Source organism: 'Fragaria x ananassa' phyllody phytoplasma (assembly GCF_018274325.1).
Taxonomy (GTDB): Bacteria; Bacillota_I; Bacilli_A; order Acholeplasmatales; family Acholeplasmataceae; genus Phytoplasma.
In genome coordinates this window covers 1-46,287 of sequence record NZ_JAGVRH010000005.1, presented here as the reverse complement: position 1 = coordinate 46,287, position 46,287 = coordinate 1, and the positions used below count along the sequence as shown (strand labels likewise).

At 25.5% G+C, this 46,287-nt stretch carries 39 protein-coding genes and 1 pseudogene; 8 read left to right on the top strand and 32 right to left on the bottom strand.

Features of this window, described 5'->3' with window-relative positions:
• Window positions 1–385: 385 nt before the first annotated feature.
• The 9 genes from obgE to rpsT all read right to left on the bottom strand — a co-directional run bounded on the left by obgE (window position 386) and on the right by rpsT (window position 6,579).
• On the bottom strand, window positions 386–1,639 hold the full coding sequence (gene obgE, locus J8J04_RS02000) for a GTPase ObgE (protein ID WP_212331710.1): 1,254 nt from the start codon (window positions 1,637–1,639) through the stop codon (window positions 386–388).
• Between the two features lie 42 nt (window positions 1,640–1,681).
• A complete protein-coding gene (gene rpmA / locus J8J04_RS01995) occupies window positions 1,682–1,963 on the bottom strand; it encodes a 50S ribosomal protein L27 (RefSeq protein ID WP_203552004.1) in 282 nt (93 codons plus the stop codon).
• A complete protein-coding gene (locus J8J04_RS01990; protein ID WP_212331701.1) occupies window positions 1,964–2,314 on the bottom strand; it encodes a ribosomal-processing cysteine protease Prp in 351 nt (116 codons plus the stop codon). It abuts the gene before it with no gap.
• 4 nt (window positions 2,315–2,318) lie between these two features.
• Entirely contained in the window at window positions 2,319–2,636 is a 318-nt protein-coding gene (gene rplU / locus J8J04_RS01985) for a 50S ribosomal protein L21 (RefSeq protein ID WP_212331698.1), read from the bottom strand.
• 204 nt (window positions 2,637–2,840) lie between these two features.
• Complete coding sequence (locus tag J8J04_RS01980; RefSeq protein WP_212331695.1) at window positions 2,841–3,821, bottom strand: rhodanese-related sulfurtransferase; 981 nt, start codon at window positions 3,819–3,821, stop codon at window positions 2,841–2,843.
• A 79-nt stretch (window positions 3,822–3,900) separates the two neighbouring features.
• Complete coding sequence (locus J8J04_RS01975) at window positions 3,901–4,257, bottom strand: hypothetical protein (RefSeq protein WP_212331693.1); 357 nt, start codon at window positions 4,255–4,257, stop codon at window positions 3,901–3,903.
• A 63-nt stretch (window positions 4,258–4,320) separates the two neighbouring features.
• Window positions 4,321–5,598 (bottom strand): serine--tRNA ligase, encoded by a 1,278-nt coding sequence (serS, locus tag J8J04_RS01970; protein WP_212331690.1) that lies wholly within the window; start codon window positions 5,596–5,598, stop codon window positions 4,321–4,323.
• Between the two features lie 386 nt (window positions 5,599–5,984).
• Entirely contained in the window at window positions 5,985–6,242 is a 258-nt protein-coding gene (locus J8J04_RS01965) for a hypothetical protein (protein WP_212331687.1), read from the bottom strand.
• A gap of 76 nt (window positions 6,243–6,318) precedes the next feature.
• Window positions 6,319–6,579, bottom strand: coding sequence for a 30S ribosomal protein S20 (gene rpsT, locus J8J04_RS01960; protein ID WP_212331684.1), 261 nt, complete (start codon window positions 6,577–6,579; stop codon window positions 6,319–6,321).
• A gap of 414 nt (window positions 6,580–6,993) precedes the next feature.
• Here rpsT and J8J04_RS01955 point away from each other — a divergent pair, with 414 nt between their 5' ends.
• A complete protein-coding gene (locus J8J04_RS01955; protein ID WP_212331681.1) occupies window positions 6,994–7,746 on the top strand; it encodes a hypothetical protein in 753 nt (250 codons plus the stop codon).
• 980 nt (window positions 7,747–8,726) lie between these two features.
• On the opposite strand, the gene J8J04_RS01950 is transcribed toward J8J04_RS01955, so the two are convergent.
• The 7 genes from J8J04_RS01950 to plsY form a co-directional block, all read right to left on the bottom strand.
• Window positions 8,727–9,098, bottom strand: coding sequence for a transcription antitermination protein NusB (locus J8J04_RS01950; protein ID WP_225885822.1), 372 nt, complete (start codon window positions 9,096–9,098; stop codon window positions 8,727–8,729).
• Window positions 9,099–9,140: 42 nt separating this feature from the next.
• Window positions 9,141–9,752 carry a superoxide dismutase gene (locus J8J04_RS01945; protein ID WP_212331664.1) on the bottom strand — a complete coding sequence of 204 codons (612 nt, stop codon included), beginning with the start codon at window positions 9,750–9,752 and terminating at the stop codon, window positions 9,141–9,143.
• 127 nt (window positions 9,753–9,879) lie between these two features.
• Window positions 9,880–11,241 (bottom strand): FAD-dependent oxidoreductase, encoded by a 1,362-nt coding sequence (locus J8J04_RS01940; RefSeq protein WP_212331661.1) that lies wholly within the window; start codon window positions 11,239–11,241, stop codon window positions 9,880–9,882.
• A 146-nt stretch (window positions 11,242–11,387) separates the two neighbouring features.
• Entirely contained in the window at window positions 11,388–11,753 is a 366-nt protein-coding gene (gene acpS, locus J8J04_RS01935) for a holo-ACP synthase (RefSeq protein ID WP_225885821.1), read from the bottom strand.
• A gap of 38 nt (window positions 11,754–11,791) precedes the next feature.
• Complete coding sequence (gene whiA, locus J8J04_RS01930) at window positions 11,792–12,754, bottom strand: DNA-binding protein WhiA (RefSeq protein ID WP_212331658.1); 963 nt, start codon at window positions 12,752–12,754, stop codon at window positions 11,792–11,794.
• An 11-nt stretch (window positions 12,755–12,765) separates the two neighbouring features.
• On the bottom strand, window positions 12,766–14,805 hold the full coding sequence (gene ligA, locus J8J04_RS01925) for an NAD-dependent DNA ligase LigA (protein WP_212331656.1): 2,040 nt from the start codon (window positions 14,803–14,805) through the stop codon (window positions 12,766–12,768).
• A gap of 171 nt (window positions 14,806–14,976) precedes the next feature.
• Window positions 14,977–15,672, bottom strand: coding sequence for a glycerol-3-phosphate 1-O-acyltransferase PlsY (plsY, locus tag J8J04_RS01920; RefSeq protein ID WP_212331654.1), 696 nt, complete (start codon window positions 15,670–15,672; stop codon window positions 14,977–14,979).
• Between the two features lie 857 nt (window positions 15,673–16,529).
• Between plsY and J8J04_RS01915 the strand changes: the two genes are divergently transcribed.
• The 5 genes from J8J04_RS01915 to J8J04_RS01895 all read left to right on the top strand — a co-directional run bounded on the left by J8J04_RS01915 (window position 16,530) and on the right by J8J04_RS01895 (window position 23,283).
• Window positions 16,530–18,164: a DEAD/DEAH box helicase gene (locus J8J04_RS01915; RefSeq protein ID WP_212331652.1), complete on the top strand. Its 1,635-nt coding sequence runs from the start codon at window positions 16,530–16,532 to the stop codon at window positions 18,162–18,164.
• 316 nt (window positions 18,165–18,480) lie between these two features.
• Window positions 18,481–19,509 (top strand): heat-inducible transcriptional repressor HrcA, encoded by a 1,029-nt coding sequence (gene hrcA, locus J8J04_RS01910; RefSeq protein ID WP_212331650.1) that lies wholly within the window; start codon window positions 18,481–18,483, stop codon window positions 19,507–19,509.
• Window positions 19,510–19,583: 74 nt separating this feature from the next.
• Window positions 19,584–20,342 (top strand): nucleotide exchange factor GrpE, encoded by a 759-nt coding sequence (locus J8J04_RS01905; protein WP_212331636.1) that lies wholly within the window; start codon window positions 19,584–19,586, stop codon window positions 20,340–20,342.
• Entirely contained in the window at window positions 20,326–22,185 is a 1,860-nt protein-coding gene (dnaK, locus tag J8J04_RS01900; RefSeq protein WP_212331623.1) for a molecular chaperone DnaK, read from the top strand. Before J8J04_RS01905 ends, dnaK begins: the two co-directional genes overlap by 17 nt.
• 66 nt (window positions 22,186–22,251) lie before the next feature.
• Window positions 22,252–23,283 (top strand): DnaJ C-terminal domain-containing protein, encoded by a 1,032-nt coding sequence (locus tag J8J04_RS01895; protein WP_212331620.1) that lies wholly within the window; start codon window positions 22,252–22,254, stop codon window positions 23,281–23,283.
• Between the two features lie 106 nt (window positions 23,284–23,389).
• Here J8J04_RS01895 and J8J04_RS01890 read toward each other — a convergent pair whose 3' ends face one another.
• The 7 genes from J8J04_RS01890 to lysS all read right to left on the bottom strand — a co-directional run bounded on the left by J8J04_RS01890 (window position 23,390) and on the right by lysS (window position 34,452).
• Window positions 23,390–24,919 carry an ATP-binding cassette domain-containing protein gene (locus tag J8J04_RS01890; protein ID WP_212331617.1) on the bottom strand — a complete coding sequence of 510 codons (1,530 nt, stop codon included), beginning with the start codon at window positions 24,917–24,919 and terminating at the stop codon, window positions 23,390–23,392.
• Between the two features lie 176 nt (window positions 24,920–25,095).
• Window positions 25,096–27,522 carry a phenylalanine--tRNA ligase subunit beta gene (gene pheT, locus J8J04_RS01885; RefSeq protein WP_212331614.1) on the bottom strand — a complete coding sequence of 809 codons (2,427 nt, stop codon included), beginning with the start codon at window positions 27,520–27,522 and terminating at the stop codon, window positions 25,096–25,098.
• The gene (gene pheS / locus J8J04_RS01880; protein ID WP_212331611.1) at window positions 27,519–28,541 is read right to left on the bottom strand and encodes a phenylalanine--tRNA ligase subunit alpha; all 1,023 of its coding nucleotides are present in this window, start codon (window positions 28,539–28,541) and stop codon (window positions 27,519–27,521) included. The genes pheT and pheS overlap by 4 nt, the downstream gene beginning before the upstream one ends.
• Window positions 28,542–28,633: 92 nt before the next feature.
• A complete protein-coding gene (locus J8J04_RS01875; protein ID WP_212331592.1) occupies window positions 28,634–28,993 on the bottom strand; it encodes a hypothetical protein in 360 nt (119 codons plus the stop codon).
• A 46-nt stretch (window positions 28,994–29,039) separates the two neighbouring features.
• Window positions 29,040–29,837: an HAD-IIB family hydrolase gene (locus J8J04_RS01870; protein WP_212331589.1), complete on the bottom strand. Its 798-nt coding sequence runs from the start codon at window positions 29,835–29,837 to the stop codon at window positions 29,040–29,042.
• A gap of 154 nt (window positions 29,838–29,991) precedes the next feature.
• A complete protein-coding gene (dnaE, locus tag J8J04_RS01865) occupies window positions 29,992–32,814 on the bottom strand; it encodes a DNA polymerase III subunit alpha (protein WP_212331578.1) in 2,823 nt (940 codons plus the stop codon).
• 21 nt (window positions 32,815–32,835) lie between these two features.
• Window positions 32,836–34,452, bottom strand: a complete 1,617-nt coding sequence (gene lysS, locus J8J04_RS01860; RefSeq protein WP_212331576.1) for a lysine--tRNA ligase — start codon at window positions 34,450–34,452, stop codon at window positions 32,836–32,838.
• 797 nt (window positions 34,453–35,249) lie between these two features.
• Between lysS and J8J04_RS01855 the strand changes: the two genes are divergently transcribed.
• Together J8J04_RS01855 and J8J04_RS01850 are read left to right on the top strand one after the other, a co-directional pair.
• Window positions 35,250–35,411 (top strand): hypothetical protein, encoded by a 162-nt coding sequence (locus J8J04_RS01855; RefSeq protein ID WP_212331573.1) that lies wholly within the window; start codon window positions 35,250–35,252, stop codon window positions 35,409–35,411.
• Window positions 35,412–35,834: 423 nt separating this feature from the next.
• Window positions 35,835–36,253 (top strand): annotated as a pseudogene (locus J8J04_RS01850) (sigma factor); the annotation flags it as partial.
• A gap of 448 nt (window positions 36,254–36,701) precedes the next feature.
• On the opposite strand, the gene J8J04_RS01845 reads toward J8J04_RS01850, so the two are convergent.
• The 9 genes from J8J04_RS01845 to J8J04_RS01805 all read right to left on the bottom strand — a co-directional run.
• Window positions 36,702–38,270 (bottom strand): multidrug transporter, encoded by a 1,569-nt coding sequence (locus J8J04_RS01845; protein WP_212331561.1) that lies wholly within the window; start codon window positions 38,268–38,270, stop codon window positions 36,702–36,704.
• 988 nt (window positions 38,271–39,258) lie between these two features.
• The gene (locus J8J04_RS01840) at window positions 39,259–40,200 is read right to left on the bottom strand and encodes an IS3 family transposase (RefSeq protein WP_212331557.1); all 942 of its coding nucleotides are present in this window, start codon (window positions 40,198–40,200) and stop codon (window positions 39,259–39,261) included.
• 534 nt (window positions 40,201–40,734) lie between these two features.
• Window positions 40,735–41,370, bottom strand: a complete 636-nt coding sequence (locus tag J8J04_RS01835) for a phase variable surface lipoprotein (RefSeq protein WP_212331555.1) — start codon at window positions 41,368–41,370, stop codon at window positions 40,735–40,737.
• 73 nt (window positions 41,371–41,443) lie between these two features.
• On the bottom strand, window positions 41,444–42,766 hold the full coding sequence (locus J8J04_RS01830) for a toprim domain-containing protein (RefSeq protein ID WP_212331553.1): 1,323 nt from the start codon (window positions 42,764–42,766) through the stop codon (window positions 41,444–41,446).
• A gap of 24 nt (window positions 42,767–42,790) precedes the next feature.
• Entirely contained in the window at window positions 42,791–44,287 is a 1,497-nt protein-coding gene (locus tag J8J04_RS01825; protein ID WP_212331549.1) for a replicative DNA helicase, read from the bottom strand.
• Window positions 44,281–44,910 (bottom strand): hypothetical protein, encoded by a 630-nt coding sequence (locus J8J04_RS01820; protein WP_212331539.1) that lies wholly within the window; start codon window positions 44,908–44,910, stop codon window positions 44,281–44,283. Before J8J04_RS01820 ends, J8J04_RS01825 begins: the two co-directional genes overlap by 7 nt.
• Window positions 44,911–44,948: 38 nt before the next feature.
• Complete coding sequence (locus J8J04_RS01815; RefSeq protein WP_212331536.1) at window positions 44,949–45,098, bottom strand: hypothetical protein; 150 nt, start codon at window positions 45,096–45,098, stop codon at window positions 44,949–44,951.
• On the bottom strand, window positions 45,082–45,714 hold the full coding sequence (tmk, locus tag J8J04_RS01810) for a dTMP kinase (RefSeq protein ID WP_212331519.1): 633 nt from the start codon (window positions 45,712–45,714) through the stop codon (window positions 45,082–45,084). Before tmk ends, J8J04_RS01815 begins: the two co-directional genes overlap by 17 nt.
• A gap of 64 nt (window positions 45,715–45,778) precedes the next feature.
• Window positions 45,779–46,287: lambda-exonuclease family protein (locus J8J04_RS01805; protein WP_212331515.1), on the bottom strand; the 509-nt coding region annotated here is incomplete at its 5' end.

Here is a 46,287-nt window from a genome sequence, read left to right as displayed (position 1 = left end):
ATTTTTTAGATAATTACGTAAAAAAATTATTTTATTTAAATTTTAGTATTGACAAGAATCTAATATATAAGAGTATAATATATATTGAAGTAATATATAAGAAAGAAATAAAAACTATTCAAAAATTTTTATTTCTTTCTTATATATACTTATATTATACTCTTATATATTAGATTATGTCTTTAAATACTATTAATATAAATTATAAATATTTTTCTTGTTGACATAAATCTATTTTAAGTTATAATGAAAGTAATCAATAAACAATTTGTGTTTTTTTGAGAAAAAATTATATTTTTTTTCTTAAAAAGTGTTATTCTTAACTGGTTCCATTTTCGTGGAGCTTATCCTCTTGATTTAATTTGTAATTAAAAAATAGTATCAATCAAAAGAAATTAAAAAAATAATTACAAATTTTGACTTGATCTCCTATTTGAGCTCCTTTTTTTTTCAAAATTTCTTCAACTCCCATTTTTTTTAATAAATGATTAAATCTTTTTACGGCTTCATCGTTGTTAAAATCCGTACGATGAAAAAATATTTCTATTTGCTTTCCTGAAATGGTAAAAAGTTTTTCACTTTCTTTTGTTATAACAAAATTATTAAGAGAAGAAGGGAGGGTGTAAGTTTTAAAACGATTATTAGGTTTAATTTCAACAGGTGTTTTTTGAAGTAAAGAACTCATTTCATATTTTAATTTTTCTAAATTTTGAAAAGAAACTAAAGAAAGAGGGATAATTAAATTATTAGGGATTTTTTTTTGTAAATTATGAAATTTTTCTTGGGCATCTATTAAATCCATTTTATTAGCTACAATAATTTGTTTTTTGAGTAAAAGTTTAGGGCTATAATGTTTTAGTTCTTGGTTTAAGTTTTTAAAATCCTGATAAGGATCAGAACTTTCCATGCTTAAAATGTGAATTAATACACGACATCTTTCGATATGTTTTAAAAATTGTATACCCATTCCTTGACCTAAGTGAGCATTTGTAATTAAACCAGGTAAGTCGGCAACAATAAAACTAAAACCATCTACTTCAACTACTCCTAAATTAGGGTAAAGAGTGGTGAAAGGATAAGGTGCTATCTTGGGTTGAGCTTTGGAAATAAAAGAAATTAAAGATGATTTACCAACACTTGGAAAACCTATTAACCCAATATCAGCTAAAACTTTAAGCTTTATTTTGATTTTCAAGTGTTGCCCTAAATCACCTTTTTCGGCATAACCAGGAGTTTGATTTTTAAAAGTGGCTAAAGATTTATTTCCGAGTCCGCCTTTGCCTCCTTTAGCAATAACTAAAGTTTCTTGGTGATGTAAAATTTCTCCTAAAAAAGAGTTATTGAGGGTATAAAAAACAGTTCCCAAAGGAACTTTGATATAAAGATCAGGAGCATTGGCGCCATTTTGACTTTTGTTTTTTCCATTAACACCATTACCAGCTTTTAGATGTTTTTGATATTTTAATTTTAATAAAGTTGTTTCTCCTTGATCTCCGATAAAGATGACAGAGCCACCATTACCACCATTACCACCAGCAGGGCCTCCAAAAGCTACATATTTTTCTCTTTTGAAAGCGACGATACCATTACCACCATTACCACCAAAAACTTCATTAAAAGCTTCATCAATGAAATGCAAATTCAATACCTTCTTTCTTTCGTAAAATAAATTTAAAAAAAATTATTGAATGTAAACAGAAACTTTTTTACGGTTACCACTTTTTTTTTCGTATTTAATGATGCCACTAATTTTAGCAAATAAAGTATCATCTCCACCGATGCCAACATTGAAACCGGGGTGAATTTTGGTTCCTCTTTGACGATAAATGATTGAACCTGCTTTGGCATATTGTCCATCAGAAAGTTTAGCACCTAGTCTTTTAGAATGGGAATCGCGTCCATTTCTAGTGGAACCTGCTCCTTTTTTAGAAGCGAAAAGTTGAATTTGTAATTGTAATAACATTTAATTTAATCTCCTTTTTCTTTTGAAAATAGAACTGTTAAGATATTTTTGGAAATGTTTTTGATATTGAGTGTTTAAATTATCTAAAGTATATTCTAAATTATCTAATAAAAGTAAAAGGTTTTTGTTGTGAAATGTAAGAACATCTAAATGAAAAAAATTTTCTTTCAAGACATAAGAAATTTCTTTTTTATAACCTAAAATTTCTAAAGAATTAAGAGTAACAATGATAGCAGTTGAAACGGAAGCACATACAATATCTAAACCCTTAGTAGCATAGTTAGCATGTCCTAAAATTTCAACAGTAGTGATTTGATGATTATCTTTTTTGTTAAAAGAATAGTGAATCATAACTTTAAACAATTATTTTAGTAATTAAAAGTTTGGTGTAAGCCTGTCTGTGACCTTGTTTAGAACGATATTTTTTTCTTTTTTTATATTTAAAAACAATAATTTTTTTGGCGCGATCGTTTTTAATAACTTCGGCTTGAACTTTGGCATTAGCAACATAAGGCTGACCTAAAATCATATCTTTACCTTCTTTATTACCAATAGCTAAAACTTCTTGAAATTCATAATTTTGTTGAGGTTGTACTGTTAATTTTTCAACAAAAATTTCTTGTCCTTCGTAAACATGAAGTTGTTTACCACCAGTTTTTATAATTGCAAACATGTAAATACCTCCTTAAAAATTTTTATTTCCCAATAATAAAATAATGGTTGATGCTTGTTGTAAAATAATTTTGTAAATGAAGTTAATTTGAAATAATAGTTTGTTTATTTTAACTTTGTAAAAATAATTTTATTATTTAATGATATATTACAAGAACTAAAGTTAAAAAATAAATAACAATCAAATAATATTATAACATATCTATTAAGAAATAGACATTTTATTTTTTGATAATGATTGATTTTGTTTTTTTAAAAGATATCTATTTTTAGGATGTAAACGACATTTTTGACAACAAGCCCCTAAATATTTATGTTCATTTAATTCATGACATAAAATTTGTTTATTACATTGAGGGTTAGAACAGTTAATATAACGTTCACAAGGAGTTTGATCAAAATAGTCTTTTCCTACGATAATATGTTTTTTTTGATTAACAGATAGGGTGATTCTTTGATCAAAAACATACACTTGCCCATTCCATAAAGCGCCTTGAGTTTGAGGGTTTTGGCTGTAAGAAATAATTCCACCTTCTAGTTGATATACTTCGTTAAAGCCTTTTTTTTCAAGGAAAGATGAAAATTTTTCACAACGTACACCACCAGTGCAATAGGTCAAAATTTTTTTGTTTTGAAGCAATTTGGTGTTTTGTTCAACCCAAGCTGGTAAATCACGAAAATTTTTAATTTTAGGATTATAAGCGTTACGAAAATGACCTAAATCATATTCATAATAATTTCTAACGTCTAAAATAAGAACATTTTCTTCTTGCATTGTTTGATAAAATGCTTGAGGTTTGAGGTATTTTCCTTTATTTTCTAAAATATTTATATCTTCTTTTAAATTAAGATTTACTAATTCTTTTTTAACTTTAACAGAAAGTCGAGGAAAAATATGATCATTAATTGAGGATATCTTAAAAACAATATCACTAAATCGTGAGTCTTTTTTTAAATCATTCATGTAGGTTTGAAGGTTTTTGGTGATTCCTGATAAAGTCCCATTAATCCCTTCTTCAGAAAGGATAATTCGTCCTAAAAGACCTAATTTTTGACAATATTTAAAATGTTGTTTATGGAAAGCAACAATATCTTGAAGTTTAGTATAGTGATAATATAAAATAACTTGATATTGATCCTCTGGTGTTGATTTTTGCAAATAATTTGTTGTTGTGTGATTGTTCATAAAAAGATTTATACCTCATTTCCATTGAGTATTAAAAAAATTTATAATTGTTAAACTTATTGGATGATGGGAAACATGATTAAAATTTAAAATTAAAACTTGAAGGATATGTTTGAGAATTAGATTTCCAAAAAATATACATGTTTTGAGCACCATTAGACATTTTTTTTAAATCTGATAAATTATATTTAATTTCATTTTTAAATGAAGGATCTCTTTGTCCGTTGTCAAAGTAAACTCCTAATAATTTTAAAGGGGCGTCTTTAATGCGACATAAAAGACAGGGGTAAGTGGCAATAGTTTCGGAATTATAACAAGGATAATGTGAAATTATACCCCAAAATGATGGATGGATATGTTTTTTAATATAACAAGCAATTTGTTGCTTGAAAGTTTGTTTTTTTCGAGGAAACAAATAAATATTTTTAATTTTCATATTGAATAATCCTTGTTATTTGATTTAATAATATGATATATATATTTATTGAAATAATTAAAATTATTTAATAATATCAGTTTTTAAATAAGGAATTAAAATTTGAGGAACTCGAATAGTGCCATTTTTATTTTGATAATTTTCTAAAATAGCAACTATTGTTCGTCCAATAGCTAAACCAGATCCATTTAAAATATGAATATGCTCTTTTTTATTAATTTCTTCGTTGTGGAATTTAATATTAGCACGACGAGCTTGAAAGTCTTCGGAATTGCTAATTGAACCAATTTCGCGATAACAATTAGAACTTGGTAAAAAAACTTCTAAATCATAAGTTTTAGTCATACTAAAACCGAGATCACCTGTAGATAATAAAACCACTCGATAAGGAAGTTGAAGTAATTGCAAAATTGATTCAGCATCTTTTAACATTTGTTCTAAACAAAGATAAGAATTTTGAGGATGAGAAAATTGAATTAGTTCAACTTTATTAAATTGATGTTGTCTAAAAATACCACCAGTGTCTCTTCCAGCAGAACCAGCTTCTTGACGGAAAGCAGTTGTATAAGATACATATTTAAGTGGTAAAGATGAAGTTTTAAAAATTTCATCGCGATGTAAATTAATAGTTGGGACTTCGGCTGTTGGATTTAAATACCAATTATGTTTATGATGTGATATTTGATAGACTTCATCTTTGAATTTTGGCAATTGTCCTGTTGAAAACATTGACTTTTCATTAACAATATAAGGTGGGATAATTTCTTGATATCCTTTTTGACTGTGTACATCCATCATAAATTGAATAAGAGAGCGTTCTAAACGAGCCCCTAATCCTTTGCAAACAACAAAACGACTACCTGTTATTTTAGCTGCTCTTTGAAAATCAAAAATATCTAATTTTTCAGCTAAACCAACATGATCTTTAATGTCAAAATCAAAATGACGAATTACTCCTTGGCGATATAATTCTTGATTAGTTGTATCGTTTTTTCCTATTGGTAAAGAATCATGCGGGATATTTGGAGTATTACTTAATATATCAAAAATTTCTACTTCTATGAGTTTTAATTGCTGTTCTAATTTTTGCAAATCATTGCGTAAAAATTTTTTTTTTGCTAAAAAAAGTGATAATTCTTTGGGATTTTTTTTAGCTTTTTGGGAAACAGTTTTAGCTAATTGATTCTTTTGGCTTCTTAACTGTTGAATTTGTAAAAGTAAAGATTTTCTTTGAGATGATAAAAAAGGTAATTTTTTCAAATAATCAAAGTTTTGGTTTCTTTTTTGTAACTTTTTTATAATTGATGGCAAGTTTGCAACAGTAAAATTTAAATCTAACATATAATGCCTCTTTTGTTTGAAAAAATTTCTTTTTTGTTTTTTTTGGTGATTTTTGAAAAAAATAAAAAAGTAAATATATTTTTTTAGTTAGTTATCAAAAGTAATTATAAAAAATATCATTAATTTATATTTTTGCAACTTTTTCAACTGTAACATAGGTTAATAGTTGTTTTATTCATAAAACAAAATAAGTTTTTATTGTTTCTTTTGGTTTTTTTTGTTATTGATTGTTTTTTTACTTGATTTCATAATTTATGAACTAACCAAAATATTAAAAAATGATTATTATTTTCAAATTTTGCTAATTATAAATCAAGATATTGGGATAAAAAATTCCGTTTTTTTATTTTTCCTAATTTTTTGGTTTTTTAATCGTTAACAGATAATTATTGAGTTACTATCTTGCAAATTGGTGATAGTATTTTGTTTTTGAAAACAAATAACAAGATAATTGTAACAACAATAATAGCTATTGATGCAAGTGTAATTATTAATTTCTTATTTTTGGGCTTTGCGTTAATATTTAGTGGTTTTTTAATAGTATTTTTAATATTTTTTTTAGGAACAGTTATATTATTTTTGACAATTTTTTTAGTTGAGTTAACTTTATTTTTATTAGTCTTGTTGTTTTTATTGTTTGCCATTATTTTTTATTCCCCTTTCAATTGGTTTTTATTAAAATTGTGATTTTTAATTTACAATTTAAAATTGATTTAAATTTTAAATTGTATTAACTAGTTTTTGTAAAATTGATTTATTTCTAGCGGCATAATTTGCATGATAAATTCTTTTGACTACACCTTTATCTAATTTTTTGTAAGCATAACTTAACAAAGATAAAGCTTTAGTTTTGTCAGCGCTAGCAACTGCACCTTTAACTTGTTTGATAACTGTTTTAACAGATGATGAAAAAGAAAGGTTTCTTAAACGACGCTTTTCATTAGTTTTATTACGTTTTATCTGTTGTTTGATATTAGCCATTAAATTTTTTTATTCTCCTATTATTATATTTTTTTATGATAATTAATTATTAATTGGATATTAATAACTCTAATAAAAATTATATCAAAAATTATATTAAAAAACAAGTTTCTGGGTGTCTTCTTTTTTTAGATAGAATTCTCCTTAAAATATATTTTTAAAAGTTGGAAATTTGAGTAAATTGAACTAATGAGATGATGTATTTATGCAAAAAATTATTTTAGTTTAATATAAAATATGATTTTATGTTATATTATTAATTAGTGTTTAGTGTTTGTTTAATGTTTTATTAATTAGTAAGTTGAATAAGTTTTGATTTAGATTAAATTTAAAATGAAGGTTATCAAAATTAATGTTTATTGATAAAGGTAAATAAAATATAATTAAAATCTAATAGAAAGAAGTTTAATATTTATGAATTATAAATCTTCCTTATTTAGGAAAATGTTTTTGAAACATTCATCTGATAGTTTTTTAAAAATAACATTTGCTTTGGTTTTAACACTTATCACTATTATAGTTTTTGGATATCATATATATGATATATGTTCTAAAAAAAAAGAATTTCATAGTTTAATTTATAAATTTACATCTGAAAGTAATATTTTAGTTTTAGTTGTGATGATATTATTTTTCACTCCTTTAAGAAATAAAAAATACTTTACTTATTTATCTTTTATTGCTTTGATCAGCATTTTGTTCACTTTTTTTATTAGTCATATTATTCTTTGCCGTCAAGAAATTACGAGATTTACTTTTAATATGAATCAAACAACAATTCACTATAAACACACTGTTATTCCTATTTTATACACTTTATTTTATTTTGGGAACAATCTGAAAGCTATTTCTGTATTTCAAGTATATATGTGTTTAATTCACCCCTTATCTTATTTTACATTTTTTTTAATTAAAGGTTTATTAAATCATAATACTATTTATCCTTATGGTTTTATTGATCCTAATAATCCAGGTATTTTTCACAATCATCCTCGCCAAGGATATCCTTATCTTGTATTAATGGTTTTAGTTTTATCGGTTTTAGTTTATGCTTTGGCTTATGTATTAATTTTAATTAAGAATAAATGGTTTTCGTCGCAGCAAGAGAAAACGCGTTTATCAAAAAATAAGTTGCGTTCATCAGCGTCAATCTGTTTTAAAAAATAATTTGTTTTTAAAGTTTAAGTTTTTTTACTATTTGTTACATTTAATAAGTTATTAGGTATATACTATATATGTAAAAATTGACAAATAAATTAGTTCCAAATTGTTGAAAAGCAGTTTGTATTTTTTGATTTCCTAATGTAAAAAGTTAAAAATCTAAATTATTTTTGTGTTATGATATGTTTTTGTTTAATCCACAATAAGATAAATTAAATGTGATATAATAAAGTTATATAAACTTAAGAAGGTCATAAAAATGAATGAAATACTAAAAATTAAATTAATATTTATGGCATTGTAGGTTATCACTTAATTTTAAGTATGAAGAATAATTTTAAAGACAAAAGAGTTATTTAAACTTTTGGAACACTTCATATTAATCCATAAAATTGACGACTAATTGGTATCGAATACACTATCACCTTCATATTCCCACCCTATTTTAAGATATTTATTGCTATAATCTGGCTCATATAATTTATAATTTTCTTTCTATACTTTTAAACTATAAACTATTTTTTTGAATAAACAAAAAAATACTTATCAATGTAATTAACAAAAATATAAATTTATATTTAAATTTATGATTAGATTTTAATTTTTTTATAATACTTTTTTTTATTTATATTTTTTGATAATTAGAATATATTTCAAATATTTCTTTCTAACTGTGTAAAAAAGTTTATAACCAAAAGAAAAATGATAATTGAAGAATGCAGTTAACTGTATTAAAACTTTAATAAATTTTAAAAAAAAATAATAAAAGAATAGAAGGAAAAATTAGATATGTTGATGTTAAGTGTGGAAGAAATTACCTGTCCAATACTAAAATGTTAAATTATTAAAAGATATTCTTTTATTTTTATAAAAATATGTAAATATTTACCCTAAATTTATTAATTATTAATTTATTTATGTTAATTATGTTAAAAAAGAGACTGCTTAAAGTCTCTTTTTTTAGTAAAATAATGAAAAATAGTTAATTAATTGGATGTGATTTGTAGTTCTTGATTAATTTTATCTAATAATTTATTATTAAATTTATGTTGTTTTTCGTCATTTAAATTACAAAATTTCTTGGTTAATTCAACAGCTTCATCAATAATGATTGCATAAGGAACATCTTTTTCTAATAATTCAAAAGTAGCTAAACGAATGATAGCCTTATCAACTTTATTTAAACGATTTATTTTGTAATTATATAAATTTTTAATAATGATGTTATCAATCAATTTCAATTTAGCAATAATTTTATGAAATATATTACTGACTATTTCAGATTCTTGATAAAAAAAAGGTAAATTGTTTTCATAAAAATCATATTGATATAATAATTTAATTATTTCAACCCGCAATAATCTCGATTCTTTTTTTTTTTTTTTGATTATTCATGGTGATTATTTTTGAGAGGCTTGAAGCAAATTAGTTTCAATTTGTTGCCAATTTAAAACATTAAAAAAAGCTTCAATATAATCAATTCTTCTATTTTGATAACTTAAATAATAAGCATGTTCCCAAACATCTAACCCTAAAAGAGGGGTTCCTTGTTTTAAAACTACATCTTGATTAGTGGTTTGAGTAATTGTTAAACACCCTTGTTTATCTAAGATTAGCCAAGCCCAACCGCTACCAAAAATATTTTTGGCGGTCGTGCTAAAATAGTTTTTAAAAGATTCGATAGAACCAAAAGTGGTCGTAATCATTTCTTTTAATTTTCCTTGTGGATTAGCTCCATGGTTTAATTTTAAAATTTTCCAAAAAAAAGTATGATTAAAATGACCACCACCATTATTGCGTACTTTTTGGCGGATATCTTCAGGAATTAAAGTTAAATTGGTGAGCATTTGTTCTAAAGTTAAATTAATTTTAGGATATTTTGTTAATTCTTCATTAAGGTTATTAATATAGGTTTGATGGTGTTTGTTATGATGAATTTCCATGGTTTTTTGATCAAAAAATGGTTCTAGATCGTTGTATTGAAAATGAAGTTTTGGTAAAGTAAAGTTCATCTAGTTTTCCTCCTTGAAATTAAATGAGTTGAATTTTTTTTGTTAGTTTGTTTTAATAAAAAAAACATTGTCTATGTCTGTGACAACAACAAACAATGTTTATATTAAATGAAAATAAGTTGAAGTGTTAATTAGTTAATAAATTTTTTGATTGACTTTTATCTAAAGCTTTAAGTCCTGCTAAGTTGAGTAAACTCCAAGGTTTGTTGAAATGAGGTTGGAAAAAGAAATCAACAAAAGCTAATTGTTCGATGGTCATGTTGTTTTGAATACAAACACTTAAAGTGTTTATTTTTTCTGTTAAATCAAGTCGAGAAACAATTTGGCCACCTAAAATTTTATGAGAATCTTTATCAAAAACTAATTTCAAAGTAACAGTGTCATAATCAGGCATAAATTCAGGTCTATTAGCATCTTTGATAGTAACAGTTTCATAGTTTTTACCTAGATCTTTAGCAACTGTTTCTGTTAATCCGGTGGAAGAAATATTTAAATCAATAATTTTAATGCCACTGGTTCCTTGAGTTCCTAAATATTTAACTTGTTGTTTTTTAATGTTTAAACCAACAAGTGTCCCCATTCTAATAGCATTAGTAGCTAAAGGCATGTATTTAACTTCGCTATTAGGGTTATAATAAACATTAACACAGTCACCACAAGCATAAACATCTGGATTAGAAGTTTGCATATATTCGTTAACTACTAAAGCTCCATTAGAAGATATTTTTAAGTCTTGAGCAAATAAATGAGTATTTGGTTTAAAACTAATACACATAATTACCATTTCAGTTTCAAAAGAATTTTTATCTGTTTTCACATGTGTGACTAAATCATCTTTGGTGGTAAAACCAGCTATTCTTTGACCTAAAGCCAATTTTACTCCGTGTTTAATTAATTCTTTTTGTGCTAAATCAGTAAATTCTTTATCTAAGTATTTAGACATAATACGAGGTTCGCCATCAATTAAAACAACTTCTTTGTTACGTAAAGCAAAAGCTTCTGCTAATTCAATTCCAATATAACCAGCACCTACGACAGTTATTTTGTTAATCTTTTTACTATATGTAATAATATCTTTGGCATTGTCAAAGTTTTTAGATAATAAAACATTTTTGCTTTTAATCCCTTCAATTGTTGGAATAACAGGCCAAGAACCAGCAGCAATAACTAATTTATCGTAAATATCTGTAAATTCTTCGTTAGTAGTTAAATTTTTAACTATTACTTCTTTTTTATTAAAATCCACTTTTAATACTTCATGTTTTAATTTGGTAGTTATTCCCATGTTTACTAATTCATTAGGATTGGAATAAAAAAGCCCACGACTATCTTTGACAACTCCGCCAACATATAAAGCAATTCCACAAGAAAGAAAGGAAATATTATCATTTCTTTCATAAACTAAAATGTCGGTTTGAGGGTTGTTTTTTTTCATAGTTTTGGCAGCAGCAGTTCCTGCATGAGTACAACCAATGATTATAACTTTCATAATTTTGTTCTAAAACTCCTTTTAAATTTCTTTTAATTTCAAGATTTTTTTTTCTACACACATTTAATTATACAATAAAAATAGATCACTTTAAGAAACAATTTAATAATTTTTTACTTTTAGCTTTGTTCTTTTGGTAAAAGATTTTAATAGACCATCACTAAAGCTAAAGCATAGTTAGAAGTATGAGTGATGGAAAGTAAGATTTGATGTTTGGGGTTGGTGTTGGCTAGATAAGGGGAGCCGTTTTGATCATTGAGAATAGACCATTCATGATAATGAGGGTTGGTAAAATTAATATTTTTGGGTGTTTTAAACGCTTTAAAAAGGGCTTCTTTTGCCGCCCATCTTCCTGCTAAAAAATCTAATTGACGTTGACTGTTTTTAAAAGTAAGATAAATTTTATTTTCTGACAAAGATAAGATTCTAGGAGCTAAAATTTGCATTCCTATTTTTTTAATTTTGTTGATTTCTACTAAATCAATACCAATATTGGGGATGTTTATTTTCATATTTGCTTTCCAATTTGTGTTTTTTTTGATATTTTTTTTTATTCGTTTTGTTTATTTGTGTTTTTGAAATTGGTCTTTAAACGGGTACTTATTTCTTTAATTTTTTGAAAATAATAATTTAATCCTGATTTGGTTATTTTGGGATTATATCTTTGGTTATATTTTTGGGTTAATTCTTTCAGACTTAAATCAGGATATTTTTTTCTTAATTGGATAATTTGAAGTATTTTTTCATTTTTAGGAATTATTTTTATTTGCTTTTCAACTAAATTAATTTGTTTTAATTGTTTGTTGGCAGTATTGATTATTTTTTGTTCGTTTGAAATTTCAAAATTAATAGTTGATTTAATATTTTGTTTAAATTCTTTATTAATAATGATGTCTTCATATTGAAAGACCATTCCTAAAGCTCCAATTAATCTTAAAAAATCAATAATCATTTGAGATTCTTTTAAATAAGTTAAAAAACCTTTTTTATGTTGAATTTTTTTAGCGTTAAAATTTAAAGAAAGCATTATTTTTTGGATTAATTGAATTTTGATAACATCTTTATGAAAAAATTCTAAATGATAACTATTTTTTTTAGGATCATTGACGTGGCCGATACAAAAAAAACTTCCTCTTAAATAAGCTTGTTTGGCTTTTAAATTAGTTTTTAATTGAGTAAAGATTGTATTTTCGTTTTGGAATAAGAAATTATGTTTTTTTAAAATAATAGAAATTTCTTTTTCAATTCCTATATGAATACTTTTTAAATGAGGTAGATTGTATTCTTTGCTAGTCATTAAAAAAGAATTGGTATTAGGATAAAAAGCTTTAATTAAAATTAAAAATCTTCTTGCAATTTTGAGGTTTTTGGTTTTAAACCATAAAATAGTTTTTTCATGGTTTTTTTCTACTTCGCAACCAAAATGCAATAAAGCAGTTAATTCAAAAAAATTTTCGAAAGAAGAGAATTGTTGAAAAGTAATTTCTTCTTTTATGTTGACAGTAAAAGACATAAGTGCCTCTTTTATGATTTATTATTTGGATTTATTATTTTTTTTGTGATTTGGTTTTCTTTTAATAAAGTTTGAAGTTGGGTTTCTCCTATGATAGTTATTTTTAATTCTTTTGCTTTGGTTAATTTAGAACCAGCATTGTTGCCAAATATCAGATAATCAGTTTGAGAAGAAAGAGAATTAACAATAATAGCTCCCATGTTTTCTAATATTTTAGTAATTTCAAAACGATTATATTGTTCAAGAGTTCCTGTGAAAACAATTTTTTTGTGAGTGAATAAATTATGTTCAAATTGTTTTTTGATGTTGTTACTTTTAAAAACAACTCCTAAATTTTGCATTTTGATAATTTCTTCTAAATGATCAGGGTTTCTAAAATATTGTTTTAAACTTTCGGCAATTTTATCACCTATTTCTTCGATATTAGTTAAAGTGGAAAAAGAAGCTGTGATGATCTTATTGATGGTTTTGAAGTTATTTGCTAAGATTTGTGCTATTTTAATGCCAATGTGTTTAATTCCTAAAGCAAATAAGGTATTTTCTAAAGATTTGTTTTTACTTGCTTCTATGCCTTTTAAAATTTTGTTAATTTTTTTTTCACCAAACCCAGGAATTGTTTTGATTTTGCTGATGTGATTGTATAATAAATATAAATCTGATGGTTTTTTGATTAAATTTTGATTAAACAAAGTAATAATAGCTTGGTTTCCTAAAACATCAATATCCATGGCATTTTTTGATACAAAGTGAATTAATTTTTGAATTTTTTGTTGATAACAATTGTCATTAAAGCAAAAATAATCGACTTCTCCTTCTTTTTTAATTAAATTAGTCAAACAATAAGGACAATGTGAAATCATAAGGGTTTTTGGTTGCTTGTTGCGTTTGCTTTTGATAACTTCTAATATTTCAGGAATAACAGATCCTGCTTTGTGAATTTTAATGTGATCGCCGATGCGAATATCTTTTTTACAAATATAATCATAATTGTGTAAAACAACTTTAGAAATTAAACTACCATCAACTATAACTGGCATAATTTCGCAAACAGGAGTAATAACACCAGTTCGTCCTAATTGAAAAATAATATTTTTAACCACACTTTGGCTACTTTTAGTTTCAAATTTATAAGCAATAGCCCATTTAGGAACTTTAGAAGTTGCTCCAATTAAAGAATGAAGTTCAAGTTCGTTAATTTTAATGACAATGCCATCAGTATCATATGGAAGATTTTCTTTGAATGTTTTAACATTTTTAATGTTAGTTATTAATTCTTGAAATGAAGAAGCTAAATGATAATGAGGATTGACTGTAAATCCTAAAGAAATCAAAAATTCTAAAACTTCTTTTTGAGTCTTTTTGATTAAATAAGGGTTTGCTATGTTATAAATAAAAATTGATAAATTTCTTTGAGCGACAATAGTAGAATTTAGTTGTCTTAAAGTCCCTGAAGCTGCATTTCGAGGGTTTGCAAAAAGAGGTTTTGCTTCTTTCTTGCGTTGTTTGTTTAATTTTTCAAAAACTTGATAAGATAAATATACCTCTCCTCTAACTTCTAAATCAATTTCTTGGTTTAGTTTTAAAGGAACAGTTTTAATGGTTTGGATATTTCTTGTGATATCTTCTCCTAAAATACCGTTACCTCTTGTTAATGCTTGTGTTAAAATTCCTTTTTCATACTTTAGACTAACAGCTACGCCATCAATTTTTAATTCAGTTAATAAAGTAAAACTATGCTTGATTTTACAAATACGATTATAAAAATTTTGTAATTCTTTTAAATTAAAAGCGTTAGCTAAAGACATCATGGGGATAGAATGTTGCACTGTTTTAAATTTTTTTTCGATAAAGCCGCCTATTTTTAATGTCGGGCTATAAGGAAATTGATATTGTGGATACTTTTGTTCCCATGTGATTAATTGCTTTAATAAAGCATCATATTGTTGATCGTTAATTTCAGGATTACTTAAATTATAATATTGATAATTAGCTTGATTGATTTGTTTGATTAAAGATTTAATTTTTTGCTCAATGTTATTTAAATTTGTCATTAAATGTTACCTTTTGATTATTTTTTTATTATTTATATGATATTTATGATAAGAAATAGGAGTTGTTTAAAATTTTGTTTATTATTGAATTTATTATATTTTATTACATTGGCGTGTTTATTGTTAGTTGCAATAAATATTTGATGATTGATGGTTTTGATAGTTAATTAGTCATTTTAATTTATTTGGTTTATTAATATTACAAAATTTATTTTCTTTGCCTTGCCAAAGACGGATGATATTAGAATGATGTTTTAAGATTATGATTAAAGTAACAATTCCCATAGCAATATATAATGTTACTTCATTAATATAGTTTGTGTTATTATAATTATTTATGGATGTAATTTTTAAATAAAGATTAATCCAAAGTAATAAGTTAATTAAAATAGTAGTAATTAAAGCTGATAAGGAAGCGTAACCAGAAAGTTTTAAAAAAATAAGAAATAAAGTAATTCCATAAAATCCTATTAAAGGATTAATAGCAGTAATAACACCTACTGAAGTAGCAATTGCTTTGCCTCCTTTAAAACGATTAAAAAGAGAAAACATATGTCCTATAATAGGGGTAATCATTAAAAGAGAAATAGTAATATCTTTATCATTAAAAGGCCAATGATAATTTTCAAAATAATCTGATTTAAGACAAATGATGGCTGGGAAAAATCCTTTCAGAAAGTCAAATATAAAAACTAAAATCCCCCATTTTTTACCTAATATTCTAGAAGCATTAGTGGCTCCAATATTGCCTGAACCAGCATAACGTAAGTCTTTTTTTTGTACTATTTTACCGATAATTAATCCTGAAGGAATAGAGCCTAAAAGATAAAATAAGATAAATAAAGTAATTATTTTCAAGTTATCCATATTTTTTAATCCTTTGTAATTTTGATAAGTGTTAAAATATCATTAATTGTTTGAATAAATAAATCTTTTAAAAAGATGAAATTATAAAATTTAATAGTATCTTGAACTCATTTTGATATTTTTCATAAAAAAGAATCAATAATATTGTACCATAATCATTAGTTATTTTGATTTGAGTAATTTGTGCAGTTAGAACGAAATATTGGACTTTTGAAAAATTAAGAAAATGAAATCGAAAATTACAAAAAGAATTGATATTTTAACAAATATTTATAAAAAAACAAAAAAATATTGAAAAAAGTTGTTTTTTAGTCATTTTAAAAGTATAATATTATAGATACAGTAAAAATTTATAAAATGTTTAAATTACAAAAACTATTATCAAATAGTCTAATTTGTTTTTCAAAAAAAGGTTTTATAAAATTTGCATTTTGAAGTAATGAATATGTTAATCAATTGTTTTATATTTCTTTGTTTTATAAATATGATAAGATAATTAATCTTTTAATTTTATACATTTGTTTCTTATGTCACTTTTCCTTTAATTGCTTCAATTTGTTTTATTATAGAAGTGTTTTAGTTTTAAATGTCAAAATATTTTAAAAACTAATTACTAAGCAAATAGTTTTTCAAATACGTTTTTAGTCTTTCTTACTTTAAGGTTGTTAAATTTAATTTAATTATTTGTTATCCAAAGTAATGTAATAAGACTTAAAATTTCTTTAATCTAATATCCATAAAAATGCTTCTTAAAAACAATTTTTAAGAATATTTGGCAATTCTTGTGCAAAAACATTTTATATTTCTACTTGTATATTTTATTTTCAATATTAAAAAAAGAAAGAGATGAAGAAATTATGAATACTTTATTTGAACAATTACCTATCTTAGAACAAATTAAAAAAGCTTTAAAGGAATTAAATTTTATTGATGCTACTCCTATTCAAGCTTTAGTCATTCCAGAAATTATGGAAGGTCATGATGTGATTGGACAAGCACAAACAGGTACTGGAAAAACTTTTGCTTTTGGGATTCCTATTATTGAAAAAATTGATCCTACATTAGCTAAAACTCAAAGTTTAATTTTATGTCCTACTAGAGAATTAACCCTTCAAGTATATGAAGAATTAAAAAAATTATTACGTTTTTATAACGAAATTAGAATTGCTGTTATTTTTGGAGGAGAATCTTATACTAAACAATTTAGAGCTTTAGAAAGTAAACCTCATTTAATTATTGCAACTCCTGGTCGTATTATTGATCATTTAGAAAAAGGAAAAATTGATTTATCAGGTTTAAAAATTTTAACCCTAGATGAAGCCGATGAAATGTTAAAAATGGGTTTTCAAGATGCTTTAGAAACTATTTTAAAACAAATCCCTGAAGAAAGACAAACAATTTTATTTTCAGCTACTCTACCTCCTTTTATTAAAAAAATAGCTAGTAAATATCAAAAAGATACTAAGATTTTAAAAGTTCCTGTGACTAAAATTGCTGTTACTGCAATTGAACAATTTTATTTTTTAATTAAAGAAATTGACAAAAATAAGTTATTGTTACGTTTATTAGATTTAAAAAAAGACCATTCTGTTATTTTATTTGCTAATACTAAAAAAGATGTTGATGAAATTACTTCTTATTTACAAGATAAAGGTTTTTTAGCAGATGCTGTTCATGGTGATTTAAAACAAAATCAAAGGCAATATGTCATGAACAATTTTCGTAAAGGGAAAATTAAGATTTTAATTGCTACTGATGTAGCTGCTCGTGGTTTAGATATTTCTGATATTAAAATGGTAATTAATTATGATTTACCACATGAAGATGAAGTTTATGTACACAGAATTGGAAGAACTGGACGAGCTGGTAAAAAGGGATTAGCTTATAGTTTAATCAGTCCTCGTAAAATGGGTCAACTTAAAAAATTAGAATTTTATTTAAAAGAAAAAATTAATTTTTTAGAAATTCCTTCTGTAGATAACATTCAACAAGAACTTTTAAAAAATTTTAAAAAACAAATATTAGAAATGATTACTCAAAATAATGAAGAAAAAACAAATTATCCTTTAATAGAAGATTTGTTAAAACAATTTTCAGCAGAACAAATTATTCAAGGATTATTAAAAGATGTTTTACCAAAAAAAAGAAATTATCCGGATATTTTAGCGCCAAGAATAGGTTTTAATACTCCTTTTACTTCGAAAAGATTTAATGAACCTCGTTTTCATGAACCCCGCTATGGTTCTTCCAAGAGAAATGATTTTATAGAAGTAGTAATTAATTTAGGTAAAAAAGACAACATCAACCCAACAACCTTAATTAGACTTTTAAAAGACCAATTTCAAATTTATGGAAAAAATATCGGTAATATTAAGCATTTAAGTCATGAAACTATTTTTGAAGTTGCCAGCCGTTTTTGGTATCAAATGAAAAATAAAACTAATGTTCGTTTTCAAAATAAAACTTTAATCGTTAACAAAAAAAATTATTAAGACATGATAAAGTTACTTTAAAAAGTTTTCAAAAATACTTTTATGTCACATCTTGAAAAACATTTTTAGTTATTATCAAAACATAATCAATTAAAAACTAACTTATGCTAAAATGAGTTAGTTTTTTTATGTTTTAGTAGAATTAATCAAAATCATAAATTAGATTCATAAATAAAAATTAGCAGAAATAAGCAGTTAGAAATGATCTAAATTCAGATTAATGTTTTTTTTAATTGAGAAACTGTTGACAATATTCTTAAAAAATAATATAATATTATTGGCAATCGTTAATTTGAGTGCCAAGAGGTATTGATTTATGCTTTCAGATAGAAAAAAGTTAATTTTAAAAGCTGTAGTCGAAAATTATTCTCAAAAAGGTCAGCCAGTGGGTTCAAAAGCTTTAATTCAGTTTCCTTATCTTCAATTTTCAAGTGCTACCATTCGTTATGATATGGTTCAATTAGAACAGGAAGGTTTTTTAAAAAAAACTCACACTTCTAGTGGCAGAATTCCTTCTTTTAAAGGATATACTTATTATTTAACACATTTATTAACTAGAGATCAAGATGTTGCTCGTTTATTTCCTTTAATTGATGGAGTGATGAAAAAAAAAAGTTTGCATAAAGGACAAGTAATTAAAGAAGCTTTAAATTTACTTAATAATTTGACTAGTTATACTGCTATGGCTATTGGTTCTGATGTTTTTAACAACAGTAAAGTAAATCAAATTGATTTTATTCCTTTGAGTCGCTCTCAAGCTTTAATTTTAATTATTACTGATCAAGGAAACGTTCAACATCAAAATATTTATTTATCTCAAAATCAAGAAATTAGTATTTATGAATTAAGAGATGTTATTAAAATTATTAATGATTTACTTGTGGGAAAATATTTATCTGTAGCTGTTAAAATTATTCAAAGTGATTTTGTCAAACAAATTATTGCTAAATATATTAGTTTTCAAGAACAATTAATTACTTTGTTGATCGAAGTTTTTAGTAGTTTTGCTTCAGAAAATCTTTATTTTTCAGGAGTTTCTAAAATGGTTGAAAAACCAGAATTTAGTAATCTTGAATTAATTAAAAAGTTTATAAGTCTTTTAGAACGTAAAGAATTATTAAAAATTATGTTAATTCAAGAAGGATTATCTTTTAAATTTTCAGATGAGTTGCAGCTAACTCCTTTAAAAGATTGTATGATACTTTCTATTCCTTTTACTGTTAATTCGAAGGAAAAAGGAACAATTGCTATTTTAGGACCTTCTTGGATGAAATATCCTAAAGTTATTCCTCTTTTAGAATATTTAGCTATTCATTTATCAAAATTAAATGATTCACAAGAATAAAGGCGTAACAACTTAAAAGATAAATGATAATTTTCAAAGGAAAATAATAATTTTTAAAGAAAAGAGGTTGTAAAATGTTTGTAGATAAAGAAAAAGATCAAAAGGAAAAGCAAAATGTTAATGCCGATGTAAATGTAAATACTAATCACAAAGCAAGTAATGTGGTAGAAGAACAAATCCATAACAACAACAATCATGATGCTTCAATAAATAAAGATACTGCTAATTGTTGTTGTCATAAATCGGATTTGAAGGATTCTAAAACAAACACCAAAAATAAAACTGATAAGAATTTAGATCAAAAAAATATATGCAAAGGTGAGCAATCAACTCAAATAACTAAATTAAAAGCTCAAATTAAAGAGTTACAACAACAAAATAAAAAACAAACTGACATAGAAAATGAACTTTTGAAAAACAAAGCAGAATTAATTAATTTTAAAAAAAGAATGCAACAACAAAAAATACAAGAATTTAAATATGCTTCAAGTGTTTTTATTAGTAATTTATTAATGCCTTTAGAACAGTTGGAAAAAGTATTAGAATTTTCAACCGATAATGAATTATTAAAAAAGTATTTATTGGGATTTCAAATGATTCAACAACAAATTAAAACTATTTTAAAAGAAGAGGGAGTTAAAGAAATTCAAGCTTTAGGACAAGTTTTTGACCCTAAAGTGCATCATGCTTTAGAAACAGTTTCAGACCCTCAAAAACCTAATAAAACAATTATATCAGTTTTACAAAAAGGTTACTTTTATAAAGACAAAATTTTAAGACCAGCAATGGTTCAAATTAATGAATGGAGTAATAAAAATGGCGAAAACAAATAAAATTATAGGAATTGACTTAGGAACAACTAACTCTTGTGTTGCTGTTATGGAAGGCGGAGAGGCTAAAGTTATTCCTAATGCTGAAGGAGGGAGAACAACCCCTTCAGTTGTTTCTTTCAAAGGAAACGACATTATGGTAGGAGAAATTGCAAAACGTCAAGCAATTACTAACCCTAATACTATTAGCTCAATTAAAAGACATATAGGGGAATCTCAATATCATGTTGATGTTAATGGTAAAAAATATACTCCTCAAGAAATTAGTGCCATGATTTTAACCAATCTTAAAAAAACTGCAGAAGATTATTTAGGAGCAGAAGTTAGTGAAGCTGTGATTACAGTTCCTGCTTATTTTAATGACTCTCAAAGACAAGCTACTAAAGATGCTGGTAAAATAGCTGGTTTAAATGTAAAAAGAATTATCAATGAACCAACTGCTGCTGCTTTAGCTTATGGAGTTGATAAAGGAAATAAAGAACAAACTATTTTAGTTTTTGACTTAGGAGGCGGAACTTTTGATGTTTCAATTCTTAATTTAGCTGATGGTACTTTTGAAGTTCTTTCTACTTCTGGTGATAACGCTTTAGGGGGCGATGATTTTGATGATCGTATAGTTGATTTTTTAATTAAAGAATTTAAAAAAGAACATAGTGTTGATTTATCAAAAGATAAAATGGCAGTACAAAGATTAAAAGATGCTGCTGAAAAAGCTAAAAAAGAATTAAGTGGTGTGACTGCTACCCAAATCTCCTTACCGTTTTTAACTATGAGTGCTGAAGGACCTTTACATTTAGATTATAATATGACGCGCGCTAAGTTTAATGAATTAACAAAAGATTTAATCGATCGTTGTTTAGCCCCTGTTAAACATGCTTTAGGTGATGCCAAATTAACAATTGATCAAATTGATCAAATTCTTTTAGTAGGTGGTTCAACCCGTATTCCAGCTGTTCAAGAATTAGTTAAAAATGAATTGAAAAAAACTCCTAATAAAAGCATTAACCCTGATGAAGTAGTTGCTATTGGAGCTGCTATTCAAGGAGGTATTTTAACAGGTGATGTTAAAGATATTTTACTTTTAGATGTGACCCCACTTTCTTTAGGAATTGAAACATTAGGTAATGTTTTTACTAAATTAATTGAAAGAAATACTACAATTCCAACTTCGAAAAAACAAGTTTTTTCAACAGCAGCAGATAATCAATCGGCAGTAGATATTCATGTTTTACAAGGAGAAAGACCTTTAGCAGTTGATAATAAAACTTTAGGTAGATTCCAATTAGCAGATATTCCACCAGCTGCTCGTGGTATTCCTCAGATTGAAGTTACTTTTGATATAGATGCTAACGGAATTGTTTCTGTTAAAGCTAAAGATTTAGGTACTCACAAAGAACAAAAAATTACTATTTCTGGAAGTGGCGCTTTAAAAGAAGAAGAAATTCAAAGAATGATTCGTGAAGCTGAAGAAAATGCAGAAATAGATCGTATTAAAAAAGAAACAATTGATGCTCGTAATGAAGCTGATAATATGATTTTTATGACTAAAAAATCTTTAGAAGATCTTAAAGATGAAGTTCAAGCAGAAGAAAAAACTAAAATAGAACAACAAATTAAAGAATTAGAAGAAGTTTTAAAAGGCGAAGATGTTACTTTGATTAAAGAAAAAACAGTTAGTTTGTCAAAAGAATCACAAAATATCGCTATGAAAGCTTATCAAAAAACACAGCAAGCGCAAGCACAATCTCAAGGTGCTAATGTGAAACCAGAAGATCAAAACACAACTTCTGCTAATGCCAAAGATGGAGTAGATAAAGTAGTTGATGCTGATTTTGAAGAAAAATAAACTATAAAAAATAATAAAAAAAGGGGGTAACCCCTTGATTTTATTATGAGGTGGAGCGATTAAAAAATGACTAAAAAAGATTATTATCAAATTTTAGGATTAAGTAAAGATGCTACTCCTGAAGAAATTAAAAAAGCTTATCGTGTCCTTGCTAAAAAATATCATCCCGATATTTCTAAGGAAACAAATGCAGAAGTTAAATTTAAAGAAGTACAAGAAGCTTATAGTGTTTTAATTGATGCTAATAAAAAATCTAATTATGATCGTTTTGGTTCTGCTTCAGAACAAGATTTTGAAGGCTTTGGCGGCTTTGAAGAAAGTATTTTTAATTCTTTTGGAGATTTTTTTGGGAATAGACAAACTAAAAAGACTAATTTTGACAAAAAAGTAGAAATGACAATTAGTTTTATAGATGCTGCTTTAGGAGCTCATAAAAATATTGAAATTACAGTTGAAGCGGATTGTAAAGTTTGTCAAGGTTTGGGAGCTTCATCTTCTAAAGATATTGTTGAATGTTATCGTTGTGGCGGCTCGGGACAAATTATTACTGAACAAAGAACTTTTTTAGGTAATATTCGTTCTCGTCAAGTATGTCCTAATTGCCATGGTCAAGGAAAACAAATTAAAAATAAATGTTATGCCTGTTTTGGTAAAAAACGTCAAAAAGTCAAACAAGCAGTTAGTTTCGATATTCCTGCAGGAATTGAAGAAGGAATGTCTTTACAAATACCTGGAAAAGGACATTTTATTTCTTCAAGTTCTCAAGCAGGTGATTTATATGTTATTTTTAAAATTCAACTTCATAAATCTTTTGTTAGAAAAGGTCAAGATATTATTTTAGAAATTTTTATTACTTTGCCAGAAGCTGTTTTAGGAACTAATATTTTAATCCCTACTATTTATGGTGATATAGGTTTAAAAATACCTTCAGGAACACAATCTGGTAATAAGTTAAGAATTAAAAATAAAGGGATATCTTATCTTAATTCTTCTCATCGTAAAGGTGATCAATATGTGATAGTGCATTTGAAAACACCAATTCAACTTACTTTGGAAGAAAAAAAACTTTATCATAAGTTATTGCAATTGCAACATTAAAGTTATAATAATTAAGATCAATTTAATAGTTGATCTTTTTTTTGTTATATGGGTTTATAAAAAAGAAAAGACTATCTTCTAAAGATAGTCTTATTGCTTTAAGAAATTATTTTTTTAAGATAACATCAATTGGTTTTTTGCGAGATAGTTTTTTGATAGCATAGTAGGAAGTTAAGAAAATTAATAGTAAACACAAAATAAATTCAATTAAAAATACAAAATACAAAGAAAATAGCCATTGATTTTTTAGTTCCCAAGAGTACATTTGATTATTTTGATTGTTCACATATATTATAAAATTACAAACAGAATACATTATTGGTTTTAATGTTTTCCAAATAACCCATTTGATTATAAATAAGATGATACTCCAAATAGTGGCCAAAATTGCAATCATCAAACCTTCGCTAAAAAAAATTTTAAAAACATCTTTTCCGCGAGCACCTAAAGCGCGTAAAATACCAATATCTTTGTGTTTGAATTGGATACTTTTTTTAACAAAACCTCCTGTAGTTATCCAAAACAAGAATTTAATAAATAAACATATAACTATAAAGGAAATTATGAACTTGTCTATATTAAATTTTTTAATTATTTGTTCTAACGCTTCTGGTGGCACTTGTGCTTTAGTTTGATTATAAAAAGAAAATTTAGTAATTAAAGCAATAATTGCACCATAAAAAGCAAATGATAATCCATTACTTGCTAAAGAAACAAAAGCAGTAGAAATTTTTTTATTTTTTAAGAAACTAGATCCTATTTTAAAAGCAATTTTAGAAGGTAAAATACTTGGAATCTTTAAAAGAGGTTGTCCTTCATTTTTTATTTTAGTAGGATCTGTAGAAGTAAATTGTTTTTTTAATTGATGTGAAGCTTGTCCTTGTTGTTGAATTTGTGATAATAATTCTTCTGTTAAAACTTGTCCTCTTTCCAATTTTATTTTGGGAGTTTCTTTTTTTAAAGGCTCGCGGGTTAAATCAGAAATTATTTTTCCATCTTTAAATTCAATAACACGATCACTATAATTATAAGCGTTTTCATGGTCATGACTAACAATACATACTAATTTTTCTTTAGATAAAGTTTGTAAAATATTAAAAATTTTAGTTCCTGTTTCAGAATCTAAATTACCTGTTGGTTCATCTGCTAAAATAATTTGAGGATTTTTAACAATTGCTCTAATAATAGCAACTCGTTGTTTTTGTCCTCCTGAAAGTTCGTTGATTTTGCGATAGCCAAAACCACTCATTTCAACATCTTTTAGTAATTGATTAATTAAATTAGGGTTAACTTTTTTTCCTTGTAATTGCAAAGGTAAAGCAACATTTTCAAAAACATTCATATCTTCAATTAAATTAAAATCTTGGAAAATAAAACCAATATTACCATTACGATAACAATCTATATCGTTGGCATTTAGATTTCTTAAAGAAGTATTGTTAATTATGATTTCACCGTTATCGCAATAATCAAGACCCCCTAAAAGATTAAGTAAAGTAGATTTACCAGAACCAGATTTTCCTAAAATAAATACTAAACCTTTAGAAGGTAATTTTAAAGAAACATTGCTTAAAGCAATAGAAGTAATCCCTTTTTTACTGATAAATTCTTTATTAAGATTGGTTATTTGAAACATATTTCTTCCTTTCATTGTGTTTGTGTTAAAATTATACAAAAAATTATTAATAGCTGGAATTAATTTTAAAGCTACAATTTAATTTTATCATATTTAATGATTAATGTTATTTTTGAAATTTTTAAGGAAATATAATATTTTTTGTAATTTTTGATGTAAAAAAATAGTTAAGGGTTTTACCTAATTTGAATTTGATATTTTTTCATTAAAGTTTGAATAATAGTTTGTATTCTTTGGTCAATAGTTGGTTTATCTAAGTTTTTATTAGGATTAGAAAAAGAAAATCTTAAACCTAAAGAACGAATTTTATCTTGATTGGATGTGATTACTTGATAAACATCAAAAAGTTCACAATTAATCAAATCAAGTGAAGAGTCTTTATTGATGGTTTGTATTACATGTTCAAAAGAATACTTTTGATTAATGAAAAAAGCTAAATCACGAGTAATTACTGGAAATTTAGAAATAGGTTGATATAAAGTAGTTGGTGTTTGGTTTAAAATAGTTTTAGTTAATAAAAATTCACAAAGAAAACTATCTTTTAGATGATGTTTTTCATTAAATTGAGGATGAGTTTTCCCAATTATTCCAATGATTGCATTGTTGTATAAAAGGTTAGCTTGAATATGGGGATGAAGATTTAAGTTAGAAGAACTTTTTTGATAAGTAAGATTGATTCCTAGAAAAGCACTTATTTGTTCGACAATCCCTTTTAAAACAAAAAAAGAACTAGTAATGTTTTGTTTTATCCATCCACTGTTTAAGAAATTACCACTTAAAGCTAAACCTAAGGTTAATATTTCTTCTTGGGGATAATAAACTTTTCCAATTTCAAAAAAAGCATTATCAAAAGTTTGCCTTTTGTGATTATGACTTAAAACTTCAGTTAAACTACTTAATAAACTTTGTCTTAAAATAACTTTATCTTGTGATAATGGGTTGATGATTGCAATATGTTCTTTTTGATAATGGAAAGCATTAAACATTTCTTGACTAATTAAACTATAAGTAATAGTTTCATAAAAACCTAAATTCATTAATAATTTTTTTAAAGTACGAAGATTTTTTTGTTGTAAAGTCATTTTATTTTGTTGAGAAGATAACAAGGAAACAGTTGGCATAGTTGTTGTGTTGCAACCATAAAGACGAATTAAATCAGCAATGATGTTTTCTTTAATTTTAACATCATATCTACTTAAAGGGGGAGCAACTTCTAAAGTTTCATTCTTTTGGGATATAACTTGATAATTTAAGTTTAATAACCATTCTTTGATTTGCGATAAAGAAAAAGAAATACCAGTTTTTTGTTGAATATAATCAAGATGTAGAGTAATGGATTTTGCTTTTAATTCTTGTTTTTTTTGTTGAACTGGTTGTGAAGTTATTTTAGCATCAGCTAAAGAAATTAAAAGAGAGCATGCTTTTTGTAAAGCTAAAGGAATTAAATTAGGGTCAATCCCTCTTTCAAACCTTAAGGAGCTTTCAGTTTTGATTTTAAGTTTTTGGGTAGTTTTAATAATAGTTTTTGGTTTAAAATAAGCAGCTTCTAAAATAATATTTTTGGTATTATTTTTGATTCTATTTGATGAAAGGCCAACAATACCTGCTAAAGCAATTGCATTTTGACCATCTGTAATAACTAAATCATTTTCTTCTAAGTGATATATTTTTTGATTAAAAGTAGTTATTTCTTCTCCTTTTAAAGCTTGTCTTACTTTAATTTTTTTTATGTTTTGGGAATCAAAAGCATGCAAAGGAATGCCATATTCAAGTAAAATTAAGTTAGTAATATCAACAACATTATTAATAGGGTTTACTCCTGATTTTAAAAGAGTATTTCGTAACCATAAGGGTGATGGTTTGATAGAGATATTTTCTAAAATACAAGCGTTATATTCATAACAAGCATTACTTTCAATAGTTATTTTGAGGGGTGACTTTGGCACAAGTTTTTTGGAGAACATTTGATGAAGGGATAAAATTTTTCTACTGTTGGATTTTATTTGATATTCTTGGGAAGGATGACTTTTAATAACTGCTTCTAAATCTTTGACAAAGCCAACATAAGATAAAAGATCAGCGCGATTAGGAGTAATTCCTAATTCCAAGATTAAACCAGCTAACCCTAAAGGAATTAAAGCGTTTTGTCCAAGAATGATTTTATCGTTAGGATCATCAAAAAGATAAATTCCTGTTTGTTCTTCTGGGGTTAAAATTTTAGGGTCTAAACCTAATTCATCTAAAGCACAAATCATTCCTTCTGAAAACACACCATAAATACTTTTATTTTTAATAGTTTTTTGAACCCCTTCTAAAAAAGAACCTTTAGAGGCAACAATAACTTTGCGATTATTAGCTAAATTAGCAGCACCACAAACAATTTTAACTATTTTAGTCCCTATATCAACTGTGACTAAGTTTAATTTTTTAGAATTAGGTATTTTTTTATAGTTTAAGATTTTACCAACTATTAAATTAGTATTTTTAGATAATTGAGTGCAAGATTTGACTTCACAAATGTAATTATTAATTAAGTTAAAAAGTTGGTCATGATGAGGTATTTTTGGTAAATATTGTTTTAAAATGTTAGCAATAATTTTCATGCTTTTTTCTTCTTTGCAAATTGTTTTAAAAAACAAAGATCGTTAGTGTAGAAATGACGAATATTTTCAATATGATATTTAATCATAGCGATTCTTTCAATTCCTATGCCAAAAGCAAATCCTTGGTATTTTTGAGGATCATAGTTGGCATTAATTAAAACTTGAGGGTGAACTAAACCAGCTCCTAAAATTTCTAAATATTCTTTGGTGTTATCTTTGTGGTTAATGACTAAATCAACTTCAATACTAGGTTCGGTAAAAGGGAAATATGAAGGTCTAAAATTAACTTCTTGTGAGGGGCTAAATAATTCTTGAGTAATGGTTAGTAATGTTTGCTTTAAGTTTACGAAATTAATTTTTTGATCAATTACTAAACCTTCTAATTGTATAAATTGATGGCTATGAGTAGCATCATCATTATCTTTGCGAAAAACTTTTCCTGAAGAAATAATTTTTAAAGGTTTTCCTTGGTGAGTTAACATTTCTTTTACTTGAATGTTAGAAGTATGAGTTCTTAAAAGACGTTCAGGGTTAAGATAAAAAGAATCTTGCATAGCTCTTGCTGGATGACCTTTTGCAATATTTAACATTTCAAAATTATAAAAATCTGTTTCAATTTCATTACCGTCTTTAATTTGATATCCTAAAGATAAAAATAAATCTTCTAATTGTTCTACAATTTGATAAAGAGGATGAATTGATCCTTGTGAAAAAAGGAAACCTGGTAAATTAATATCAATCTCTTCTTTCAGTAATTGTGATTGGAGAGCTTTATTTTTTAAAAATGACTTATTTTTGGTTAAAGATGCAATCACTTCTTGTTTAAAATGATTAATTAGTTTTCCTATAATTGGCTTTTTTAAAGGATCGATTAATTTTAAATCTTGATTTAATTGTTGACAAATCCCCTTTTTGCCTAAAAATTTTTGTTCTAAAGTTAATAAATTTTCTAAATTATTTTTTTCTTTATTTAAATTAATATTGAATTGTTTTTTTAAAAGATTAATTTTATTTTTCATAACAATGTCAAGATCCTTCTTATTCTTATTAATTTTGTTTTTTTGATTTATGGAATTTCTTGTTAGATTGTGCTTTCAAATAAATTAAATAGTTATATTAACCAAGAAATTATGTGGCCTTTGGTTAATAATGATAACCATAATCCCAAAGCAGAACCTACAAAAACCCCTAAAGAAACTCCCATAGCTCCTTTTTTAAGTCCTAAAATTAATCCCCCTAAAAACATTCCTGAAACCATGGCTGTTAAATAAAGATAAGTTAATTGATAATATGGGTCTTGGGTGCGTAACTTATCTTTAAAAAGAACAATTGTTATTAAATTAACAGAAATACCTAAACAAATAAGGATTAAGTGATAATTTTTATTTTGTAATAAAGTTTGATAAAATTTATGTTTGCGAGGATAAAGGTTGTTTTCTTTAATTAAAGCTTTTTTAGGTGTTTGATTCATTGTTTTATATTACTCTTTCTTCTTTGTTGTTTTAATTGTGGTTGTTTTAAATTAAATTATGTGTATTAAAAAAATCATATAATTTATTTTCTTCTATGTGAGGAGCCACCAAATGAGCTATTTTTTTTAAATCAGGATATTTGGTGTTATTCATTACAATAGCAATATTAGATGATTGAAACATTTCAACATCGTTACAGCCATCTCCTACACAAATTAATTGATAGTTAGGATAATTTTTTTTAACTGGTTTGATGCCATAAGCTTTATTAATTTGTTTAGCGCTGAGGCTAACTACTCCATTTTTCCAAAAATAAGCATGTAATTGAGGGAAATTTTTTAATAAATCAATAATTACTGCAGTATTAACATGAAATAAATTTATTTTGTAAATTGGTTTTTCAAAGCTGGAAAGATGAAAGATTTTTTTATTTTCTTCTTGGATTTGAAGGGTGTCATTGTTGATTAATGGTTGCGAATCGGGATCTTTTTGTTCTAAAATATCTTTTTTTCTAAATTCAACATTAACTATTGCTATTTGTTTTTCATAAGCTTTTTTGTTTAATTTCAAAACATCTTCTTGTAATATTGGAGTTGCTTGGATGATTTGATCATGTCTAAAAGTCATAGCTCCATTAAGAACTACAAAATATTGGAATAATGGCATTAAACCTTTTAAAACACTAACTCCTGAATAACTACGTCCTGTAGCAATTCCTAAAACATTATTAGGATTTTTTGAGAGTTGTTTTAATAGTTTTTTAGTTTGTGAAGGTATTTCTTTTTGTTCGTTGTAATATAGAGTATGGTCAATATCGAAAAAAAATAGTTTTTTTTTGGTCATGAATGAATTATATATCCTTTTTAAATATATTTTAATTATGTGAATTATTTTTATAAATTAATTATATTGATTATCGATAATAATTAAAAAATAAAATGATAATCATGGTAGCATATTTTAATTAGTATACATAAATTATAACAAATCATAGGAATTATTTTGATAATAAGTGCTTTGATGTTTTTATTATTTTGTTTTTTGTGAGTTTTAAATTGGTTAAATTAAAACCAAAAACTTTGATTTCGTTGGAAATTAATTCTTGAGGTGAATATTCTTGGTGTAAAACAGGTTCATAATGTTCTAAATAACGATAATATTTAACTTCTTCTAAATTTTTATTATGGAATAAAGTTTTGCGATTAAAACCTATGTGATCAAGTGCGCCGCTAAAAATCAAATTAGTAAGAATTGTTTCATTTAAACAAAAAGCTAATCTTTCTTTAAAATCAGAGAAGGATTCAAAAGATTTTTGGGAACGTTTTTTGATTAATTCGTGGCAGAAATTAAGATTAACGCCTTTAATCATGTTTAAAGGTAAAAATAATTTATTTTGGTTAAAGTTAAAATAATATTTGCTGCTACTAGTAAATACATTTGGTTTTTCTAAAGAAACATTACTTTTTGCTATTTCTTGCAATAAAATATAAGTTTGTAAGGAATTATTAAGAGCGTCATTTAATAAAACAATCATAAAAATAATATTAAAATTAGCTTTCAGATAAGCCATTCGATAACTGATTAAAGAATAAGCAACACTGTGACTTTTGTTAAAACCATAATTAGCAAATTTAAGAATATAATCATAAATTTTATTAGCTAATAATAAGTTATGTCCTTGTTGATGACTCTTATTTAAAAAACGTTCTTTTTCTTGCAATAAAAGGTTTTTTTCTTTTTTACTAATAGCTTTTCGAAATAAATCTGCTTCAGCAAGAGTATATTTGGCAAAACTAGCTGCAATTTGTATAATTTGTTCTTGATATAAAATTATGCCGTAAGTTGGTTTTAGAATTTCATTTATTAAAGGATGAAAAAAGTGTTGCTGTTGAGTTTTGCGATTGCGATTTGTTAAAAACAAATTAAAAGAATCAATGGTACCAGGACGATTTAAGGCTAATAAAGCAATTAATTCTTCAAAGTTTTGAGGCTTCATTTTTTGTAAAAATAATTTAGCTTTGGGTGATTCTAATTGAAAAATACCTAATGTTTCGCCTTGTTGTAAAAGTTTAAAGGTTTTTTCATCTTTTAAAGGGATATCAAAAAGAGAAAAATTAGGGTTAATCGTATTAATAGCTATTACTATTTTCTTTATTAAAGTAAGGCTACGAAGTCCTAAAAAATCTATTTTGAATAAACCAATTGTTTCTAAATCAGTAGCTTCCCATTGGGTTTGTTGTAAGTTGTTGTAATTTGATTTTTGTAAAGGAATGGTTTTGGTTAAATCGCTTTGACTTAAAATAAGTCCTGCAGGATGAGTTCCTGTGAAACGTGGAACTTCTTCTAAATGAGAAGCCATTTGTAATAATTCTTTCATTTTAAAATCCATGGACACAGGGATAGGAGTTAAAACTTTATTTTTTTGTAAAGCTTGATAATTTAAAAAGGAAAAAATACCTTTTATTTGAAAAGGCATCACTTTTTTAAATTTAATTAATTCTTTAATAATAGCTTTTTTATTCATAAAGCGTCCAAAGGTAATAATGTTTGCGACATGTGTTAACCCGTATTTTTGACACATATATTTAATTACTATATCTCTTTTATTATCTGGAAAATCAAGGTCAATATCAGGCATAGTTTTTCTTTGAGGATTTAAGAATCTTTCAAAAATAAGATTATATTTTAAAGGATCAATTTCTGTGATTTGGAGGCAGAAACAAACTAAAGAACCAGAAGAAGATCCTCTTCCAGGACCTACTAAAATACCTTGTTTTTTGGCGTATTTAATGACATCATTAACAATTAAAAAGTAATTATGATAATTCATTTCATGAATAATAGTTAACTCTTGTTCTAATCTTTGTTGATATTTTAGATATTGAGGATTTTGGGGATTTATATAATTTTTTAATCCTTCATAAGATAATTGTTTTAAATAATTTTGAAGGGAAATGGTTTTTGCCTTTTCCTCTTTTGGTTGATCTTCTTTTTTGTTATCTTGAGATTTGTCGTTTTGATAATCTAGATAAAAAGGGAGAGTAATATTTTTTAATTGATAATTTTGATAATTAATTTGATTAATTAATTTTTTACAAGAATGCAATATAGTATTATAATTTTGATATTTATTGTCAAAACCATTTTTAGTTAAAAAAGAAAGATCTAAATCAGATTCGATTTTTCTGTTTTCCATTTGAGATAAAATTTGCCAAGTTTTTTTAAATTCAGGTGTGATGTAATTAGTTTTATGAACAGGAAGACAAGGTAAGTGAAAATGAGCAGCAAAATCTAAGATATGATCAGAAAGCATTTCTAAAAAGAGGCTTTGAAAAGAAACTCCTAAGAAAACATCGTCAAATATGTCTTGAAGGAGGTTTAATAATTCCTTAAAAACTTTTTTTTCTTGGGTTTTAAATAGTTTTTCAAAAAAAGGGCAAAGTCCTGTAATAATTGTGAATAAACCTTTTCCTAAGGGGATGATTTTAGCTAAAGGGATATTGTTTTTATCAATGTTTTTAACCATAGTTGATAATTGAATTAAATTTTTGATTCCTGTTTCATTTTTAGCATAAACTAAAAGTTCACCAACTTGATTATTCCATGTAAAATTTATTTTAATTCCTAAAATAGGTTTAATTTGATGTTTTTGACATAATTTTAAAAAAGTAAGCATACCATATAAATTATTTTCATCACTTAAAGCAATGAAATCATAATCATTTTCTTTAGCTTGGAGTACTAGTTTTTCTAAAGAATTAAGACTTTGTAATAAACTATAAAAACTTTGTAAATAAAAAACACCTCTTAAAAATGACATAATAAGATTACCTTGATATCTTTATTTTTTGTTTTCATTCGTTTTGTTGATCACACATTTAGATCGCTCTTTAGTTTCTTTAGATAGTTCTTTATTTTTATTTTTAAAATGAGGAAATAAAATGACATCACGAATATTGTCAGTATTTGTTAAAAGCATAACTAAACGATCAATCCCCATTCCTAAACCACCAGTTGGAGGCATACCGTAACTTAGGGCATTTAAAAAATCATAATCCATATCATTGGCTTCATCGTTACCTAATTCTTTTTCTTTTAATTGGTTTAAAAAACGTTTTTCTTGTTCTATTGGATCGTTAAGTTCACTAAAAGCATTAGCAAATTCTTTGCCAACAATAAAAAGTTCAAAGCGGTCGGTAAAACGTTGATCTTGTTTGTTTGTTTTTGCTAAAGGGCTAATTTCAACAGGGTGGCCATAAATAAAAGTAGGTTGAATTAAAGCACTTTCAACATATTTTTCAAAAAAAGCTTCAATAATATGACCTTTGCTAAAATGTGACATTAGATTAATTTGATGTTCTTTGGCTAATTTCTGGCACTTTTTTAAAGTGAAATTATTTGTAAAATCAATTCCAGTTGCTTTTTTAATAGCCTCTGTCATACTTATTTTATGAAAATGATGAAAACTAATGTCTTGTTGTTGATAACTAAAATCTAAAGTTTTTAAGACTTGTTGGCAAACATATTGTAAACATTTTTGTGTTAAAACCATAATATCTGACATATCAGCATAAGCTAAATAAGCTTCAATGGTGCTAAATTCAGGATTATGAGTAGCATCAATTCCTTCGTTGCGGAAAAGGCGGCCAATTTCATAAACTTTTTTCATTCCGCCGACTATTAATTTTTTTAAAGGTAATTCAGTAGCGATTCTTAAATAAAAATTACAATTAAGAGCATTATGAGAAGTAATAAAAGGTTTAGCTAAAGCCCCTCCTAAAGTGGTTTGTAAAATAGGAGTTTCTACTTCTAAAAATCCTTCATTATCAAAAAAATTACGAATATTTTTAATAATTAAACTACGAGTAACAAATACGTTTTTAGTTTTTTCATTAACAATAAGATCAACATAGCGTTGTTTTCTCATTTCTTCTCGGTTTTGTAAACCATGAAATTTATCAGGCAAAGGTTTTAAAGCTTTTGTTAAATGTATAAATTGTAAAGCTTTAATAGTTAACTCTTGAGTTTTGGTTTTAAATAAAAATCCTTTAATTCCTATAATATCTCCTAAATCACAATTTTGATATAGTTGAAAGGATTTGCTCCCTAATAAATCTAATCTAAGATAGATTTGTAAACGAAAATTAAAATCTTGTAAATGTAAAAAACCAGCTTTTCCTTGTCCTCTTTTTAAAACAATTCTTCCTGCAATAGCTACATTTATTTGTTTTTCTGCTAAAGATTCTTGATTAGCTTCTTTGAAACCCGCAATAATTTCTTCAATGGTATGAGTGCAAATAAATTTTTGCCCAAAAGGGTTAATTTTTAATTCTTTTAATTTTTTTACTTTTTGATATCTAATTTTTTCTTGTTCTGTTATTTTTTTAGTTGTATCTGTTGTTTTTTTTGCGTCTATTGTGATTTTTTTTTTAGTTTCTTTTTTAGTTATTTTAATCATTTTAAATGTTCTCCTAATGTAATTAACATCATTCTTATTATAAAATATTAATTTTAATTAAACCAAAAAAATGATGATTTGTTTTCATTTATATTTTATTTATTACCATTTTTTGTGAAATTTTATTATTTTTAAAAATATCATCTGTTAAATTATTTTTTTATTGTATAATTAATTGTATTATTGATTACATTTTTTTTTTTTTTAAAAATATGTCAAAATTAAAAATGGTTATTATTTTTTGTCTCTTATTTTTTTTCATGTTAATTAATTTATTTTTAGTTATTTTTATTTCTTAAAAAATTCTTATTTTTAATTATAAATTTTGACAAATACGGTAACAAAAAGTTATAAAATTTCAAAATAAAATAATATTAATCACTTACGCTGATTCTTTAGGGAAGAATTTTTATGAACTTCGTAAGATTTTAAAAGAAGATTTTGGAGCAGCTATGCCTAGAGTTCATTTATTATTTTTTTACCCATCTACAGATGATCGTGGCTTTACTCCTTCTGGATTATATTAAGGTGGATTCTATTTCGGGGAATTAGAATGATATTGAAGCTTTAAGTCAAAATTATAATTTAATGTTTGATTTTATGACTGATCATATTTATCCTAAATTTATTATTTATCAAGATTTTAAAAAATCATGAAAATTCTCAATATAAATATTTTTTTTTTTACGTTGTGAAAAATTTTAGTAACAATTAAGCCTTAATTGGTCCATTAAACAAGATGTTGATTTGATTTATAAACTAAAATAAAGTTCCTATTCAACCTATTTGTTTTGACAATGGTGTTTGCGAAAATTTTTGCTCCTGGAACTCCTCAAGTTTGTTATGTTGGTCTTTTTTTAGATGGGATTAATGATATTGAAGTGTTAGAATCTTCAAAAGCAGGTTGTAATATCAATCATCATTATTATTTTCGTCAAGGAAAGTTAAGCAAGAGCTAAAACGACCTATTGTTAAATAATTATTAAAATTTTTAACATGGTGTAATCATTTTGCTGTTTTTGACCTTAGATGGCTTGATTGAAATATCTACTACTACACTAAATACTATTAAAAAAATTATTCGTCAAGATTACAAACACTAAAATATTACTATTTTAGAAGTAAATTCTTTGAAGTAAATTTTTATTATTATAAGGGTTGAAATGTTCCAAAAGTTTAGACACTTTTTGTTTTTTAAAAAAAATAAGAAAATATTGAAAAATCATGAAATAATCACTTTGTTATCTTTTGGTGCAATTCACGCAATTTTTGGTGTTATTTTAATTATTCTTTTAAATGAGTTTTGTAAATTTGAAAAAGTCGACCATGAACATCATAAAAGTTAATTAAGCAAGTTTTAAAAATTCGAAAATAATTAATCGAATTTACATTTAACATTATTAAACAAGATAGTAAACAGGTTTAAATTCTATCCGATTTTATTATAAAAACAAGATTTATATCACGAAGGATTTTTAGGTTTAATTAAAGCCTTAAATAATTATGAAGATTTAGGATATGACTTTATCGCTTGTGCGACTTCCACTATTAAATCAGAAATCAGAGAATTAATAAGAAAAAGTCATTCTCCTTCAATTCCTTAAAAAACTCATAAATCTAATAATACTTATTTTCAAGAAGAAAAACATGAATCATTAATTAGCCAAAAAATACTTAATCCACATCAATTATAGTTAAAAAAATAAATCACGAATTATTTTTAAACAAACTTAAAAACAAACTAAGCAAAAATGAATTTAATGTTAATAGATTAAGTTTTGGCTTTCCCTCAGGAAATATTTAATTGTTTATTTTTTTTGCTTCTTTTTGTGAAGAGGGAAGAGGAAAAAAAGAACTAAAAAGGGAAATAAAAAGGAAAAAAATAAAGAAAAATAAAAGAAAATTAAAATATTAAAACAACAAGGAAATAATAAATAAATTTATATTATAACTTATTTAAGTTATCATTAAAATATTAATCATTTATAAAAATTTGGATTCTTAATTTGATATTTGCTGATAAATTTTATTTTTTGGTAATTTAAATAATGATTTGATTTTTTTCTTGGGGTTGTTTATTTGTATTTAAATAAAATCTTTTTGAGAGTGAGGAAAATCAGGGAAATAAGGAAATAATAAAAACTCTCAATTAAGAGAGTTTAAAATGATTAAAATAAAAGTAATTTTCCCAAAGAAATTAAATAGTTTATCAAAAGTAATGAAATTACTAGATTATGTTTATTTATATTTTATACATTATTTTTGTAGGCGCTTTTGGCAAGTATATCATTTGTTTCATTTTTTTTAATTTTTGCAATAGAACGACAACAAAAGAATAGCATAAATAAAAACATAATTAAATTAGAAAAAAAATTAGCTGTACTATAAACATAATATTCATTATTGCTTTCTGGTAAAAAGACAAAGGCTCTTAACAAATAAAGGAAGGGGATTCTAAACAAAAAGACACGTCCGAAACTAAGAAATAAATCATATTTAGGTTGTTTAGTAGCAATTAAAAAAATAGATAAAATTTCTAATTGAGTAGTAATTAAACCAGTTGTTAACAAAGCTCCCATTAAAAATTCTGAGAAACCTTCAGGTATGATAGTATCTTTTGTAGTTTTTCCTAAATTTTTGAAAAATAAATATATATATTCTCCTAAACCTAAACCATAATATTTTGTTGGTGCACAAATTAAGTATGTTATCATAAAAATTAACAAAACAGAAATACAAGAAATTACTAAAGTTTTAATAGCTCTTTTAATATTTTTGTTTCCTAAATTAGCAGATACAATCATTAATTGTCCTTCTTTAAGGGCAAAAGATATTTGAGCAAATAAACCAACCACTCCATCAGCAACCCCTATTTTGCCAAGAGTTCCATCTCCTAATCCCTGAAAGCCACAAAAAGGAGTTTGAGGATTGCTTTCTATCATCCATAAAGTTAATAATCTACCAAATTCATAAATCATTTTCCCTAACATTAAAGGAATGGAAAATTTAAGAATAGTTTTAATAATTTGTTTATTGGCTAAAAAACTTTTACAAGAAAAATCTTTTATTTTCAAACAAAAAGGATTGTTTTTATTAAAAAGAGTTCCAAAAGCGACTAAAGTGATAGAGGTATGAGCTAAGACAGAAGCTATTTCTAATCCTAAAGCATTTTGTTGTTTCATGATATAAAAAATAAAAAAACTTAAACCAATTTTTAAAGCCATCATGATACAATTTAAAATTAATATTTTTTTTATTTTTCTTAAAATTCTTTCAGTTCCTAAAAAGAAAACATTAATGGCTAATAAAATAACTCCTAACATTTTTAATCTAAAAGCAAAAATACATTTTTTTTTATTTTCATGGGATAAATCATTATTTAAGATATATTTGCCCAATCCCATAATATTATTACAAAAAGGTTCGGCGTAAATAACCATGATAAAAGCAACTACAAAACTTACTAAAATTAATAAAACAAATACTGAAGATACTATTTGGTGTGCTTTAGGGGTATATACGTTTTTATTACGTCCAATTTCCCTTGTTACTAAAGTAACTCCTACAATTCCTAAACAAATTCCAATAGAATCGATAATAACTTGTATTGATTTGGAAAATTGAATAAAACTACCAATAGCCTTTGGATTAACACTTCCAACAGCAAATAAAGTATCAACATTGGCAAAAAGAGTTTTAAAAACATTAAAAACAATAATAGGAAAGGAAATAATCCATAAAGATTTAATCAAATTTCCTTCTAAAACTAATTTATTTAATTTTTCTTTTTTTCCAAGAAGTTCTTGTTCGTGCTTCATTTAATTAATTCCTTCCAAGTGTGATGATAGTTTTTAAAAAAAATATTAAAATTAAAATAATTATTCTTATTGCTTAAAATAAATTAAGCAAAATGAGAATTATGAATTACACATGGATATCAGATATTACGATAATAATTTATTTATATAAGTTTATATAAATAATTATGTTTATATAATAACAAACAATAGTAAATAATAGATTGGTAAAATTCATCTTCATTAATTAGAAACTTTATAATTATATCAATTAGTCTCTAATAAAAATATATAAATACAACAATCCTAATAAACCAACTATAAAAAAAGTTTAAATATTATTTACTACTAAGAAAAAGATTTAAAATATATCCAAACCTTCTTAACTAAAACCAAATAAGGCTATCGAGTGAAAAAAATTCATCATATGTATAAATACATTTTAAAATCAAATAACTAACAGTTTTATAACAGTTTGTTACTATCAATATCTTATTTAATAATAAACATAATAATATGAAAATGAAAAAAGTAAGCATTTTTAATCTTGATTTGTTAATGTTTGAAGTTAAAATTATTTAATATTTATACTCGGATATTTATAAATATATTAATATAACATATCTAAATATAGCATATAACCCAAGAAATGTCAACTTTCAAGTGCCCCAAAAAAATGTGCGCTGTTCCCTTTTTTTAGACAATTTTTATCTATAAAATTATTCTTTAAGGATTGAAATTAAGTGATAATTGCATATCTTTTCAAACTAACAAAGCATTTCGATTAGTTTCAATTGTGTCTAATGTTTTTTCATAATTTGTTAGTTTCAAAAGATATTTTTTTAATATTTTATCCCTCACTATATATTTAAGTAAAAAAAGTTAAAAACTCATATACAAAATGAAAAGAAAATGAATTTTGTTTATAATTATATTATTTTATTGAAAAAAAGCGCAAAAAAGTTACCTTTTTTTAAAAGGTTTGTTTTTTAAAAGTTTTTTAATTCTTTTATCTTAAACTTTGTGCATATTGGATAGGGGAAAGATAGTTTAATTTGGTTAACAACCATTTTTTATTCCAAAAAGAAGGGAATTGGTTAATTATGTTTTTTATTTTTGCTGGAGATTTTTGAAATAAAAAAGGATCACGATAGAATAAAATACTTTTCATTTGGCCGAATAAGTTTTCAATTAGGGCGTTATCACGAGGGGTGGCTTTACGTGACATACTGATAAGAAAACCTTTTTTAGTTAGTGTTTGTTGTATTTTGGGGGATTGATAAACTGTGCCTTGATCGGAGTGGATAATACAAGGTTTTTTTAATTTAGGTATTTTTTTGATAGTATTTAAAATTAAATCTTTATTTTGACGATTAGAAATATGTGAGGCAATAATTTGATTGTTAAAAGCGTCGATAATACAAGAAAAATATAAAAAACCTTCGTTGGTTTTAAAATAAGTGATATCCGTAAAGAGTTTTTGCATCGGTTGGGTTGTTTTAAAGTCTTGTTTAATTAAATTAGGCACTATATTTAAATTTTCTTGTAAAGAATGATAATGATATTTATTCTTTTTAATTCTTAAACGACAACAAATGCCTTTTTCTTTCATCATAAGATAAACTTTTTTCTTAGTGATAATTTCATTAAATATTTTTTGATATAAAACCGTAATTTTTCGATGTCCTAAAAAATATTCATGCATTTTACATAAAGATGCAATACGTTTTTGTTGTAAAAGATATTTTTCTTGTTTTAATTTTAATTTTGCTTTGGTTTTTAACCAATAATAATATGTGCTTCGTTTAATTTGGATAGTTTTTAAGATTGTAGTTAAATTAAGATCTTTTTCAAATTGCTTCACTAATTTAAAAACTATTTCTTTGTTAATATTTTGAATTTGAGAAAGCATTTTTTGCAATAATTTCAATTTTTGTTTTAATTTATGCATTATTGAATATTATTTCCTTTTTTCATATATTTTTATATATCATGTATTATAACTCTAAATGATTATATTTATGAAAAAAAAGGGGGGGTGCGCGCAAATGGGGGGATTTTTAGTATTTCTTTTTTTATTTATGTGTACTTATAATTTTTGTTAGCGCTTCAGCGCGTTAGAGGATTGTGTTTGGGTTTATTTTATAAAAACATCATCCTCTTAATATTGGTTAGGCAGTTAATTTTAAAATTAAAATTGATTAATAAATTAAATAATTTAAAAAAAATTAAGTTTTTAAAAAAGAAATCTTTATTATATCGATTAATAATAATGATAGCTAAAAGATACAACGATAATATCAAATATCGAGTATCATTATCATTATCGATATAAAATATAAAATATCACTCGTTAAAAGTGTTTGTGTTTGTATAGGATATTGGAAGGGGTAAATGGTAACCAAGTGGTAATAGAATGGTAATAGAATGGTAATAAAATGGTAATTAAAAAGTAATAGAATGGTAATAAAGTGGTAATAATTATTTATTGAGTTTTGGTTTTTTTTCTTAAGTTTGATAAATATCCAGATCTAACTTTTTTAACCCGATAACCTTGTTTTGACTTAGTTAAGAAAAATTGGATATATTTTAAATCCTTTTCTTGATAATAAATAATATTTAAGCTTTTTTTATAGTTGGTTTTAATAGGTTTATTGTATTTATCTACTTTATTAGGGTCTAATTGGTATAATTGTAAGGTTTCTAGTTTATGAGGATTAATTTTGCCAATTAATTCTTTGATGATGTTTTTAGATGTATTTTTATAATTGATTTGAAAGATATCAAATAGATGTTTAAGGGTATTATTTTGTGTTTTAAGAGGGGGTAAATCAGAAAGTAATGGTTTAGTACTACTAGAAGATAAATTATTATTAATCAGCGCTATTTTAGTTTGTTTAATTTCAGCTAAGATTTGAGAATCAACAAAGAGAGTTTGGTTTTTAGGGCGGTAATTTGCTTCTTGATAGGTGTTTTTCTTTTTAGAATGAGTAATAACAGTAAGATTAATTAACTCTTCTTGTAAAATTTTAAGAAATTGTTTTATTTGTTCTACATCAGTGGGTGTTGTGTTTGTTACCCAACCACCTTTAATAATGCCTTGGTTTGTTTCGTTTTTCATGCTTTTCTCCTTTTTATTTTTGAGGTTATTTAGGTGTTATTTATAACTAAATATAATATAGAATAAAATGAATTTAATTAATTATTTCGACTTTATCTTGGCCAAAAAAATGAACAGCTAAATCGACTATGATTTTCTTTTTAGCCTCTTCATGTGATATGTATGGCGCTAAAAAACATTTTTGATAGGCTTCTTTTCCAAATTGGCGTAATAAATCATCAACATCTTTACAAGTTTTATCATATGGTGGCAAAATACATCTAATTTCGTATATAATATTGGCTTCTTTTAGTTGTAATCCTAATGATTGGCTGCGTTTTTGACCTGTTTCGTCGTTATCTAAGGCGATAATGACTTTGATCTTTTCTTTTTTGAGAATGGCTATTTGCGCTGGGGAAAGTAATTGGGTGACACAAATTAACCCAACTACGTTTTTAATTCCATATTGATAACAACTTATAACATCAAAAAAACCTTCATGAATGATGATGGTTTTAGTTTGTTTGATATATGGTAAAGCTTCAAAAAAACGATAAGTAAAATAAAAAGTGGGGGTTTGACTAAAATTGTTGATCGATTGGTATTTAGGTTGAAAATAGGGAGTATCCCGAAAATGGTTTTGATAAAAATGAAAGGTTTTATTATATCCATTTTCAATGGGGATAATGATGGAACCATGGAAAGTATCGTAATAATATTTTTTATTTTGTTGATTGGTTTTTTCTTTGCTAAAACCATATTCAACTAATTTTGTGGTATCAATATTTTTCTTTTGACAATAATTGACTAGACGAAAAGAGAAAGGTTTATCTGATAAGGGGGCATAACCTAGTTTAAATGCTTTAATGGTTGCGAGAGTTAGTTTGCGTTTTTGGGTTAAATATTCCCATCCCAGTATTGCTTCGTTGTTGCGATTAGAAGTTAATAAATAATGATAATAATCTCTAATTTGGTTAAATAACGGCGATATTTTTTTAAATAATTGTGTTTTTTTAGCATTAATTTCTTTTTCATTGATGGGGTTGATGTTTTTGGGTTGGTGTTGATATTTGAAGGGGTTGGTTGGTGAATGAGGAATTAAATTTTGTTGCTGGATTAAGGTTTTAAATTCTTGCGTTTGCATAAAATTATTAATTTTTTGGAGGACGTTATGGAAAGTTTTAATGCCTCTTATTTCTCTATAAACATCAATAATATCGAAATCTTTACAACATTTCCAACAATGTATTTTGTTATCTAAAGTTAAATGACAACAAGTAGGATTTTGACCTTGATGGATAGGACAAGGAAAACGATATTTAAGGTTGAAATTAGGTGGGATGATATTTAATTTTTTTAATAAAACTGACATAGGGAAATTAGTTTGAATGTTTTTTATTTTTTCTTGATAATTCATTTATTTTACTCCTAGTTTTTTTGATTAATAATAAGTTTCCATTTGATAAGGTAAAACATAACCTATTTCTTGAAAGGTTTGCGTAGCCATTTCGAAATGATAAAGTAAGGTTTTTTTAGCACCACTACGATTTTTTTTGATACATAATTCGATTATTTTTTGATTTTCATTGTCATTAGCTTCTGAATATAGTTGATTTAAGGTCGAATTATATATATTTATGGGCTTTTCTTTGTCTTTGGATAGTTTTGGTTGGAATTCAGCCATCATTAAAACGATATCGGAGTTAGTTTCAATTCCACCACTCCCTTTTAAAGCGGTTATTTCTGGCGATTTACCATTGTAATTACTGTATGTATCTCTTGAAAATTGAGATAAAATGATAATAACGATGTTTAATTCAATGGCTAATTGTTTTAATTTAGTCATAATTTCATCAATGGCTAGACGGTCATTTTCTAGGTGATTGGTGGTTTTAGTTATTTGGAGGTGGTCAATGACGATAATTTCTACTTGTTTTTCCAAATGAAGGCGATAAACTAAATCAATGACATAAGCAATGTTTTTACTTTTATCATAACTAAATGATAAATTGATGTTGGCAAAAAATTGTTGGGCTTGTTTCATCCTTTCTGTGTAGGTTTGGGGTTTGATGTTTGATTCTTCCAGATTTTTATCTAAAATAACCTCTAAAGGTATTTGAGTTTGGTAGGTTAATAAACGGCTTAAATTTTCTTCTAAGGTCATTTCATAAGAAAATACTAAAATATGAGGATAATGAGAACTTTCTTGGTGTTTGGTTTTGGTGATATCTAACAGAAGGTTGTAGACAAAAGTGGTTTTACCTAAACCAGTATAGCCACCAATAGTGATGATTTGGCCTTTTTTGAATCCTTTTGTGGCTTGATTTAAACCGCGAAAAGTTTCAGATAAACGGTAATATTCTTCCCTTATTTTTTGTTTGGTTTTGTTATCGGTGTCAAACAACTCAGGATGTAAAACAACCATTTGGTTTAAACGAAAGAGGGTTTGATCGTTTTTATGAGGGATTAAAGAGATAAAGTTTCTTAATTTATCAAAGATTGCTTGGTAATATAAGTTTTTGTGGTAAGGGTCTTGGTTTTCGTATGTGGGGCTGATAATTTTTATTAATTGTTTGAATAAAGTTTCTTGGTTGTAGGTGTGTTTTAGATTGTCTAAAAGATGAGTATTATTTTGGTTTACAAAATCATCATTTAAATAATTTAAAGCATCTAAAGTAAAGTTATCTTGTGGGAAATTAGTTTGTAAATATGTTAATAACTCTTGGATAATAGTTGGTTTTGTAGTGGGTTTATCCCACGGATTAGTTGTTTGTTTTTCTAAAAATAAATATTGTAAAGCTGTCAATATTTTTGTATGTTGGGGGTCCAGTAGAGTTTGGGGGTTGATTATTTGACAATAAAGAGTTAACTTTTCCCATTGACCTTGTTCGATATAAGTTATTAATTGTTGTAAGGCTCGTTGTTCGTTGGTTAACATTTTATATTAACTCCTTTTTGGTTTTTAATTAGATTGATATTAGCAAAAGGGATGAATTTATTAGTAAGTAAGTTTTGGAAGAAATGGTTAGCTGAAGCAGAAAAAACGTTAATTATTTGATTAATGCCTTGGATTTTGCCTTGCTGGATTTTATCGTTTAGTCTTTGAGTTTCGGTTTCGTTATTAGTTAATAAATAGAATTCAAAACGGGTGTCTAATTTTTTGAGTTGCTGTCCTTCCGCCATGGCTTGTTTATAACGTTCACGGAGGCAGGTTTTAAAATTAAAAGCGATGATTCTTTTGGTTTGAGTAAATAAAACTAAATCAAATTTAATGTCGGGGATAAAAAATAAATAAGCTTGGGGATGTAAATTAGTGATGCCTTGATTTCGAAGATATAATAAAATGAGGTATTCATTGATTTTACCGCGGATTACTTTTTGAGTTTGGGAATTGATATAATGATCTTCAAAATAATCATTTAATCTTTGGTGATTGATTGTCATATATTCATTAATGGCAAGATTAAAGGTCGCTTTATTAAAAAAGCATTTTAAAATTTTCACAGTTTGGTTATTAGTGTTAAATTGGTTAATATTAATAAAATCTTGGTTAGTTAACATTTGATATTTCCTTTCTTTAAATAAAAAAAGACCTTAAATTAAGGTCTTTTGTTGGTTTTTTTGGTTTTAAAAATGCTTTTTGTTTTCCAAGTAATGGTGCCATCTTTTCTAATGGTTTTGATTTTGCCATTGGAAAAATAGATGTAAGTATTGCCGTTTTGGCATATTTTCTTAGTTATGATCGCCATTTGATAATGCTCCTATTTTTTTGATTATTAGTTTTTGGTTAGTTAAGGCTGTTTTGTTATTCATTGATTTTAAGATTAACTTATGACCGAGGTTTTTTCTTTTTAAAAACGCTTCATATCCTTGGCTTACTTGATTAAAATATGATAAAGGATTTGATTCGATCACATCTAATTTATGGTCTTTTTGGTTTTTTTTGCGTGTTAAACCTAATTGAGGTTCTACTTGTAAATAAACAGTCAGATTGGGTTTAAGGAAGTTTTTACTTAATTTATTAAACATTTGATATTTTTTATCAATATGATGCGGATAAGCTTGATAAGCGAAATTAGAACCTAGCCAACGATCAATTAAGATGATCTTGTTAGTTTTTAAATGGGGTTGAATTGTTTCTTCTTGGATTTGCAACATATTAGCAAAACTCAACAAATAGCGAGTTAACGGTTTTAATTGAGGATTGGTTAAAAAGATGTCGCGAAGAGGTTGGCCGATAGAAGAACTGCCTAATCCTTGTAAAGTGATAACTTCTTGACCTTGTTTTTCTAATTGTTTTTTAATTCTTTTAATTAAAGTTGTTTTTCCGCTACCGTCGAGACCTTCAAAAACTATTAATTTCATTTTCTTTCTCCTTTAGTACTAATTTTTGGTATAAAAAAAGACCTTTCAATTGAAGGTCTAATGATTATTTAAATTTAGTTAATTGTTTTAAATAAGTTGTTTGTTGTAATTCGTGTTTGGCATTGTGCAATAATTCTAAATATTTTTTACCATCTTGAATCATTTTATTAATGAAGTTATTTTCTTGGTAAATACGCACTACATGATAATCATTATCATTGAAATAAACTAAAAAATAGGCGAATTTAGCTTGGGAACAATAAAGTTGACATTGAACTTGGGCCCAGTAGTTTAAAGGGATTTCTTGGTTTGCTAAAAAACCATTCCATGATGGTGAGATATTGTTGTTTTTGTCCACATAAGGACATTTGATTTCTAAGAGGGTGTTGGTTTTGGAATTATAACCATCTAAAGAAGCGGAAAACATTTGGGCTTTATCATCCGTAAAGATAGCATCAGGATAATTTAATTGAGTGGTTTTTTCAAAGAAAGCACGGGCGATTGGTTCCATTTTGTTACCATGTTCGGTGTATTTGTTGCTTGTGAAAGTAGTGCCAAAGATTTTATCATGAA

What these genes read in the sequence shown, in the direction of transcription:
- J8J04_RS01825 (WP_212331549.1), bottom strand. Translation starts at nt 44,287, where the DNA reads ATGTTAACCAACGAACAACGAGCCTTACAACAATTAATAACTTATATC.
- J8J04_RS01835 (WP_212331555.1), bottom strand. Translation starts at nt 41,370, where the DNA reads ATGAAAAACGAAACAAACCAAGGCATTATTAAAGGTGGTTGGGTAACA.
- ligA (WP_212331656.1), bottom strand. Translation starts at nt 14,805, where the DNA reads ATGACAAATTTAAATAACATTGAGCAAAAAATTAAATCTTTAATCAAA.
- dnaE (WP_212331578.1), bottom strand. Translation starts at nt 32,814, where the DNA reads ATGTCATTTTTAAGAGGTGTTTTTTATTTACAAAGTTTTTATAGTTTA.
- rplU (WP_212331698.1), bottom strand. Translation starts at nt 2,636, where the DNA reads ATGTTTGCAATTATAAAAACTGGTGGTAAACAACTTCATGTTTACGAA.
- whiA (WP_212331658.1), bottom strand. Translation starts at nt 12,754, where the DNA reads ATGTCTTTTACTGTCAACATAAAAGAAGAAATTACTTTTCAACAATTC.
- rpmA (WP_203552004.1), bottom strand. Translation starts at nt 1,963, where the DNA reads ATGTTATTACAATTACAAATTCAACTTTTCGCTTCTAAAAAAGGAGCA.
- J8J04_RS01945 (WP_212331664.1), bottom strand. Translation starts at nt 9,752, where the DNA reads ATGAACTTTACTTTACCAAAACTTCATTTTCAATACAACGATCTAGAA.
- J8J04_RS01965 (WP_212331687.1), bottom strand. Translation starts at nt 6,242, where the DNA reads ATGGCAAACAATAAAAACAACAAGACTAATAAAAATAAAGTTAACTCA.
- acpS (WP_225885821.1), bottom strand. Translation starts at nt 11,753, where the DNA reads ATGAAAATAAACATCCCCAATATTGGTATTGATTTAGTAGAAATCAAC.
- J8J04_RS01980 (WP_212331695.1), bottom strand. Translation starts at nt 3,821, where the DNA reads ATGAACAATCACACAACAACAAATTATTTGCAAAAATCAACACCAGAG.
- rpsT (WP_212331684.1), bottom strand. Translation starts at nt 6,579, where the DNA reads ATGGCTAATATCAAACAACAGATAAAACGTAATAAAACTAATGAAAAG.
- lysS (WP_212331576.1), bottom strand. Translation starts at nt 34,452, where the DNA reads ATGATTAAAATAACTAAAAAAGAAACTAAAAAAAAAATCACAATAGAC.
- serS (WP_212331690.1), bottom strand. Translation starts at nt 5,598, where the DNA reads ATGTTAGATTTAAATTTTACTGTTGCAAACTTGCCATCAATTATAAAA.
- plsY (WP_212331654.1), bottom strand. Translation starts at nt 15,672, where the DNA reads ATGGATAACTTGAAAATAATTACTTTATTTATCTTATTTTATCTTTTA.
- J8J04_RS01830 (WP_212331553.1), bottom strand. Translation starts at nt 42,766, where the DNA reads ATGAATTATCAAGAAAAAATAAAAAACATTCAAACTAATTTCCCTATG.
- pheS (WP_212331611.1), bottom strand. Translation starts at nt 28,541, where the DNA reads ATGAAAAATAAAATTAATCTTTTAAAAAAACAATTCAATATTAATTTA.
- J8J04_RS01890 (WP_212331617.1), bottom strand. Translation starts at nt 24,919, where the DNA reads ATGTTTCAAATAACCAATCTTAATAAAGAATTTATCAGTAAAAAAGGG.
- J8J04_RS01940 (WP_212331661.1), bottom strand. Translation starts at nt 11,241, where the DNA reads ATGAAAGTTATAATCATTGGTTGTACTCATGCAGGAACTGCTGCTGCC.
- J8J04_RS01875 (WP_212331592.1), bottom strand. Translation starts at nt 28,993, where the DNA reads ATGAATCAAACACCTAAAAAAGCTTTAATTAAAGAAAACAACCTTTAT.
- J8J04_RS01855 (WP_212331573.1), top strand. Translation starts at nt 35,250, where the DNA reads ATGGTGTTTGCGAAAATTTTTGCTCCTGGAACTCCTCAAGTTTGTTAT.
- hrcA (WP_212331650.1), top strand. Translation starts at nt 18,481, where the DNA reads ATGCTTTCAGATAGAAAAAAGTTAATTTTAAAAGCTGTAGTCGAAAAT.
- J8J04_RS01915 (WP_212331652.1), top strand. Translation starts at nt 16,530, where the DNA reads ATGAATACTTTATTTGAACAATTACCTATCTTAGAACAAATTAAAAAA.
- J8J04_RS01815 (WP_212331536.1), bottom strand. Translation starts at nt 45,098, where the DNA reads ATGGCGATCATAACTAAGAAAATATGCCAAAACGGCAATACTTACATC.
- J8J04_RS01840 (WP_212331557.1), bottom strand. Translation starts at nt 40,200, where the DNA reads ATGCATAAATTAAAACAAAAATTGAAATTATTGCAAAAAATGCTTTCT.
- J8J04_RS01975 (WP_212331693.1), bottom strand. Translation starts at nt 4,257, where the DNA reads ATGAAAATTAAAAATATTTATTTGTTTCCTCGAAAAAAACAAACTTTC.
- J8J04_RS01820 (WP_212331539.1), bottom strand. Translation starts at nt 44,910, where the DNA reads ATGTTAACTAACCAAGATTTTATTAATATTAACCAATTTAACACTAAT.
- J8J04_RS01895 (WP_212331620.1), top strand. Translation starts at nt 22,252, where the DNA reads ATGACTAAAAAAGATTATTATCAAATTTTAGGATTAAGTAAAGATGCT.
- J8J04_RS01845 (WP_212331561.1), bottom strand. Translation starts at nt 38,270, where the DNA reads ATGAAGCACGAACAAGAACTTCTTGGAAAAAAAGAAAAATTAAATAAA.
- J8J04_RS01955 (WP_212331681.1), top strand. Translation starts at nt 6,994, where the DNA reads ATGAATTATAAATCTTCCTTATTTAGGAAAATGTTTTTGAAACATTCA.
- dnaK (WP_212331623.1), top strand. Translation starts at nt 20,326, where the DNA reads ATGGCGAAAACAAATAAAATTATAGGAATTGACTTAGGAACAACTAAC.
- pheT (WP_212331614.1), bottom strand. Translation starts at nt 27,522, where the DNA reads ATGAAAATTATTGCTAACATTTTAAAACAATATTTACCAAAAATACCT.
- J8J04_RS01870 (WP_212331589.1), bottom strand. Translation starts at nt 29,837, where the DNA reads ATGACCAAAAAAAAACTATTTTTTTTCGATATTGACCATACTCTATAT.
- tmk (WP_212331519.1), bottom strand. Translation starts at nt 45,714, where the DNA reads ATGAAATTAATAGTTTTTGAAGGTCTCGACGGTAGCGGAAAAACAACT.
- J8J04_RS01990 (WP_212331701.1), bottom strand. Translation starts at nt 2,314, where the DNA reads ATGATTCACTATTCTTTTAACAAAAAAGATAATCATCAAATCACTACT.
- J8J04_RS01905 (WP_212331636.1), top strand. Translation starts at nt 19,584, where the DNA reads ATGTTTGTAGATAAAGAAAAAGATCAAAAGGAAAAGCAAAATGTTAAT.